61 protein-coding genes (2 of these 61 cut by a window edge) are annotated in these 56,810 nt (G+C 52.1%); 21 read left to right on the top strand and 40 right to left on the bottom strand.

Annotated elements, in window-relative coordinates; genetic code table 11:
• On the bottom strand, window positions 1-160 hold the 5' portion of the coding sequence (gene ctaD, locus P9J64_11025) for a cytochrome c oxidase subunit I (protein MDG5468850.1). 1,469 nt of this gene lie to the left of the window's left edge; the window shows 160 of its 1,629 coding nt (coding positions 1-160); the start codon lies at window positions 158-160; the stop codon falls past the left edge of the window.
• Complete coding sequence (locus P9J64_11020) at window positions 157-1,275, bottom strand: SCO family protein (protein MDG5468849.1); 1,119 nt, start codon at window positions 1,273-1,275, stop codon at window positions 157-159. The genes ctaD and P9J64_11020 overlap by 4 nt, the downstream gene beginning before the upstream one ends.
• 143 nt (window positions 1,276-1,418) lie before the next feature.
• On the opposite strand from P9J64_11020, the gene P9J64_11015 reads away from it, so the two are divergent.
• From P9J64_11015 to P9J64_11000, 4 genes are all read left to right on the top strand, one after another.
• The gene (locus P9J64_11015) at window positions 1,419-1,610 is read left to right on the top strand and encodes a SlyX family protein (protein ID MDG5468848.1); all 192 of its coding nucleotides are present in this window, start codon (window positions 1,419-1,421) and stop codon (window positions 1,608-1,610) included.
• A complete protein-coding gene (locus tag P9J64_11010; protein MDG5468847.1) occupies window positions 1,611-2,108 on the top strand; it encodes a rhodanese-like domain-containing protein in 498 nt (165 codons plus the stop codon).
• The gene (locus tag P9J64_11005; protein ID MDG5468846.1) at window positions 2,105-2,545 is read left to right on the top strand and encodes a MauE/DoxX family redox-associated membrane protein; all 441 of its coding nucleotides are present in this window, start codon (window positions 2,105-2,107) and stop codon (window positions 2,543-2,545) included. The genes P9J64_11010 and P9J64_11005 overlap by 4 nt, the downstream gene beginning before the upstream one ends.
• 84 nt (window positions 2,546-2,629) lie before the next feature.
• A complete protein-coding gene (locus tag P9J64_11000; GenBank protein MDG5468845.1) occupies window positions 2,630-3,676 on the top strand; it encodes a KamA family radical SAM protein in 1,047 nt (348 codons plus the stop codon).
• Between the two features lie 4 nt (window positions 3,677-3,680).
• Here the strand turns inward: P9J64_11000 and P9J64_10995 are convergent, their stop codons facing one another.
• The 6 genes from P9J64_10995 to efp form a co-directional block, all read right to left on the bottom strand.
• Entirely contained in the window at window positions 3,681-4,454 is a 774-nt protein-coding gene (locus P9J64_10995; protein MDG5468844.1) for a J domain-containing protein, read from the bottom strand.
• Between the two features lie 152 nt (window positions 4,455-4,606).
• Window positions 4,607-5,521 (bottom strand): EF-P lysine aminoacylase EpmA, encoded by a 915-nt coding sequence (epmA, locus tag P9J64_10990; GenBank protein ID MDG5468843.1) that lies wholly within the window; start codon window positions 5,519-5,521, stop codon window positions 4,607-4,609.
• On the bottom strand, window positions 5,518-8,643 hold the full coding sequence (locus P9J64_10985; protein MDG5468842.1) for an efflux RND transporter permease subunit: 3,126 nt from the start codon (window positions 8,641-8,643) through the stop codon (window positions 5,518-5,520). Before P9J64_10985 ends, epmA begins: the two co-directional genes overlap by 4 nt.
• The gene (locus P9J64_10980; GenBank protein MDG5468841.1) at window positions 8,640-9,887 is read right to left on the bottom strand and encodes an efflux RND transporter periplasmic adaptor subunit; all 1,248 of its coding nucleotides are present in this window, start codon (window positions 9,885-9,887) and stop codon (window positions 8,640-8,642) included. The genes P9J64_10985 and P9J64_10980 overlap by 4 nt, the downstream gene beginning before the upstream one ends.
• A 1-nt stretch (window position 9,888) precedes the next feature.
• Window positions 9,889-11,322 carry a TolC family protein gene (locus P9J64_10975; GenBank protein ID MDG5468840.1) on the bottom strand — a complete coding sequence of 478 codons (1,434 nt, stop codon included), beginning with the start codon at window positions 11,320-11,322 and terminating at the stop codon, window positions 9,889-9,891.
• 130 nt (window positions 11,323-11,452) lie between these two features.
• A complete protein-coding gene (gene efp / locus P9J64_10970) occupies window positions 11,453-12,016 on the bottom strand; it encodes an elongation factor P (protein MDG5468839.1) in 564 nt (187 codons plus the stop codon).
• A gap of 260 nt (window positions 12,017-12,276) precedes the next feature.
• Between efp and P9J64_10965 the strand changes: the two genes are divergently transcribed.
• Complete coding sequence (locus P9J64_10965; protein ID MDG5468838.1) at window positions 12,277-12,483, top strand: hypothetical protein; 207 nt, start codon at window positions 12,277-12,279, stop codon at window positions 12,481-12,483.
• Between the two features lie 298 nt (window positions 12,484-12,781).
• Here P9J64_10965 and P9J64_10960 read toward each other — a convergent pair whose 3' ends face one another.
• From P9J64_10960 to P9J64_10930, 7 genes are read right to left on the bottom strand one after another with little or no spacing between them, the layout of a single operon-like run.
• Window positions 12,782-13,978, bottom strand: coding sequence for a molybdopterin molybdotransferase MoeA (locus P9J64_10960; protein ID MDG5468837.1), 1,197 nt, complete (start codon window positions 13,976-13,978; stop codon window positions 12,782-12,784).
• Between the two features lie 26 nt (window positions 13,979-14,004).
• On the bottom strand, window positions 14,005-15,093 hold the full coding sequence (locus P9J64_10955) for an ABC transporter ATP-binding protein (protein MDG5468836.1): 1,089 nt from the start codon (window positions 15,091-15,093) through the stop codon (window positions 14,005-14,007).
• Window positions 15,090-15,875 (bottom strand): ABC transporter permease subunit, encoded by a 786-nt coding sequence (locus tag P9J64_10950; protein ID MDG5468835.1) that lies wholly within the window; start codon window positions 15,873-15,875, stop codon window positions 15,090-15,092. The genes P9J64_10955 and P9J64_10950 overlap by 4 nt, the downstream gene beginning before the upstream one ends.
• A complete protein-coding gene (gene modA / locus P9J64_10945; GenBank protein ID MDG5468834.1) occupies window positions 15,875-16,696 on the bottom strand; it encodes a molybdate ABC transporter substrate-binding protein in 822 nt (273 codons plus the stop codon). Before modA ends, P9J64_10950 begins: the two co-directional genes overlap by 1 nt.
• Entirely contained in the window at window positions 16,689-17,051 is a 363-nt protein-coding gene (locus tag P9J64_10940) for a winged helix-turn-helix domain-containing protein (protein MDG5468833.1), read from the bottom strand. Before P9J64_10940 ends, modA begins: the two co-directional genes overlap by 8 nt.
• Window positions 17,048-17,557: a molybdopterin-guanine dinucleotide biosynthesis protein B gene (gene mobB / locus P9J64_10935; protein MDG5468832.1), complete on the bottom strand. Its 510-nt coding sequence runs from the start codon at window positions 17,555-17,557 to the stop codon at window positions 17,048-17,050. Before mobB ends, P9J64_10940 begins: the two co-directional genes overlap by 4 nt.
• Entirely contained in the window at window positions 17,554-18,153 is a 600-nt protein-coding gene (locus tag P9J64_10930; protein ID MDG5468831.1) for a molybdenum cofactor guanylyltransferase, read from the bottom strand. The genes mobB and P9J64_10930 overlap by 4 nt, the downstream gene beginning before the upstream one ends.
• 244 nt (window positions 18,154-18,397) lie before the next feature.
• Between P9J64_10930 and P9J64_10925 the strand changes: the two genes are divergently transcribed.
• From P9J64_10925 to P9J64_10905, 5 genes are read left to right on the top strand one after another with little or no spacing between them, the layout of a single operon-like run.
• Entirely contained in the window at window positions 18,398-18,649 is a 252-nt protein-coding gene (locus P9J64_10925) for a chaperone NapD (GenBank protein ID MDG5468830.1), read from the top strand.
• Window positions 18,650-18,676: 27 nt separating this feature from the next.
• Entirely contained in the window at window positions 18,677-20,998 is a 2,322-nt protein-coding gene (locus P9J64_10920) for a molybdopterin-dependent oxidoreductase (protein ID MDG5468829.1), read from the top strand.
• Between the two features lie 21 nt (window positions 20,999-21,019).
• Window positions 21,020-21,661 carry a MauM/NapG family ferredoxin-type protein gene (locus tag P9J64_10915; protein ID MDG5468828.1) on the top strand — a complete coding sequence of 214 codons (642 nt, stop codon included), beginning with the start codon at window positions 21,020-21,022 and terminating at the stop codon, window positions 21,659-21,661.
• Complete coding sequence (locus tag P9J64_10910) at window positions 21,651-22,430, top strand: NapH/MauN family ferredoxin-type protein (GenBank protein MDG5468827.1); 780 nt, start codon at window positions 21,651-21,653, stop codon at window positions 22,428-22,430. Before P9J64_10915 ends, P9J64_10910 begins: the two co-directional genes overlap by 11 nt.
• Before the next feature lie 20 nt (window positions 22,431-22,450).
• Window positions 22,451-22,771 (top strand): hypothetical protein, encoded by a 321-nt coding sequence (locus P9J64_10905; protein ID MDG5468826.1) that lies wholly within the window; start codon window positions 22,451-22,453, stop codon window positions 22,769-22,771.
• Between the two features lie 282 nt (window positions 22,772-23,053).
• Here P9J64_10905 and P9J64_10900 read toward each other — a convergent pair whose 3' ends face one another.
• From P9J64_10900 to nifV, 4 genes are all read right to left on the bottom strand, one after another.
• Window positions 23,054-23,398 carry a hypothetical protein gene (locus P9J64_10900; GenBank protein ID MDG5468825.1) on the bottom strand — a complete coding sequence of 115 codons (345 nt, stop codon included), beginning with the start codon at window positions 23,396-23,398 and terminating at the stop codon, window positions 23,054-23,056.
• 16 nt (window positions 23,399-23,414) lie between these two features.
• The gene (locus tag P9J64_10895; GenBank protein MDG5468824.1) at window positions 23,415-24,707 is read right to left on the bottom strand and encodes a sulfite oxidase; all 1,293 of its coding nucleotides are present in this window, start codon (window positions 24,705-24,707) and stop codon (window positions 23,415-23,417) included.
• A 274-nt stretch (window positions 24,708-24,981) separates the two neighbouring features.
• Window positions 24,982-25,794 (bottom strand): hypothetical protein, encoded by an 813-nt coding sequence (locus tag P9J64_10890; GenBank protein ID MDG5468823.1) that lies wholly within the window; start codon window positions 25,792-25,794, stop codon window positions 24,982-24,984.
• Window positions 25,791-26,930: a homocitrate synthase gene (gene nifV / locus P9J64_10885; GenBank protein MDG5468822.1), complete on the bottom strand. Its 1,140-nt coding sequence runs from the start codon at window positions 26,928-26,930 to the stop codon at window positions 25,791-25,793. The genes P9J64_10890 and nifV overlap by 4 nt, the downstream gene beginning before the upstream one ends.
• Window positions 26,931-27,410: 480 nt before the next feature.
• On the opposite strand from nifV, the gene nifE reads away from it, so the two are divergent.
• The 7 genes from nifE to P9J64_10850 all read left to right on the top strand — a co-directional run bounded on the left by nifE (window position 27,411) and on the right by P9J64_10850 (window position 36,032).
• Complete coding sequence (gene nifE, locus P9J64_10880; GenBank protein ID MDG5468821.1) at window positions 27,411-28,763, top strand: nitrogenase iron-molybdenum cofactor biosynthesis protein NifE; 1,353 nt, start codon at window positions 27,411-27,413, stop codon at window positions 28,761-28,763.
• Window positions 28,751-30,055 carry a nitrogenase iron-molybdenum cofactor biosynthesis protein NifN gene (gene nifN, locus P9J64_10875; protein MDG5468820.1) on the top strand — a complete coding sequence of 435 codons (1,305 nt, stop codon included), beginning with the start codon at window positions 28,751-28,753 and terminating at the stop codon, window positions 30,053-30,055. The genes nifE and nifN overlap by 13 nt, the downstream gene beginning before the upstream one ends.
• 44 nt (window positions 30,056-30,099) lie before the next feature.
• On the top strand, window positions 30,100-31,158 hold the full coding sequence (locus tag P9J64_10870; GenBank protein MDG5468819.1) for a nitrogen fixation protein NifQ: 1,059 nt from the start codon (window positions 30,100-30,102) through the stop codon (window positions 31,156-31,158).
• 75 nt (window positions 31,159-31,233) lie between these two features.
• Window positions 31,234-32,202: a hypothetical protein gene (locus tag P9J64_10865; protein MDG5468818.1), complete on the top strand. Its 969-nt coding sequence runs from the start codon at window positions 31,234-31,236 to the stop codon at window positions 32,200-32,202.
• A gap of 1 nt (window position 32,203) precedes the next feature.
• A complete protein-coding gene (locus P9J64_10860) occupies window positions 32,204-33,040 on the top strand; it encodes an HAD-IIB family hydrolase (GenBank protein MDG5468817.1) in 837 nt (278 codons plus the stop codon).
• Between the two features lie 2 nt (window positions 33,041-33,042).
• The gene (locus P9J64_10855) at window positions 33,043-34,272 is read left to right on the top strand and encodes a glycosyl transferase (protein ID MDG5468816.1); all 1,230 of its coding nucleotides are present in this window, start codon (window positions 33,043-33,045) and stop codon (window positions 34,270-34,272) included.
• Window positions 34,273-34,283: 11 nt separating this feature from the next.
• Entirely contained in the window at window positions 34,284-36,032 is a 1,749-nt protein-coding gene (locus P9J64_10850) for a sugar phosphorylase (protein MDG5468815.1), read from the top strand.
• Window positions 36,033-36,191: 159 nt separating this feature from the next.
• On the opposite strand, the gene P9J64_10845 is transcribed toward P9J64_10850, so the two are convergent.
• The 3 genes from P9J64_10845 to P9J64_10835 form a co-directional block, all read right to left on the bottom strand.
• Window positions 36,192-37,649 (bottom strand): PAS domain-containing sensor histidine kinase, encoded by a 1,458-nt coding sequence (locus P9J64_10845; GenBank protein MDG5468814.1) that lies wholly within the window; start codon window positions 37,647-37,649, stop codon window positions 36,192-36,194.
• A gap of 574 nt (window positions 37,650-38,223) precedes the next feature.
• The gene (locus P9J64_10840; GenBank protein MDG5468813.1) at window positions 38,224-38,457 is read right to left on the bottom strand and encodes a hypothetical protein; all 234 of its coding nucleotides are present in this window, start codon (window positions 38,455-38,457) and stop codon (window positions 38,224-38,226) included.
• A gap of 90 nt (window positions 38,458-38,547) precedes the next feature.
• The gene (locus P9J64_10835) at window positions 38,548-38,826 is read right to left on the bottom strand and encodes a hypothetical protein (protein MDG5468812.1); all 279 of its coding nucleotides are present in this window, start codon (window positions 38,824-38,826) and stop codon (window positions 38,548-38,550) included.
• Between P9J64_10835 and P9J64_10830 the strand changes: the two genes are divergently transcribed.
• Window positions 38,758-39,795: a TrkA C-terminal domain-containing protein gene (locus P9J64_10830; GenBank protein ID MDG5468811.1), complete on the top strand. Its 1,038-nt coding sequence runs from the start codon at window positions 38,758-38,760 to the stop codon at window positions 39,793-39,795. The genes P9J64_10835 and P9J64_10830 overlap by 69 nt on opposite strands.
• Before the next feature lie 302 nt (window positions 39,796-40,097).
• On the opposite strand, the gene P9J64_10825 is transcribed toward P9J64_10830, so the two are convergent.
• Window positions 40,098-40,295: a hypothetical protein gene (locus P9J64_10825; GenBank protein ID MDG5468810.1), complete on the bottom strand. Its 198-nt coding sequence runs from the start codon at window positions 40,293-40,295 to the stop codon at window positions 40,098-40,100.
• Between the two features lie 540 nt (window positions 40,296-40,835).
• Between P9J64_10825 and P9J64_10820 the strand changes: the two genes are divergently transcribed.
• Entirely contained in the window at window positions 40,836-41,993 is a 1,158-nt protein-coding gene (locus P9J64_10820; GenBank protein MDG5468809.1) for an MFS transporter, read from the top strand.
• A gap of 192 nt (window positions 41,994-42,185) precedes the next feature.
• Here the strand turns inward: P9J64_10820 and P9J64_10815 are convergent, their stop codons facing one another.
• The 17 genes from P9J64_10815 to P9J64_10735 form a co-directional block, all read right to left on the bottom strand.
• A complete protein-coding gene (locus tag P9J64_10815; GenBank protein ID MDG5468808.1) occupies window positions 42,186-42,593 on the bottom strand; it encodes a hypothetical protein in 408 nt (135 codons plus the stop codon).
• Between the two features lie 22 nt (window positions 42,594-42,615).
• Window positions 42,616-43,098: a tRNA (N6-threonylcarbamoyladenosine(37)-N6)-methyltransferase TrmO gene (gene tsaA / locus P9J64_10810; protein ID MDG5468807.1), complete on the bottom strand. Its 483-nt coding sequence runs from the start codon at window positions 43,096-43,098 to the stop codon at window positions 42,616-42,618.
• Entirely contained in the window at window positions 43,095-43,832 is a 738-nt protein-coding gene (locus P9J64_10805) for a sulfite exporter TauE/SafE family protein (GenBank protein MDG5468806.1), read from the bottom strand. Before P9J64_10805 ends, tsaA begins: the two co-directional genes overlap by 4 nt.
• Before the next feature lie 40 nt (window positions 43,833-43,872).
• Window positions 43,873-44,739, bottom strand: a complete 867-nt coding sequence (locus P9J64_10800) for a radical SAM protein (GenBank protein MDG5468805.1) — start codon at window positions 44,737-44,739, stop codon at window positions 43,873-43,875.
• A gap of 208 nt (window positions 44,740-44,947) precedes the next feature.
• Window positions 44,948-45,322: a NifB/NifX family molybdenum-iron cluster-binding protein gene (locus P9J64_10795; protein MDG5468804.1), complete on the bottom strand. Its 375-nt coding sequence runs from the start codon at window positions 45,320-45,322 to the stop codon at window positions 44,948-44,950.
• Between the two features lie 90 nt (window positions 45,323-45,412).
• Window positions 45,413-45,682 carry a ferredoxin III, nif-specific gene (gene fdxB, locus P9J64_10790; protein ID MDG5468803.1) on the bottom strand — a complete coding sequence of 90 codons (270 nt, stop codon included), beginning with the start codon at window positions 45,680-45,682 and terminating at the stop codon, window positions 45,413-45,415.
• Between the two features lie 95 nt (window positions 45,683-45,777).
• Complete coding sequence (gene nifX, locus P9J64_10785) at window positions 45,778-46,152, bottom strand: nitrogen fixation protein NifX (protein MDG5468802.1); 375 nt, start codon at window positions 46,150-46,152, stop codon at window positions 45,778-45,780.
• A 189-nt stretch (window positions 46,153-46,341) separates the two neighbouring features.
• A complete protein-coding gene (gene nifK / locus P9J64_10780) occupies window positions 46,342-47,808 on the bottom strand; it encodes a nitrogenase molybdenum-iron protein subunit beta (protein MDG5468801.1) in 1,467 nt (488 codons plus the stop codon).
• 137 nt (window positions 47,809-47,945) lie between these two features.
• Complete coding sequence (gene nifD, locus P9J64_10775; GenBank protein MDG5468800.1) at window positions 47,946-49,388, bottom strand: nitrogenase molybdenum-iron protein alpha chain; 1,443 nt, start codon at window positions 49,386-49,388, stop codon at window positions 47,946-47,948.
• Between the two features lie 135 nt (window positions 49,389-49,523).
• On the bottom strand, window positions 49,524-50,402 hold the full coding sequence (gene nifH / locus P9J64_10770) for a nitrogenase iron protein (GenBank protein MDG5468799.1): 879 nt from the start codon (window positions 50,400-50,402) through the stop codon (window positions 49,524-49,526).
• A gap of 421 nt (window positions 50,403-50,823) precedes the next feature.
• Entirely contained in the window at window positions 50,824-51,252 is a 429-nt protein-coding gene (locus P9J64_10765) for an FKBP-type peptidyl-prolyl cis-trans isomerase (protein ID MDG5468798.1), read from the bottom strand.
• Window position 51,253: 1 nt separating this feature from the next.
• Window positions 51,254-51,691 (bottom strand): ADP-ribose-binding protein, encoded by a 438-nt coding sequence (locus tag P9J64_10760; protein ID MDG5468797.1) that lies wholly within the window; start codon window positions 51,689-51,691, stop codon window positions 51,254-51,256.
• A complete protein-coding gene (locus P9J64_10755; GenBank protein MDG5468796.1) occupies window positions 51,691-52,032 on the bottom strand; it encodes a hypothetical protein in 342 nt (113 codons plus the stop codon). Before P9J64_10755 ends, P9J64_10760 begins: the two co-directional genes overlap by 1 nt.
• Window positions 52,033-52,049: 17 nt before the next feature.
• Entirely contained in the window at window positions 52,050-52,292 is a 243-nt protein-coding gene (locus tag P9J64_10750; GenBank protein ID MDG5468795.1) for a hypothetical protein, read from the bottom strand.
• Window positions 52,293-52,418: 126 nt separating this feature from the next.
• Window positions 52,419-52,982 (bottom strand): response regulator, encoded by a 564-nt coding sequence (locus tag P9J64_10745; GenBank protein MDG5468794.1) that lies wholly within the window; start codon window positions 52,980-52,982, stop codon window positions 52,419-52,421.
• Window positions 52,983-53,143: 161 nt separating this feature from the next.
• Window positions 53,144-54,067 (bottom strand): ADP-ribosyl-[dinitrogen reductase] hydrolase, encoded by a 924-nt coding sequence (gene draG, locus P9J64_10740; GenBank protein MDG5468793.1) that lies wholly within the window; start codon window positions 54,065-54,067, stop codon window positions 53,144-53,146.
• Between the two features lie 128 nt (window positions 54,068-54,195).
• Entirely contained in the window at window positions 54,196-54,975 is a 780-nt protein-coding gene (locus P9J64_10735; protein ID MDG5468792.1) for an NAD(+)--dinitrogen-reductase ADP-D-ribosyltransferase, read from the bottom strand.
• A gap of 611 nt (window positions 54,976-55,586) precedes the next feature.
• On the opposite strand from P9J64_10735, the gene P9J64_10730 reads away from it, so the two are divergent.
• Entirely contained in the window at window positions 55,587-56,147 is a 561-nt protein-coding gene (locus tag P9J64_10730) for an elongation factor P (GenBank protein ID MDG5468791.1), read from the top strand.
• A gap of 618 nt (window positions 56,148-56,765) precedes the next feature.
• A protein-coding gene (locus P9J64_10725; protein ID MDG5468790.1) for an OFA family MFS transporter crosses the window boundary here: on the top strand, window positions 56,766-56,810 show its 5' portion. Its footprint extends 1,269 nt past the window's final position; 45 of the gene's 1,314 nt are visible here — the first part of the coding sequence; its start codon is at window positions 56,766-56,768; its stop codon lies off the right edge, out of view.

Genomic DNA, 56,810 nt, shown 5'->3' with positions numbered 1-56,810 from the left:
CGAGGATCGCACCAACACAAAAGAAGAAGATGATGCACCAGAAGTAAAGCAGGCCGATACGCTTATGGTCCGTGGAGAGGAGCCAGGCAAAGATCCCCGGGTACTGGCCTTCATCGAAAAAGCCGCGCTCGCTGGTTGCCGTAGTCGTTACATCACTCATAAATTCTTATCCTTCTTGCCCTTCTTGCCGCCGAACACCAGGAAGGCAGCGAAGATTGCCAGGGTTGTTAAAATAGCCGTAGCTGAAACACGCAGGATGTTGAAAACATATGTTTTCTGCTCCGGATCAAAGCTGAAGCAGTACTGTACCATTTTACGAATTGTGGTGCCAACGTGCCCTGTTTTTGCTTCGTAAAGGGCCAGGGTCAGATCTTTGGGGAGAACGTGGGTGCCGTGCAGGTAACGCACGATCTTGCCCTCTGGTGAGACGACGAAGAACACCACAGGGTGCAGAAACTCTGTGCCGACTTTTTGAAAACGATAGCCTGCAGCATCGGTTAGCTGAAGAATCGTCTCCTTGTCGCCGGTCAGGAAACGCCAGGCCTTGTCCGGGTACTGGTGTTTCATGGCCGCGTAGTAGGTATCTCGGCTGCGTTGTGCCAGTTCCGGTTTCTCCGTGTCGTCAAAGCTGACGGAGATAACCTGGTAATCTTCGCCGCCCTTGAGCTTGAGCCCGGGCAGGACACGTGCCAGATCCCCTTGCAGGAAATGGCAGACATTGGGGCATCGATAGTAGACCGGCGCGATTACGGTCGGTTTGTTCACCAGCTCAGCGAGGCTGACAGGGTTGCCCTGCTCGTCAGTAAAGACCAGATCGAGGGGGAGGATGGCGCCGAGCTTTTCATCAAGCCCGACTTTGCTCTCATCGGTTTCTGTCTGCACGGGATGAACATGGACGGCAGTCTCTGCAGCTGTTTCGCCCTGGCCGTCATGTTCCATTCCTGCATGCTGATCGTGATTCATCTCGCTGGGCCTGGTCGGAGCCTTCTTGCCGGACTTGTCATTGGCCATCTCGTCCGACTTGTCGTGGTTCATCCCGGCGTGTTGATCATGCGCCATTTCACTGGGCTTGGCATGATTCATTTCAGCATGTTTATCATGGTTCATGCCAGCATCTTGATCGTGGGTCATCGCGGCCGGCTCGCTGTGCTGTTGCTGTTCTTCGGCTGCTGTTGCCGGGCTGCCCAGTGACAATGAACAGAGAAAAACGCCGCACGCCAGTAGCATGAGAACCACAGGGGCGAACTGTTGCTTTACAAACTTGTCTTTAGTCATGAGGTCTCATCTTAAAAAGGGAAAGTTGACAATCTCGGTAATGATATCAATTTTATGAAAGTTTGCAATCATTTCAGTCCCATTGAGTCGATTGCGCAGCGGTGGTTCTTCTGATAGCATGTGCGCGTTTAAAGGAGGTCTTTATGGAAGAACTGAAAGAGCGCATTATTGAGCTGGAAATTCGTTACGCTCACCAGAACCTCATGGTGGAAGAGCTGAATACGGAATTGACCTCAGCCCATGCCCGGATTGATCGTCTTGAACGAAAGGTCGGGGCCATGCACGAAATGCTCGGCACTATGGGGCCTGAGCTCACAGAGTCTCCGGACGAATAAATGCTCAGAGATTTGAAACGCATAGCTCTTGAAGCCTGTGTTCTGATTGCTTTTGCCGCCCTGTTCGGTCTGACCCTGAATCATCAGCTGGTGATGGACGCCTTCAGTGGTCGCCTTGTCTCACCGCAGAGCACGATTGAAGAGGTCAACTCACCTGCCGCGTTACCGATGCCTGTCTTGATCGATGAAGTCCAGCAGGTCATGGCTTCAGGAGGCTTGATCGTTGATGCTCGAAGCCCCGAACTCTACGCATTAGAACATATCGAAGGTGCCGTCTCGCTGCCGATGGTCGAGATCGATGCTGAACTGCCTGAGTTCCTTGGAAGGGTTGCAAGAAATCGGGTTATCATCACCTACTGCAGTGGCTTCGGCTGCCCTGACTCTTTTGACCTGGGCATGACCTTGATAAATTCCGGCTACCTCGATGTTCGGGTTTTTGAAGGTGGCTTTCCGGAATGGCGTGACGCTGGCCTTCCCATTGCGGGGGAAAGCCAATGAAACGCGCGCAAATCATTCTCTACCACCTCTCTCGGCTTGCTTTGGCGTTGACCTTTGTTTATGCCGGCGCCGTGAAAATGCAGGACGTGGTCACTTTTGCCGGACATGTAGCGGCCTACCAGATTCTCCCTTACGCCATGAACTACCTGGTTGCAGCCACTCTGCCTTACGTGGAGTTTTTGGCCGGGCTCCTGTTGCTGCTTAATTCCCGGGTGCGACCGGCTCTTGTGGCTGTGGGCGGCATGAATCTGGTCTTCATGCTTGCTCTCCTGTCAGTTCTGCTGCGTGGTCTGGATATTGACTGCGGTTGTTTTGACCCGGGCGGTGGGCAGGATGTTTCGGCTGCTGCTGCGCTGTTGCGAGATGTCGGCTTGATGATTCTGGTTGTTCTGGTTTGGTGGCTGCGTAGCCGAAAACCAGTAATCAGTGATCAGTAATCAGACAATCAAGCTTGAAGATGACCCCGACACCCGACAACTGACACCCGACAACTGACAACTGACAACTGACAACTAGAACCTATGCCTTGGAAAAAACAACTAGCCGATAGCCTCACCACACCGGAACAGTTGGCAGAACGCTTCGGCATCGATCCCGAACCCCTGCGTGCCGTGGCCGCTCGTTATCCTCTGCGGATTACTCCCCACACCCTCGACCTGATTGAAGAACCGGGCGATCCGATCTGGAGGCAATGCGTTCCTGATCTTTCTGAACTGGCGGTTGACGAGCTCCCCGAAGATTCCCTGAATGAACGGTCTTTTTCTCCTGTGCCGGCGGTCGTGCATCGTTATCCGGACCGGGCTCTTTTGCTGGTTTTCGGTCAGTGTGCCGGCTATTGTCGTTTCTGTACCCGTAAAAATCGGGTGGGCACCTCTGCGCTGGCTTTTTCACAGCAGCAGGTTGCCGACGGCATCGCCTACATCGTCGCAACGCCAGGGATTCGTGATGTTATTCTGACCGGCGGCGATCCGCTTCTTCTGGATGACGACCGTCTCGAAGATATCCTGACCCGATTACATGCGATCCCTCACCTGGAGATCATCCGTGTCGGCAGCCGGGTGCCGGTCACCTTGCCGGCGCGCATCACCCCGGAGCTCTGTGGCCTACTGGCCCGTTTTCAGCCCCTCTATCTCAACACGCATTTCAATCATCCGCGCGAAATCGTCTCTGCCAGTATCGAGGCGTGCACACGCCTGGCTGATGCCGGGATTCCACTGGGAAATCAGACGGTTCTGCTCGGTGGTGTCAATGACGGTCCTGCCGTGATGATCGATCTCTGTCGCAAGCTATTGAAGATGCGGGTGCGTCCCTACTACCTGCATCACCTTGACCAGGCCCGGGGTACAGCACATTTCAGGGTGCCTGTAGAGCGTGGCCTTGAGATCATCGCAGCGATGCGCGGCCAGTTCTCCGGATTGGGGATCCCGCAATATGTTGTTGACCCGCCCGGTGGCCAGGGCAAGGTGCCGTTGTTGCCTGAAAATCTTCTGCAAGTCGGGGAAGTGCTTAAGGTGAGAACTGCTGACGGTGTTGTCGAACTACCCAATCGCCGCCGTCAGCTTATTTAAGAGATCACAGGCGGCTGTTGGCGCGATTCCTGGTGCGCTGCTTGAGCTGGTTATTGTGATTCTTGAGATTCGTCGAAATCTGGTCAGCGTCTTCTTCTGTGAGCAGCCCCTTCTCAATAAAATAGTGACCGAGTCTCGTTTGTAATGAACGCTGATATTTCAACAGTGCGTCAACCTGGTGTGGTTTGAGATAGCCGAGTTCGACTGCTTTTTTGCCGAAGCGGGCGGCTTGGCCACGGTGCTGGAGAATTTGGCTTACCTTGGCATCTGAGAGCCAACCCCACTTCTCGGCGAGGGCGCCGAGCGTTGGTCTTTGTCGCCGTTGCCAGACCAGGGCTTCGATCAGTTGCTGATAGGAAACTTTCCCCTGGTAGTAGCTGTACATGCCGAACTCGAGGGGAATCGATGGTATCTTCGAGGGTCTGGCGTGAGGTTTCTGCTGCTCGCGCTTCCGGGTCGTCGTGTTGCCCCAATGGGGTGCTGTGTGCGCAGGTCTTTTCGCAGAGGCGGTTTTGCGGCTGAGATGACGATTCTCAAGAAACTCGATAATCAGGTCGTAAGCTTGACGGATTTCCCGGAAGCGTTCGGTCTGCTGGTTGCGGATATTCTTTGAGGAACTCGCGTGAGCGTCGGGATGATGAGCTTTGGCCTGACTGCGGAAGGCGGTTTTTGCACCGCTTGGCTGCAGGTAGTTGAGAAAATCACGAGACAGGTTGACCTCTTTTCCGAAGAGGGTTCGGCAGGCATTAAAAACAGCTGTTTCAGAATGAAAATGCATAGTCAGTCAAGGTTTCTGTCAAGTGGATGTCCCTGCCTTTTTTATAGCCTGTCGGCAGGGGGGAAAACAAGAGACTTTTCCTCTGAACTAATAATTTTAACGTTCAAACTCATTGCTTGAAAATTTATCGCTCGATTTTATGATTGCGTTGATCACAAATCATCAGGACCAAAAGCAACGACATCGTCAATCTTTTCTGCCTCTGTGATCAGCATGATCAGGCGATCAAGGCCGAGGGCAATTCCGGCCGCTTCAGGTATGTTTTCCAGTTCGGCGAGGAATTTTTCAGGGAGAGGATAGGGTGTCTTACCCGCGGTGCGCCGCAACTCTTCGTCCTTTTCAAAACGGCGGCGTTGTTCCTCCGCATCGGTCAACTCCGAAAAAGCATTCGCCAGTTCGAGGCCGTCGATGTAAAGCTCAAAACGTTCAGCGACCTGCGGCTCTCCGGGTTTACTGCGGGCCAGGGCCGCGAGGCTGCTTGGATACTCGGTCAGAAATGTCGGTTTCTCTTTGCCCAGATGCGGTTCAACCTCACTGGTCAGGATCTCCTCGAAACAATCTGAGGCCAGGGCCTGGTTCAGATCCATTGACGCATATCGGGTAAAGGCCTCTGTAACTGTCAGCTTCTGCCACGGCATGGTCAGGTCGATCGTTCGTCCCCCCCGGTCAAGCTTGCCTCCCGGGAGCAGAACAAAAAGCAGTTCCATACATTCGTTCATCAGCGCGTTGTAGTCGATTCCAACCCGATACCATTCGAGCAGGGTGAACTCCGGCAGGTGAAACTGACCGCGTTCACCATTTCGCCAGACCCGGCAGATCTGGAACAGCTGCTCGTACCCCGCAGCCAGCATGCGTTTCATCGCCAGTTCAGGAGAGGTGTGTAAGGCGCAGGCGCCGCTGGCGACCGCATCGATGTGAGGCTCGGGGGCGTTCGCCGGGATTCGGTGTGGGGTCTCCACCTCGAGGTAGCCGCGATCGATGAAAAAGCTGCGGATGCTTTGAATGATCTGCGCCCTTTCGGTGAGTCTTTGCCGCTTTCGGGACAAAGCCCAGTTTGGGTCGCTCATGATCCTTCCTCGTCAGGCACTACCCCGAAAATTCTGTTGTACCATTGCAGGACATCATCTACCAGCAAGTAAAGACTGGGCACCAGCAACAGGGTGATGACCGTAGCAAAGAGGATGCCGAAGCCCAGGGAGAGAGCCATCGGGATCAGGAACCTGGCCTGGCGGGAGGTTTCGAAAATCATTGGTGCCAAACCACCGAAGGTGGTCAGGGTGGTCAGGATGATCGGTCGGAAACGGCGGGCGCCGGCGTCGCAGACTGCGGTAAAGGCAGAAGCTCCTTCGAGACGCTGACGGTTGGCGTAGTCGATTAGCACCAGGGAATCGTTGACCACCACGCCGGAGAGGGCGACGATGCCCATCATGCTCATCAGGCTGAGGCTGTAACCCATTATCAGATGGCCGAGAACGGCACCGACCACACCGAAGGGAATCGCCAGCATGACGACCATCGGCTGGCTGTAGCTGCGGAAAGGGATTGCCAAAAGAAAGTAGATAGCGATCATCGCCATGATAAAGCCGTTGGCCAAGCCACCGGTGCTCTCTTTCATGCGGGCCTGGCGACCCTGATAGCCGTAGGTCAAGCCGGGGAAGTCCTGGGCCAGTTCAGGCAGTATCTGGCTGTTCAATGTGGCCAGAATCTGACCAGTCTCACTGATCGGTTCGACGCCCGCGGAGACACTGACCGTGCGCCGGGCCTCGCGGCGGTTAATGGTCGTATAGGCACGGCCACGGCTCACCTCGGCGACCTCAAAAAGGGGAACGAAGGTGCCCGCAGGCGTTTTCATCATCAGATTCTCAATATTGAATTCACTGCTTCTTTCGCTCTCTGGGAGACGTACGCGTACCGTGACTTCGTTGCGGCCGCGCTGCTGGCGCAGGGCCGTGGTGCCCGAGAAAGCATTGCGTACCTGGCGGGCGATGTCACGCGAGGTCAGCCCCAGACTTTCTCCCCTCGGTGAGATGCGGAAGTCGAGTTGCTCTTTTCCCGGAGTGAAGCCGTCATCGATATCCTTGACGTTAGGGAACTCGGCCAAACGCTCCGCCAGGGTAGCACTGGCCCGGTCAAGCACATCGGTGTCACGATGCGAAAGTTCAACGGTGAGAGCTGCTCCTCCTCCGGGACCGCCACGATCAGATTCATAGCGTAACGACTCCAGACCGATAATCGGACCGACCTCTTCGCGCCAGAGGTTAGTCACGGTTCCTGTGTTAAGTGGGCGCACTTTAGGGGGGGTCAGATAGGCTGTTACGCCGACTTCTGACTCATTGACCTCTGCATAGACACCCTGCAGGAGTTTGTCGCCACCATTTTCAGCCGCCACTCTTTCAATGCCGTTAACCAGTCGCTTCTGAACCATCTCAGCGGCAGAGAGGGTACTCCCTGCCGGAAGAACAGCGGTGACCACAGCGCGATCCGATTCGACCCGAGGCATTAGAATCATGCCGATACGACCACTCATGACATAGCTGAGAATGATCATCAATACGGCCATAGCGATGGCAACTGTCAGGCCGCGCCAGCGGATGCTTAACTTCAGCAGCGGGCGATAACGACTATCGATGAAGTGCGAGACCTTTGCGCTGAAGTTCTGCTGCCACTCGTGCAGGCGCGCGGTCAGCTTGCTGGCCGGGGTGCTTCGGGTATGGGCGAGGTGAGCCGGCAGAATAAAGAGAGCCTCGACCAATGAGATGGCAAAGACGGTGATGACCACCACGGGAATCGCCTTCCAGATTTTGCCCATGACTCCAGGTACAAAATAGAGTGGCATGAAGGCCACGATGTTGGTGAGAATGGCGAAGGTGATAGGTATCGCAACTGTACGGGCACCGAGAATCGCAGCCTTGATCATGCCATGGCCGCGTTGACGGTATTCGTAGATGTTCTCGCCGGCCACGATTGCGTCGTCGACCACGATCCCCAGAGCGACGATAAAGGCGAACATGGAGACGATATTGATCGAAACACCCAATGCGGGTAAAAACAGCAGGCCGCCGAGGAAGGAGATAGGGATCCCCATGGTCACCCAGAAGGCGAGTTTGAACTCGAGAAACAGGCCGAGCAGCAGCAGGACCAGGCAGAGGCCGATGCCGGCATTTTTCAACAACAGGTTAAGTCGTTGTTCGTAAATCTCCGAGCGGTCCCGGTTGATGTCCCAGTCGATACCCTCTGTAATGTCGGCTTCAATTTCGGTCATGGCGTTACGAACCGCCCGCGAAACACCGACCGGGGTCTGATCTCCAACCCGGTAGACATCGAGTCCTATGCTGCGCTGACCGTTATAAGTGGCGAACCGGTTGCTGTCTTCAAAGGCCTCACGGACTGTCGCGATATCTTCAAGCCGAACGACCGTACCGTCAGAGGCACTGATGATCGGGATGCGGGCGAACTCGTTGGCCCAGTCCCGGCGATCTGTTACGCGGAGCAGAATGTCGCCGCCGTCGGTTTCGACCGCTCCGCCTGGAATATCCGTCGAGGCGGCGTCGATGGTGCGTGCTATGTCGTCGAGGGTGAGCTTGTAGGCGCGGAGTTTTTCTTGCGGGACATCAACATGGATCTCCAGGTCGCGTGCACCTGAGAGGTCGATCTGGGTAATTTTAGGGTCCTGGAGCAGTCGGTCGCGAACCTGCTCTGCCGTTTCACGCAGAGCGGCTTCGGTGGTGTTGCCGTACAGTTGGATGTTGAGCACTTCGCGGCGGCGGGCCACCAGCGAAACCTGCGGTTCCTCGGCATCATCAGGGAAGCTGCGGATGCGGTCGACCTCCTGCTTGATATCCTGGTAGACTTTCTGTTGATTTATGTCGGCCAGCAGCTCGATGCTCACTGATCCGCTGCCTTCGCCGGCTCGTGAGGTCAGCTCCTTGATGCCTTCCAGGCCGCGTACGGCTTCCTCGACTACGAGCACGATGCCCTGCTCAACCTCTTCGGGGCTGGCCCCCGGGTAGGCGACGCTGACCGTAACCCGATCGAGTTCGAACTCGGGAAAGACCTCTTTCTTGATCTGTCCAGAGACAAAGAACCCACCCATTATCAAGGCAATCATCAGCAGGTTGGGCGTGACCCGGTTATAGACCATCCAGGCCAGTGGGCCGCGCTGCCAGCGTTCTTTTCTTGTCGGCTTCATGGTTTGCTTTTCTCTTCAGCCGCGGGGCTTGACGTCTCAGCCTCTTTCAGCCGTAAGGACATACCCTGCACCGGTGAGGGCAGGTTGGTTGTGATCAGCTTTTCGCCATGGTTCACACCGCCAGTGACCAGAACCTGGTCCTGGCCGCGAAAAGCGATCTCTACAGTGCGTATGTCGAGGCGGCCTTCTTCATCCATGATCCAGAGCTGCTCACCGTTATGGATAAGGTCACGTTCGATCGCTGCGGCCTTCGCCAGGAGCTTCCCTTCGATTTCGACCCGGACGTAGCTGCCAAGCAGAAGCTTGGGCTGCTCCGACGAGGTTGGCTGCAGGGAGAGAGGGTCAGGTATTTCCGCCAGCAGGGTCGCCATGCGACCATTCTCTTCAACCATGGCCGTCAGGCCGACTAACCGGCCGCTACGGGAGCGGTTTGGACCCCAGGCGACTGAGTCGTAGATACGTACCGGAGAGCCGGATTCACTGTCCACTTGACTGATGCTGATCCACTGCAGCTGGCTGGCCGGAATCGGCGCTTCAACCCAGTAACTGTCACTGCCAACCAGCGTTGCCAGTGTTGTGGACGGTGAAACGCGTGTGCCGAGATTGACTTCACGAGACATGACCACGGCGTTAAACGGTGATCTGACAGAGGTTCTTTTCAAGTCCAGCTGTGCCTGCTCGAGCCTTGCCCTGGTTCCTTCGAGAAGCGCCCGATTGTTCTCAAGTTGTGGTTCTCTGAGCATCAGCGTCTTTTCCGCTTCGCTGACGCTTTCGCCAAGCAGTTCGAATTCTTTCTGTGCGACCCGCTGTCGGCCCAACTCCACCTGCATATCCGATTCAACCCGGGCCACCTCGCTGGCGAGCTGCCTGACCACAAGTTGGTAATCACTGGGGTCGATGACGAGCAACTCTTCGCCTTTGTTAAAGCGCCCACCGGGGATCAGGTTGTCACCTACCTTGATGATTTCACCACTGACCCGGGGCTTGAGGGCGACTTCACGCTGTGGTTTGACTGTTCCCATGATGCTGACGGTTGTTGTGTGAGGACCCAGCTCAATGGGGCGAACATCGACCAGAACGGCATTGCGCGTTTTTGCTCGGGGTTTGGCTTTTGGTCCTGATTGCATCATCCAGACCGCGACGGACGCACTGATGATGATGACGATGACCGGCAACAAAAGACGCAATAGATTGGCCTTGGTCTCTTCTCCGGAAGTCGATGGCTGGTGTTGGTCTGGACTCATGCTATTCACCTCTTAAGGGCGTTTGTTCAGGTTGTCGCGTCATCTCCCATCCGCCGGCTAATGCCCGACAGAGGTTAACGCGGTTTTCAAAAAGTTCACGCTTGGCTGTAAGCCTGGTGCGTTGCAGTCGCTGCTCCGAGATCAGGGAGGTAAGGACGCGCTGATAATCCTCTGCCCCGTTGAGGTAACGATCGCGTATGCGTTCAGTGGCCTGGCCTGCCAGTTCCAACTGACGATCAACGCTGATCAGATACTCCAGCTGTTTTTCTTCGCGGGTCAGGGCGTCTTCGACCTCGAGCAGTGCGTCGAGGACGGTCTGGCCATACTGGTGCAGAGCCTCGGAGGCGACACTTTCGGTGCGCTCGACCTCTGCGCGTCTTCGTCCGCCATCGATAATGGGTGTCAACAGATTGGCCGCCAGCGAGGCCAACCAGTCATCGAAAAGATCTTCAATCTCTTCGCTCGTCGTGCTGGCACGGCCGGTCAGACTGAGGCGGGGGAAACGATCTGCGACGGCTGCGGCGACCCGCTTGTCGGCCGCTTGCAGTTTCAGCCACGCAGCGCGCACGTCCGGGCGGTTCTCGATCAGGTCACTCTGTAGCCCTGTCGCCGGTAATGGAGGCAGCGCATCGAGATTATCTGTTGTCGACTGGGTGAAGTGGGTCGGGGAGATGCCCAGCAGGATCGCCAGCTGATTCTGCCTAACCTGTGCCCGGCCAGCGGTCAGTGCGAGTTCGCCTTTCTGGGTTTCCACGACCTGGCGTTGTTGCAGGACGTCGGCGATGCCGACCTGGCCGGTGCGGAACTGCAGACTGATAATCTCGAGGGTCTTTTCATTGGTCCTGATTTGCTGTCCAAGAATCTCAATCTGGCCACGCTGTTCAAGGAGTTGGAACCAGGTGGCAGCGACTTGAGCAGAAAGAGTCAAGGCCGCGGTTTGCAACTCCTCGGTGCTGGCTTGTGCATCCAGTTCTGCGGCGGTGGTGATGGAGTCTATTCGACCCCAGAGATCGACTTCATAGCTAGCGGCCAGGCCAAGATTGTAACTTTGCGAGGAATCGGTGCGGGAATTGATTCGTGATCTTTGTGTGCCGAGGCCGATGTCGGCATCGACCTGCGGTACCAACGCAGCGCCTGCCTTGCGTGCCACAGCATAGGCCCTGTCGACCCGATCCCACGCGGTCTGCAAGGTGAAGTTACCTGCAAGGGCACGGCTGATCAGGCTGTTGAGTGTTTGATCTTCGAAGGTCAGCCACCATTGTTCAGGAAGTTGCTCCTGTCCCGACCCAGAGAAGCCCCCCTGCGGTTGAAGGGGAGGCGCTTGACGGGAAACCTGTGGTGAGCACCCGGTCAGGAGCAGCACGATTATTGCCAGGCAGGTTACGAGAGATCGTTTACCCGGGCTGCTGAAGGAGTGTTTTCCTTGGCTCGACATGATGGTTACTTTCTGAAGAAATGTTTTGTCTTGTTGGCATTCACCATATTCTAGACGAATCAGCACCGGAAAAGTTTAAAAAAAAACGCCCGCAAGCGGACGTTTCTTTAATTTCTGATCGGTTGAAAAGCTATTCTTTAACGCGAGTCACATATTCGCCGGTGCGTGTGTCGATCTGAATCAGGACACCTTCATCTACAAAAGAAGGGACCTGAAGGGTGTAGCCAGATTCCACGGTGGCCGGTTTGTTGTTGCCGGCAGCGGTGTCGCCTTTGACCCAGGGGTCGGACTGGGTGACGCGCAGGTTAACGAAGATGGGCAGGGTGACGCCGATGCCGCGCTCGCCATGCAGGAGGACCTTCACTTCCATGTTGTCGACCAGGAAGTACTTGTCGTCGCCGAGAACTTCTTCACTGATCGAAGTCTGCTCGTAAGTCTTCTGATCCATGAACACATAGCCGGTCTCATCCCGGTAGAGGTACTGCATGTCGCGCTCATCCAGACTGGCCGGTTCGAAGCTCTCGCCAGAGCGGTAGGTGCGGTCGAAGAGTGAGCCGGTAATCATGTTGCGCAATTTGCACTTGTAAAGAGCCTGGCCTTTGCCGGGCTTGGTAAAATCAAACTGGACGATGACGTGAGGCTCATTGTCAATCATCAGCTTGATGCCTTTTTTCAGGTCTGCACAGCTATACATTGGGAAACTCCTTCAGGACATAGGTACTCTTTGCTACGGAGTGCTGATTTTATACACAAAAGACTGGCGAGTGTCATGGTTTTTTTGTTGAAATGCGGGGTGCTCTGGATATTGCTTGAATCGTTAGGCTTTCTTCTCTGAGGGGCTGGCCTGCAATCTCCATATAAGGGCTCTTCATTGACCTCACTCCATACTGGTGTAGACTTGTAATGTATTAATTTTTAAAGATTTGTCTGAACCCGTTGTTTTTGGGAGCGATCGTGATGCCGTATCGAGTGAATGTGGAACTGAAAGACGGTGCTGTCTGTCAGATGGCCAAGAAAGCCTTTAATGTTTTTCTATCGTTGGACAAGGTTGCGAGGTTCAAGCGATCCAATGGCTGGATTGATGTAGAGAAGGATGTTATGAGGGACTCGAACAGGGAGAGCGATTACCCGCTGTTTGCGGATCGTAGAAATACTGGTTAAGGTTTTTAGTTTGTTGTCAGGAACAGATTAACTGTTCACGGCCACCTGATGACGGGTGGCTGTTTCTTTTTTGGCAACTGATGTCAGCCCGGCCCTGGGGGCGTAGGATTGCGCGAGTCGATGGGCCGCTCCCTACTATCGACAGTCGTTGCTAAGTAGATGAAGTTACCTTTTTAAGTTTTCTTCGAAAGTGATTTGCGGGCCTTTTTTGTGTAACGAATTGTGAAGCAAAATACAACGTAATTAACTGTGGTTTAATTCCTTGTCGCCAAAGATCGTTTCAGAATGCCCTAAAGAGCTATGACCCCTCGATGAGCAGCACCTCGACCTGATCTCCTGAATACAATGAGTTGACATGAGTCGGTACGGCAAGGATTGCATTCTTGGATGCAAGACATCGGTTCTGCCCAGATCCCTGTCGTTGGGATACGGTCACTCGATACTCGCTTTTGTCCCATTGCAATGAACACCAAAGAAAGGCCTGTCGTTTCCCGTCGCCCATCACTTCGTGCGTCAAGGTCGCCATGCGTTTTTCCGGTAGGACGTCAACCTCTCCAGCAAGCCGTTTGAGTGCAGGTTTTACGAAAAGCTCAAAAGTTGCGGCCGTTGCCGCCGGGTTGCCTGGGAGGCCAAAGAAGGGCTTCGCTTCAAGCTTACCGAACAGCAGCGGTTTGCCAGGTTTGATCGCGACTTTCCAGAAGATTTTTTCAAAATTGCGCTTTTGCAGGGTCGCTTGGACATAATCTTTCTCACCAACGGAGACCCCACCTGTTGTGATGATAAGGTCAGCATCAATTGCCTGGTCGATAAGTTGACCAAGAGTTTTCTGGTCATCCGCTCCAATGCCCAAGCAGATCGGAGTACAGCCGCATTCGAACAGGCGTGTTCTGAGAAAATGCAGATTGGAGTTGACGATTTGCCCCGGGCCTGGAGTTTGTCCGAGTTCTACCAATTCGTCGCCGGTTGAAATAACAGCAACCCGTAGTCGGGGATAAACGCAGGCATGTTCGACGCCAGCGCTTGCAAGCAGTGCTATTTCTCCCGCCTTCAAGATCGTTCCCGAATTAACTAAAATCTCTTCGGCTCGGTATTCTTCACCTGCGTAGCGAACATGCTGGCCTTGCTTTGGGCTTTCATTGAGAAACACCTTATTGTTCTTCTCGATGGTATCTTCAATCGGAACAACAGTGTCTGTTTTCTCGGGTAGAGCGGCTCCTGTGGTTATGCGTACAGCTTCACCTGGATGCACTTGGCCTGAAAAGGGTTGCCCCGCATACGAGGCACCAACAATTGAGAGTCCTCCTTCAAGATTTTCAGGAAACGCGTTAATTGCAAAGCCGTCCATGGCTGAGTTGTCACAACGCGGCATCTGCCAAAGAGCTTTCGCCGGTTTGGCAAGAATGAGGCCGGACGCTTCATGAAGAGAAGTCTCACGTGGCTTTAGAGGTGAAACAGATTCAACAACACGTTGTAATGCCTGATCATAACTGATCATCACCGTTCTCCCTATGTGCAGCTGATTTAATTCAATGGAATTGTCCAAAGACTTCTTTTGCGCAGACAAATCTGCAAATCATCTCCGATTGTATAGCCAAGGTCTCGCATAGCGCAGTTGGGCAGTTCCACGTCAACCGTGACTTGGCTTCCCTTCAACGTGACACAAAGTGTATGAGTGCCGCCAAAAGCCAGGATATCGGCAACGGTGGCCTGGAAAAGGTTTTCTTGCAACTCGAGCCCCAGAGGTTTGCCGGGCCGGATGATAACAACTTCTTCCGAGCGGATGCCGGTCGCATATCTTCGCCCTATCTCCACGTTCATGTGAGCGGGAACAGCCACCCTGATTTCATTGCCCATCTCTACGGACCCGTCCGGGAGTATTCTTTCAGCTTTCATCTCGAAGATATTCTGGTTACGCAGAAAGCGTGCAACCTCGAGTGTTTCCGGCCGATAGTAGATGTCATCTCTTGAACCAATTTGGCAAATCTTCCCCTGAATCATGACGGCTATTTTTTTGCCCAGCATAAAGGCTTCTTCCTGGTCATGAGTGACGTGAAGGATGGTCACATTGAGCTGTTGGCTGATTTCCCGCAACTTGACCTGAAGCTGGCGCTTGATGGTTGCGTCCAGAGCTGAAAAGGGTTCGTCGAGAAAAAGCACTTGAGGCTGTGGCAAAAGCGCCCTGGCGAGAGCAACGCGTTGTTTTTCACCTCCGGACAGACTTGTGACATCATTCCGGTCAATAAATTTGTGTAGATTGAGAAGGGTTTGCAGGTTGCTGAGGTGATCTTCGGTGGCATCCTTGTCGAGGTTACGTCTTTTAGCCCCAAAGAGGATATTTTCACGGACATTGAGATGCGGAAACAAGGCCAGGTCTTGCGGCAGGTAAGAGATGTGTCGTTGTTCGGGGCGTGAGCTGGTCACATCCTGTCCATTGAGCCAGACAATTCCGCGGCTTGACGAGATCAACCCCATGCAGGTTTCCAGGAAGAGTGTTTTCCCGGAACCTGAAGGACCGAGCAGGGTCAAGTAGGATTCTTGGCCGAGGTCAAGATCAATCGGTCCCAGGATAAAGTCGCCCCGTTGCGCTATCAGTCCTTCGGTACGAATCATATTTTGTGCTCCAGGACCTTGCGAACACCAAAGAGTACTAGCAACGAGATTCCGATCAGGATGACCATCAGGGTCACTGCTTTGGGGAGATCAGCCATCGACATTGCCAGATAAATGCTGCTCGGCAGAGTTGCGGTTTGCCCCTTGGCTGTTCCGGCCACCATAACGGTTGCGCCGAATTCTCCGATGGCTCTTGCCCAGGTAAGAATAATTGCTGCCAGAATACCCCGTTTGGCCAAAGGCAGGGTTACATACAGAAAACTTCCGAAAGCTGTGCAACCGAGCAGACGTGCAACCTGCTCCTGGCGTGGGTTGATCTGTTCAAAGGTGGCTTTGAGCATGCGGACGCTGATTGCAATAATCACTGTAAACTGGGCGAGTACGATTCCGGCGACGGTGAAGGGGAGGGTTATCCCGAGACTGGAGAGAATCCGGCCAACGCTCGTGTTCCAGGACATCAAAATCAAGGTCCCCAGGGCGATAGGAGTCAATACCATCGGCAGGTCAATAAACGTATCGACGAAACGTTTTCCCGGAAAGTGAATGCGGGCCAGGGCGTAAGCCGATGGAATTGCAATTACCATGGCGATGATGCTGCTGACTGTTGCCGCGAAAACACTCAGCGCAATGGCCGACTGGAGATCACTTTGGGATAGCTGATTCGTAAAGTGGCTCCAGCTGAAAAATGACGTCTGGCTAGTGAGCAGCAGCAGGAAATAGGCTGTCAATAAACAGAGAGGCAAAAGCATGCTGAGTTTAAAGACTTTGTCACGATGAAGCATCACCAAACCTCATTCAGTGGGAAAGTGCCTCCAAGAACTGCCTTTGGGGCGAATTGCCGGGCCTCTGCTTCCGTTGTCAGGTACCCCCATTTTTGAAGTATCGCCTGTCCCTCCCGGGAAGCAAGGAATGACAGAAAAGCATCTGCTCCTTCCGGGTTACTTGCGCTGATAAGCTTGGCCCCCGGGACGTAAGCGAGACGTGGGATTTCCTCCGGGAGAGGAAGAATGACCTCCATGGTGTCAGGTTGCCACGTGGCAAATTCACGCCAGCCGATAACAACGTCAACCATGTTGAGGGGGATCATGGCCGCAGTTTTGGCGCAGCTTTCCACCATCCCTTTCAGGCGAGGGCGCAGCGGCTCAAGAAGATGATTGGCATGCAACAGCTCTATTGCGTACAAGCCAACACAGACACCGTCCGGGTCTGCGAGACCGATGCGAAGGTCCTCCCTCTTCAAGTCATCCAAAGATTTTATCCCCAAGGGGTTGCCTTTGGCGACGACGAGTGCCGGAACGAGGTAGGCAATAGTCACCGAGTCCTTGGCAACCAATTTAAAATCGAGGGCCTTCTGCATGTAGTCAGGAGAGCCCGGGATATAGATGTCGCCCTGGCCCGTTAGGTGAGCTTGGTTCAGCATGCTGCCAGAACTGCCCAGGTGAAGAATGACGCGGAGGCCTGTTTTGGACTGAAATGTTTGCGCGGCTTCTTCCAGGGGGGGTTGGGCTGCGGTTCCGGCAAAGACCACAACCGGCTTGTCGGCTAAAGTCTGTTGTGGTATGGCGCAAGCCAGTATTATGCAGAGTGCCAGGAGTCTAAACATTGTCGATGGTCTCTGTGTTTGGAAAACATGACATAAAACATCGATCAGCTTCAGAGTTGACCTTTGTTCGCATTGTTTCGAATTTGCCTAACAGTTCGAGCGTAGTGGGTGTCAAATGAGTTGCTCCGCCATCCTTGCCGCCAGTTCTCTTCGCAAGCAAGGGAAAGGGAGCGGTCTCCTCCATGGCCTGCAACTGAGCCCAGACTTTTCGGTATGACATGCCAAGGGCGCGAGATGCGGCATTGATTGACCCGTGGTTATGGATAGCGGACAGGATGCGATAACGACCAGCTCCGAGAAAAGGCTTGCCATCAATTTCCAGCCAGATTTTGCTGCGGACTTGAAATAGGTTCATGACAAATAGCGCTTTACGATCAGGTTGCAGAGGCCCGAAGCATCATTAATGCCATAAAGAGGAACATCCACATCCAGAGAGCTGTCCGAGGCGATAGCGATCAGGGTTTCGTCTCGGTTTTCAGTGCGACAGAGCAGTTCGTTGCTCCTTTCATGACGATGCACTTCAATCTTCGGCATCGCACTTTTTTTGAAGCCCTCGGTTAGAACCAGATCGACATCCTGGAAGTAGCTTTCAATAGTCTCTTCGAGTGACAGCTCAGTTTGCGGGGAAGTCTTCTTGACCATGGCAAGCTTTTCGGAAGAGCTGATCACCATCGTGTCAGCACCGGCTTGAGTCAGTCGCCAGGAGTCTTTCCCTTCGTGATCGATGTCGAAACGGTGAGCATCGTGCTTTATGACACCAATTTTGTAGCCTCGATATTTCATCTCGGCGATCAGTTTCTCGAGCAAAGTGGTTTTGCCCGTACCACTCTTGGCAACGATCGAGACAACCGGTATCTTCATTTTGCTTCCTCCTTGATTTTGTTCCTATCCGCAGGCGTATTGATATTTATCAAGCTCTTTTCCCAGCCTTCAGGCATGTCACACCAATTTAAAAAATTGACATTGAGTTCAGCGTAGAGGTTGAAGATACTCTTTCTCCCTTGTTGTAATGCTTTCTCGAAGACCGGTAGGCAATTCTTGTGGTAGAGCGCGAAGACGGGTTCAAAGCCTGACGGAGACTCCGGGACGACAGCATCAGAAGAATGTCTCAGTTCAAGCAACATCTCAAGGATTCGAAAGTCAGGGCAGGGCATGTCGCATGCGGATACAAAGACCCAGTCTGTGTCAGCAGTATGGAGAGATGTGAATATCCCACCGAGTGCACTGCCGGGGTATATGTCAGGAATGCAAGGGATGACCCCGGAAGCGAGATCCGGTCTATCACCGGAAATCATAACCTTTTGAAAATAGTTACACAGCAGTTCAAGTGATCGGGAATAAAGTGCTTGTCCGTTTGCAACCAGAAAAGCCTTGTCTCGACCCATCCGGCGGCTTTTGCCGCCAGCAAGCAGGACTCCGGTAACATCTGAATATTTAGCGCTGTGCGAATCATGCATAACGATTGTGATTATAAATGGTTGCGATAAACTTGCAAGGCTGATTATTAAGACTTAATAAACAGCAGGCTGATCTTCAAAAATTGACCTGAGTCAATAGTTCTGTTGGTCAAATAGATTAGTGTAGATTTATTCACCCTCTAGCTTTGCTGTTGATATCGGTTCTCGGGACACAAGGCTGACATAACGCCTTCCCGTTTATTCATAATTATTATTTGCACTCACCGATTGAAGGAGAAAGCTTATGCCTGTCAGTGGACTTGTTATTCAGGTCGATCCCGCCCGGCGAAATGCCATCATTTCCACCTTAAATAACCTCGATAATGTTGAGTTGACCGACACTCCGGATGGAAAGCCTTTGGTTGCCGTACTCGATGTTGAATCGATGCGAGAAGAAGAGGCGTTGTTCAAAGAAATAAACGACATCTCGGGTGTTCATAATGTGTCTCTCAGTTACCACAACTTTGAAGATATCAGTGACGACCAGAATACTTAATGCTCACACAAGCCAAGGAGAGGAGTTATGGATATCAGGAGACGTGAATTTATCAAGGGTGCTGCTGCCGCAGCCGCCCTGGCCGCTGTGGGGCTACCGGTGAACGCAATGCTGGCTCGCCAGGCTGAAGCAGCGAACATGGGGATTACATGGGATAAAGCTCCGTGCCGTTTCTGTGGGACAGGTTGCGGTGTCCTGGTCGGAGTCAAGAACGGAAAAGTTGTTGCGACCAAGGGTGATGCTGAAGCGCCTGTCAACAAGGGTCTGAATTGTATCAAGGGGTACTTCCTGGCCAAGATAATGTACGGCGAAGACCGTCTCACCAAGCCGCTGCTGCGCAAGGGTGACAAGTTCGAGGAAATTTCATGGGACGAGGCCCTCGACAAGATTGCTGCAGAGATGCAGAAGGTGATCAAGGAGAGCGGCCCCCAAGCGATCGGCATGTTTGGTTCTGGACAATGGACCATACATGAGGGTTACGTCGCTTCCAAATTCATGAAGGCCGGAGTCGGCAGCAACAGCATCGATCCGAACGCTCGTTTCTGCATGGCGAGCGCCGTGGCCGCTTTCATGAAAACATTCGGCTCCGACGAGCCGATGGGAAATTACGACGACCTTGACCTGGGTGACACCTATTTCCTCTGGGGCGCAAACATGAGCGAGTGTCACCCGATCCTCTTTTCGCGCATGACCGCCAACCGTGTGAAGAACCCCAACGTCAAGATCATCGATTTTGCGACCCGTTACAGCCGCACCTCGAAAGAGTCTGACCATTATGTTGAGTTCATACCGCAAACTGACTTGGCGTTGGCGAACGGTATAGCCCATGTCATTGTCCGTGACAAACTCTACAACGAGGACTTCATTAAGGCCAACACCATCTTCAAGACAGGCAAGACCAACATTGGCTACGGGGTCGAGGACAATTTCTCTTTTACAGACAAGGAAGAGGTCATTGACTTTGACACATACAAAGAGATGATCAAAGAGTATACGCCGAAAAAAGTCGAAGAGCTCTCCGGTGTGCCGGCCAAGACGGTTGAGGAGATGGCCAAGCTCTATGCAGACCCGAAGCGCAAAGTCTGCTCCTACTGGACCATGGGATTTAACCAGCATGTTCGCGGTACCTGGGTGAACCAGCTTGTCTACAACATCCACCTGCTGACCGGTAAAATTGCACAACCCGGACAAGGTCCGTTCAGCCTGACTGGCCAGCCTTCAGCATGCGGAACAGCTCGCGAAGTAGGGACTTTCGCACATCGCTTGCCAGCTGACATGGTGGTCATGAATCCTGAGCATCGTAAGATTGCAGGAAAAATCTGGAAAGTCGACCCGGACAGCATCCCCGCCAAGCCAGGATACCACGCGACTGAAATGCTACGTGCACTCGATCGTGGTGACATAAAATTCCTCTGGGTGCAGGTCAACAATCCCTTCCAGGCTGCTCCAAATGTTGATCGTTTCCGCAAGGGCGCTCGAAAGGATGGTCGTTTTGTTGTTGTGTCAGACGCTTATCCGACCCGCTCAACAGAAGTAGCTGACTTGATTCTTCCAACAGCCATGTGGGTGGAAAAAGAAGGCATGTTTGGCAATGCCGAGCGTCGCACTCAGCACTGGAACAAGATGGCAGATGCACCGGGTGAATCAAAAGAAGACCTCTGGCAAATCATTGAGGTCGCCAAGCGAATGGGAATGGGCAAGCTGTTTGATTTCCCGAAAGACAAACCACTGCATCAGGCGATCTTCGAGGAGTATCGTCAGTTCACCCTTGGTACCGGCAAAGACCTTGCCCCCTACGAGGTCTACAAGAAGGAAAGGGGCGTTATTTGGCCTTATATTAATGGCAAATCTGTTCCTTGGCGCTACAACGAAAATTACGATCCGTTGGTTGCCAAAGGCAGCGGAATTCAATTCTATAAGGCTAAGAAGTATGACAAAAAGGCGGCTATCTACTTCCGCCCTTACGAGCCAGCCGCTGAACCACCTGACGCCAGTTACCCGTTCTGGCTATGCACCGGTCGTGTTCTCGAGCACTGGCATACCGGCACCATGACGGCCCGCGTCCCGGAGCTACATCGCGCCGTTCCTGAAGCTGTTTGCGAACTGAATCCCGAAGATGCCAAGAAGATGAAGGTCAAGAATCGTGACAAAATCCGTCTGACAACAAGGCGTGGATCCCTCGAATTGCTGGCCAGCGTTGGTGAGCGCGGCATTCCGGGCAAGGGGAGTGTGTTCGTACCTTTCTTCGACGAGAACAAGATGATCAACAACCTGACTCTTGATGCATTCTGTCCGATCTCCAAGGAACCGGACTATAAAAAGTGTGCAGTGAAAGTTGAGAAAGTATAAGGCAAGGGTCACTGGACAAAGATGAGTGCAAACAATGTTAAACAGCCGCAAAAGAACCTGCCGACTGGTGTCAAGGGGGCACTGGTCGGTGCCGGTGCGTCCTGCCTGGTGCTGAAGGCAGGTTCCGGTTACGGCTGGATGCTGCGTCCTCCTGGTGCTGTCGCGGAGGACGATTTCCTTAAAAAATGCCTTCGCTGTGGACGTTGTGCTCATGTTTGTCCTTATGATGCCGTAAAAATGGGTAAGTTGAGTGACGGGCTGGCGATCGGGACCCCCTTTATCGTGCCACGCGAAATGCCATGCTATCTCTGTTCAGACCTGCCTTGTGTTAAGGCCTGCCCGAGCGGTGCACTGGACCCAGAGCTCAAGGATCCACTAAAGACGAGAATGGGGACTGCAGTTATTAGTGAGCGTGAGGAGTGCCTCTCGATCAAGGGTTTGCGTTGTGAAGTCTGCTACCGTGCCTGTCCGGTAATCGACAAAGCAATCACGGTCGAGAATTATCTCAACGTGGAGACTGGCCGTCACGCCATATTTGAGCCGGTCGTACACAAGAAGGACTGTACCGGATGCGGCATCTGTGAGAAAGCCTGTGTCCTTGAGCGCCCGGCAATTGTGGTGCAACCGCTTCAGCCACCAACGGAGAGCTGGTATGAAAGTTAACCGTTGGACCACTGGACGTCGTTGCGTACAGATACTCATGTTGCTTTTGCTGGCAACGCCCGCTTTCGGCTGGACGTTTTTCGAGGGCAACCTGGGAGCAGCAGCAATTGTTGGCCTGCAATTGTCCGACCCTCTTGCGGCCTTGCAGATTTTGCTTCTGACAGGCACCTTGACAGCGACGATGCTCTCTGGAACAGCAATCGTCGTGGTTTTCTACGGGTTGTTTGGTGGCCGTGTGTTCTGCGGTTGGGTCTGCCCTGTGCATTTAATAACCGACCTGGTCGATCTTTTACCCTGGCCAAAAAGACTTTCAAGCTGGTCACTTGAGTGGAAAACAACGGCACTGATTGTGACCGTAATCATGACAGTAATTCTTGGCATCCCGGTTTTTGAAACTGTTTCACCGATCGGTACCACTGCAAGGGCTTTGACCTTCGGGGTCAGTTCCAGTCTTATCATAATCGTCTTGATCGTGATTGCAGAACTAGTTCTGGTTCGTCGTGTCTGGTGTCGAAGTTTGTGCCCCTTAGGTGGCTTCTATTACCAGCTTGGCCGCTTCAGCCCCCTTGTGGTCGCCTACGATACAGCGAAATGCTCCCACTGTGGAGAATGTCGACGGGTCTGCTTTGTCCCGGAAGTTCTGGCTCCAAGTCTGAAAAGTCAGAGAAATATGGTGCACTCAGGGGAATGTACGCGTTGCGGTGCCTGTGTTGGTATCTGCCCGGAAAAGGCCCTTGGTTTTGCTTTGCGCAATCCTTTTGAACGTTAACTTCTTTGATGGAGGTCTCAATGAAAAGACGCAACCGGTTTTTATTTGTATGGTTGGCCCTTGGTCTAGTGCTATTGGCTCTTTCAGCTTTTCAGACAGCAATGGCCGCAGAAAAACCTGTCGATACAGGCCTTGTTCCCGATCAGACCTCAACCGGTGACCCTCCTCTTATTCCGCATGAAGTTGAGGCGAGCGACAACGGTGAGGATTGCCTCGCTTGTCACAAGGATGGGGATGATGACGCACCCAAGATACCAGAGTGGCATGCCACCCTAACGGATTGTCGTCAGTGTCATATCCCATATGTCAAAAATAGCGACGTATTCAAGACAACGTATTGATCTTTGGTTTGCCCTGTGGGTCTTGATTGCCTGCAGGCCTTTTATCTCTGGATGAACACCTTCAGGGAGTGACACGACTTTCGATGTGGGCCCAACCAAGTTGATGCTTGCAGGTCACAGCGGTATGCCTTGGTGTTGGAAAGTAGGAGAAATTGAAGGAGATTGGCAATAAATCCGTTGTGCGAAATTTGCATAACGTCAATCAAAAGAAACCAGAACTTTGAGGTTCTGGCCCGGCCACGTATTATTGAGGCCGGTCATGAAAATAAATTGGATCTTTGTTTATTCAGGGAACTCTACCTGCAGAGGTGCCCTGCGGTATACAGCAGTCGGCCCATAGTTGGCCGCGAGGTAGTCGAGAATCGCGTTCTCAAGCTCCGGTTCAAGTTTCCATAAACCCTGCTTCTCCTGCATCCAGCGAATCATCTCAAGCCAACCCTCGCGGTTAGCCTTGTTCTGGGTGACCAGCATCGGAGAATGACATACGGTACAGGTCTTCTTGACCTCTTCGAAGCCCGGAGCAATGACGAACCCGGTCTCCTTGTCGATCTCCTTGTCCGCAGCAAGCCCGGGAACTGCCCACAGCACCAGAAGCATGGGGAATAACCATTTCAGTCTCTTTTTCATGGCTCCTCCAGACGGGTCAAACAACTTTCACTGCGACCCGATGGCACGCATTGTTCAGATAGCCGCGTGGATTCCAGCCCGGTACAACCATCGGCTGCATCTTGCCATTCTCATCAGTGGCACGGGTCCAGACTTCGAAATAGCCGGCCTGCGGGAACTTGACTTTGGTCGTCCAGTTTTGCCAGGCCAGTCTGTTGCGTGGGGACTTCAATGAACAGGATTGCCATGTGCTGCCAAAATCAATCGAGACATCCACTGATTTGACGGCGTAGTCTCCGGCCCAGGCATGGCCACGCACTTCGAGGGAGTCTCCCAGCGAGGCAACCGTTCCGGTCTTGGGGAAAGTGACCAACGATTTAACCGGCATCGACTCAATGATAACCATGTCTTCCTTAGGCACATTTGTCCCCGGAGCAACGGGATAGCCCGGTACACGGTATGACATACCGGTCATCTTGGGCCCGTCATGAACCTTGTCGCGGATGACAATACGATTCAGCCACTTGCCACAGGTCGAAGCAGGCCAGCCGCCAGTGACCAGGCGCAAAGGATAGCCGTGCAGCAACGGAATGTCTTTGCCGTTCATGGCCCAGGCAATCAGCGATTCGTCTTCCATGGCCTTGGAAATCGGAACCCCACGAGAGATAACGACCTTCTTGGGGTCTCCGCTAACATGGGTATCGGCACCATAGTAACCGATATAAACAGCGTCATCCTTGAGGCCAACATCCTCGAGGACATCACGCAGGCGAACACCGGTCCATTCCGCACAGGAAATTGCCCCAACCCGCCACTGGTTGCCTTTTGCCGGTGGATTGTATTCGGAGCGACCGTTGCCACCGCATTCGAGTTGAATCTGAAGTGTATGCTCTTTGAATTTCTTTTTCAGCTCTGCGATTGAGAAGCTGACAGAACGTTTTGCCGATTCGCCTTCAATCGTAAGCTTCCATGCCGCTGCGTCAACTTTGACCGGTGGGATGCCATTGTTGCGAACGAACATTTTGTTGTAAGGGGTGATGTCTTCATCCAGGAAGTGTGGGGGGGGTTCTGCGTTGAGCGGCTTTGTGTTGAGAACGACCATCTCAGGGATTTTCCCTTCGATTTTCATCGCCTCCTCGGCATGGGCCATGCCGACCAGTTGCATTCCCTCTGGCAACAGGTCACCGAACGGTATCTGCGACCCGACCGCCGCAGCCATTGCTGCGACGCTGCTTTTGCGAAGGAAAGATCGTCTGGAGACACCCGAATCAGCCGGTGCCTCTTGAGAAATCGTGCCTTGCTGAGTGTCACGCTCCATGTTTTTGTCCATAGTTCTCCTCCCTGCCGAAACATGCGATGTTTTGGTGTTCTAAACAAGATAACCGGTTTTCGGGATATTTCAGCAGAGAGGGCGATTTTTTAGGGCTTTTTTGTGTTTTTTGAGGAAGAATCGAGGGGATTTATCTACAGCGAAGCTACAGGATTTTTCAAAGCGCTAAATTGAAGGTTGAAACGTGATTATTATTGGCGGCAGTCGATGGGACCCTCCCTACTAAATAGGTTCTTAAGAGATCTGAGAATTCGTTGTGGAAAGATTCAATCAATCACCCCACACTACCCAAGCTTGCTAAAGACACCATGCTTTTTAAATCAATCGGTCCGATGTCTCCGTAAGCCATCAGGGCTGTCCGGCCGGTGAGTTGAAACCCGGCAGAATCACATAACTCTGGCAGCGGTGACGAGCTAAGCAAATCAACAACAACAGGAACCTTGGGATCTGTCGCTGCAATCATCCTGTTCAGCAAGGCCTGATGTGCGTGCAGTGAGGCTTCATGTGCATACCATGGCCCGATAATCTGCATGTCTGACCCTGCCTGCAACAGCGCAATGGCACCCTCAACAGCAAAAACTTGTCCGCCTTCACAGAGGACGGACAGTAAGGGGGTGCGGTTTTCACTCCAGGCCAATCGGTCTGCGTAAAACAACTCCTCGAGGAGGTTTTTACCTTCTAGCGGAGAGCCAATCGCATCTCTTGGTGACAACACCCAGCGCTCGATACAATCGACCTCAACAAAGCCCTCTTTTTCATAAATGCAGCGTCCTTGATCTGAGGCCGTTAACCAGATCGACGTCATCCGTCGTTTAACCAGATCCGCAAACACCGCCTTGAACAGGTGGCTTCCATAGCCCTTGCCGCGCAGGTTATGAGGGACGATAAAGTTGCCGATCCATGCACTCTTCTCATAAGCAACAGAGGTCAGCAATGCGCAGAACTTATGATCATCAAGCACACGCACATATTGAGCCCATGGACCTTTAAAGAGTTGCAATTCGGTGCGTGGCACCCGCCAGTTTTCACGACAGGCGAGAGCAGAGAAGGTCTCCCAGTCAGATTGGTACGGCAGCCTGATGATCATGCCACCTTCCTGTCAGCATCATAGAGCCGCAGCAAATCGTGATCAGACAACGGACGCTTTCTTCTTTGTGCAATATTTCTTACTCTTGCCAGGAAAGAGTCTGCCTCCAGCAGGTCAAGGTCTATACCGAGACCACTGAGCCGATCCTGCAGACCATGTCTCCCCGAATGTTTCCCAATCACCATATGTCGACTCAAGCCAACCTCGGCAGGATCGTAGCCCTCGTAATTGCCAGGGGACTTAAGCACACCATCGGCATGCAGCCCTGATTCATGGGAAAACACTTTTTCTCCGACAATAGCCTTCCATTCCGGTACCGGCCGGCAACTGGCCTGTCCAACGAGTTTCGATAGTTCAACAAACCGGCCCGTATCAATCGGCACATCAACGTGACAGGCGTGCTTGAGTGCCATCACGACCTCTTCGAGAGCAGCATTGCCTGCACGTTCACCGAGCCCGTTGACGGTGGTGTTAACAAACCGTGCGCCAGCTCTTATTCCAGCGATTGCATTGGCCGTTGCCATGCCCAGGTCATTATGGGTATGAACCTCCAGGTCCAGTTCGACACGTTCGGCCAGGTAGAGCACTTTGTCGTAGGTCGTGAAAGGATCAAGGATGCCGAGTGTATCGCAGAACCGAAAGCGGTCAGCACCCTGATCCCTGGCTATTTCCATCAGCTCCACCAAAAAATCCAGGTCGGCACGACTGGCATCTTCGCCACCAATCGAGACATACAGATCATGATCTTTGGCAAAACCGAGCGCAACCTTGAGTTGTTCCTTGACCCAGTTTCGATTTTTGCACAGCTTTCTCTCGATATGAATATCAGAAACCGAAAGGGAGATATCAACCGCGCGAACACCGCTGTCGATCGAGGCTTGAATATCTGAGACCACGGCCCGGTTCCAGGTGAGCAGGCGAGCATTGAGGCCCAAATCAACAAGTGCCTTGACCGATGCTTGCTCCTCCCGGCCCATCGCCGGGATACCGCACTCCAGTTCTCCGACGCCGGTCTCGTCGAGCAACTTTGCGATGCGTTTTTTCTCTTCGAGACTGAAGACGACACCGGCGGTCTGTTCGCCATCTCGCAGTGTGGTGTCGTCGATGATGACCTCAATATTTCCAGGTTCGAACATTGCGTACCTCGTTTAAAGAGAAAAAGCCCTGAACCTTTTCAAAAGGTCCAGAGCTTCATTGCCAGGATCCGGCGACTTTGCCGGGAAGTGTTTCACCGTTGACCAATAGCAAAAGACGTGCCTTTGGGACTGTCCCTGCAGTTAAGGGGTACGGCCCCTTGGTTTTACGGCCTTTTGACATCCATTGTCGGGGACCGGTTCATGTTGGTTAAGTCGCCGGCCTGGAGGAAAGTGCACAATAAACAGGCATCCTGCTCGGTTTATGTTCGTCTTGAGTAGGTACAACAAGATAGAAACAGCTGCAAAGTGGCCATTTTACGCCCTGTTGCCATCATGGCAAGCCTTTTGCTCTACTCAATCCCAACGTTAAGACATCACCCCTCCTTTGCCGCCAGCGCTGTCGGAAAAGCCGGTTCCCTTCTCGAAGATGTGACGGGACTGATTTCTAACTGAAACGAAATTTCAGGGAGTCAGCCCATTATGGTAAACAAGCCAAAAATCAAAGAACTGCTGGACGAAAGTTCTTGCACGCATAACCAGAGCCGTAAAGTTGCCTGCAACGCACCGACTCCTGGAGCGACCACAGGTGGTTGCGCCTTTGAGGGCGCCCAGATCTCTCTCTTCCCTTATGCTGATGCCGCCCACCTGGTACACGGCCCGATGACTTGTCTCGGCTCCTCATGGGAGACCCGCGCCACAGGGACCAGCTATCCTAGACGCGATTTAACGCAGATGGGTTTCACCACTGATATCAATATCAATGACGTGGTCTTCAGCGGCGAAGAAAAAGTTGCGGCTTCCATCGATTACATTATGGAACATTACAAACCTGAAGCCATCTTCGTTTATGCCACCTGCGTAACAGCTATGATTGGTGATGATATTGACCTGATCTGTAAACAGGCTGCAGAAAAACACAAGGTTCCAATGGTGCCGGTACATGCCCCCGGTTTTGTCGGCAGCAAGAACCTCGGTAGCCGTCTTGGTGGTGAAGCTGCCCTCAGCCATCTGATCGGCACCAGAGAGCCTGAGGAAACAACGCCCTTCGACATTAACCTGATCGGTGAATACAACGTTACCGGCGACATGTGGCAATATTCGCCATTGCTGGAAGAACTCGGTATTCGCATCCTGTCGACTCTGAGCGGCGACGGCCGCATCGCACAGATTTGTACAGCTCATCGAGCCAAGCTCAACGTTATCGTCTGTGCCAAGTCTCTCGTTTCACTGACCCGGAAGATGGAAGAACGTTATGGCATCCCGTCTATCTCTCTCTCCTTTTATGGCCGACGAGATACCAGCGACGGTTTACGGGCCATTGCAAAGGCCCTGGGGAATGACGACTTGATCGCTAAAACCGAACAGCTGATTGCCAGAGAAGAGGCAGCCATCGCCGTAAAGTTAAAACCATATCAAGCCTTCTTCCAGGGCAAAAAGGCAGTGCTCAACACCGGTGGCAACAAAACCTGGTCAATTGCTTCAGCGTTGCAGGATCTCGGTATTGAAGTGGTGGCAACCGCTGTCAAGAAAGCCACCGAGGATGATCGCGCAAAGGCTCGGCAGACTCTCGGTGAAAAAGGTGTCCTCATGATGAACCCGGGTGTTGAACAGGCTAAAATCATTGATGAGACCGGTGCCGATCTGCTTCTGGCAGGCGGTCGCAGCCTCTATACTGCGATCAAGAAGGGCATTGCTTTTGCCGACGTCAATCAGGAAAAAAAGAAATGTTACGGTGGCTATGAGGGTCTGCTCAATCTCGCTGAGGACTTGAAAAATGCTCTGCAAAACCCGGTGTTCAAAAACGTTTTGCGGAGGGCGCCATGGGAGAAATAGCTCGTAAAAAATACAAACCGCTCCAGGTCAACCCCTTTAAACTCAGCCAGCCGATGGGAGCGACGCTGGCGTTTCTTGGCGTAGACAGATGCATGCCGCTCATGCACGGAGGCCAGGGATGCACCAGCTTCACCAAGGTCTTCTTCACACGGCATTTCTGCGAACCGATCGCCATCCAGACCAGCGCAGTCACCGATGCCATCGCTGTCCTTGATGGCGGCGACTACAGCATCGTTGAGTCGGTCAAAAACATCACCAAGAAGATTTCGCCGAGCTTAATTGGCCTGCATACCACAGGCATGCCAGAAACCAAGGGTGATGATGTTTGCGGCGTTGCCGCAAAAATTGACTTTCCTCTGGTCACTGTCAACACTCCGGATTACGAAGGCGGTCTGGAAAGTGGTTGGGCATTAACCTGTAAGGCGCTGATCGAACAGCTGGTCAACCCGGCTCAGGAAACAGATGATAACAAGCTGGTGTTGCTGCCTCATGTCAGCCTGCAACCGATCGAAGTCGAGAAGATCAAAGAATTCATCGAAGGGTTCGGTTTCAACGTATGGGCCCTTCCCGACCTGTCAAGATCCCTGGATGGTCATCTGGGTGAGAAGCAGGCAGCCCTTTCCAGCGGCGGGATTAGCGTAGAAGAAATCCGCGCGTTGAGTGACGCCGGTCTGGTGATCAGCGTCGGTGATTCGATGCAAACATGTGGAAATGTTTTGCGGAAGAAGAACCCCGAGATGCGTCATCATCATTTCTCGCACCTGCATGGACTTGAAGCGGCGGACTCGTTAGCCGAGCTCCTGTTGGCAGAAACCGGTTTCAGTGGCCCGCCGATACCGGTGGCACGCTGGCGCCAGCGATTGCAGGATGCCATGCTCGACAGTCATTTTTCACTGGGGCAAAGCCGGTTTCTGGTCGCTGCGGAACCTGATCAGATTGCCGGGATCTGCCAGTCGCTCTATGACGCGGGCGGTAGGGTGACCCTAGCAATATCAACCGTTGATTCTCCACAGCTAAAGAAAATAAAGGCAGAAAAGATTCTGGTCGGAGACCTGGAAGACGCTGAACAACAGGTAGAAGACTATGACGTGATTGTCGGCAACTTCCACTGCGAGGCAATTGCTCACCGTCATCACAAAGGTCTTGTACTGAGAGGCTTTCCTAACTGGGAACAGGTGGGCAATCCTTTAAAAAATGACATCTTGTATGAGGGCGGAGCTTACTTTTTATTTGAGTGCGCGAATGCGGCGACAGCGGCGCGGGATGAGGGACGCAGGCACCCTGAAGAATAATCTTTAGATTTTCGCGTTCCACGTACCGAGTTTCGATTCTTTCTATGACAGCAGTCAACTCACTAAGTGAAGGTGGAGTGCTCGAGATAACCATGACAGGCTACACAGACACCATTCGCCAATGGGCAACGGATACCCGTCGCGCCGGCACCCTGAAGAAAGCTGATGGCACCGGAGAAGTGGGCCTGGAGGCAAAAGAACGGGGTAGCCGACTGGCAGTGCGTTTCACCCTTAAGCTCAAACTCGATCGCGTTTCCGACATCCGCTATCAGGTCTTCGGCTGCGGTTTCTCCATGGCCGCATGTGCAGTCGCGGCTGATATGTCGGTGGGCTATACCCTTGACGACCTGAGCATGATTAGTGCGGAGCGAATCGATGACGCCCTCGAAGGGTTGCCTTCCGAGCGTAGCTACTGTGCGAATCTGGCCGCAGAGGCGTTGCAGGCCGCCGTTAAAAGCGCTCGTAATGGAGTTGAAACGGTTCAGGCCAGCATTCAAAGCGAGACAGAGCATGGCCCCAGAGTCTCGGCCGAAGATCCTGTCTACAAGAGACTTATGGGCAGTACGAAGCCCGACCATGTTGCAAATGCAGACCGTCACCTCTTTGCTTGCCTGCTCGCGGTTGCCGCACAGGAAACCCAAACCCTGGAAGATGCCCTTGGCCTGGGCTCTTCTGATATTCTCTCCCTTTTGGGAAAATACTTCCCAGCTGTCGATCGGGAGTCTCTGTTACAATGGACCGGTTCGGAGTTTCAATCCCGGCCAGATATCAACAAAGATATCTTGTCAATCCTTCTGGCTCATGTCCCGACAAAACCGGGCACTCAGGATCTGATCACATCTGTATGGCTCTGCCATAGCCTTGCTGCCCGCACTTGCCGCCCGGGCCATCTCTGGGTCGCCATGGGTTTTTTTGAGCGACCCGAATTGACTGCCGCCATCAACCGCCACCTGCCTTCTCTGGCCGCAGCGAATAACCGGAACATGCGCTGGAAGCGTTACCTTTTCAAACAGGTCTGTGATCGCAACGGTGGGACCATGTGCAAAGCACCGAACTGCGGTGTTTGTAGTGACTATTCAATCTGCTTCACTGCGGAGGATTAGTAACGAGAATGACTGGTCAACAACCATATCCATGTCTTATGCTCTTCATGTGTGTTTAGTGAGAAAGGAACTTTCATGCTGACAACAACCATACACAACCTGACAGACGATGAGATTCATGGAATTGCCGACAAGGTGAGGCCCTCCTTTCTGGCCAGCACCAAGCAGATGATGATCGACAACGACCTGGAGCAGGCGTTGATCGATATCTATGTTCCATTGGCCGCAAGCCTTGTGCAACAGACAGAAGATCATCATTCATCACGTGTCATCGGCATCAACGGCGCTCAGGGGTCTGGAAAGACAACCCTTTGCAAGCTGCTGAAGGTCGTGATTGAAGAGGGTTTTGCAAAGCGTGTCGCGGCGTTTTCAATCGACGACATTTATCTGACCCATGCAGAGCGAAAGACGCTGGCGAAAGAGATTCACCCGTTACTGGAAACCCGCGGCGTTCCCGGCACCCATGATGTGACGCTCGGTCTGGATCTTCTCGCTGGTCTCAGAGAACTTAAATCCGGGCAAACAATTAGCATCCCGCTCTTCGATAAAGCGATCGACGATCGTTCTGCCGAGGAAAATTTCCGCCAGGTGACCGGCCCGATTGATCTTGTGCTCTTTGAGGGCTGGTGTGTCGGCGTCAAAGCACAGCGCGAAGAGGCCCTAGCTATAGCGGTCAATAGTCTCGAACGCCTTGAAGATCCTGATCAGATCTGGAGGAGCTATGTCAACAAGCAACTTCAGAAGGGCTATAAAGAGCTCTTTAATCAAATCGATTTTCTGGTCATGCTGAAGATCCCCGGCATGAAAAGCGTCATGGAGTGGCGCAGCAAGCAGGAGAACAAACTTGGGAGAACGTCTGCTCAGAGCGGGCGCAAGATCATGAATACTGCCGAGTTGCAGAGATTTATTATGCATTACGAACGCCTGACCCGGGCAACCCTTACAGAGATGCCGGACCGGGCGGACCTGGTCTTTGAGCTGGACGAAAAACACCTGATCAGTGGAGTAAAGATCAATAAACGAACTCACAAGGGAATAGCGTAACATGATCGACCTTCTTGTCTTTACAGATCTGGACGGCACACTCCTTGATCATCACGATTATTCCTGCGAAGACGCTTTGCCGGCGATTGAGCGTCTTGCCTCGGCAGGGATTCCTCTTATCTTCAACTCGAGCAAAACCGCGGCTGAGATCAAACAATTACGTAAAGCACTCAACAACAGGCATCCTTACATCATTGAAAACGGCAGCGCAGTCCGCCTTGCAAAGGGTTATTTCAAGAGCTTTGGTACACCTTGCGCCGCCACGGCGGAAGATGATGAGGTGCATGCTTTTGGTCCAAACTACCAGGAGCTGATCACACAGTTGCATGAACTCCGTTCAAGAACGGGGTATCGTTTCAAAGGCTTTTACGACCTGAGCCATCAAGACGTCGCCAACCTGACCGGGTTGAGCCTCTCTGATGCCGCACGGGCAAAAAAGAGAGCCGCCTCTGAGCCACTACTTTGGCAGGACACGGAAGAGTCTTTGTCGGATTTTCGCTGCCGCCTGCTTGACCTCAATCTGTACATCACCAAAGGCGGACGATTTCACCATGTTATGGGGCCAACCGACAAGGCACAAGCCATGCAATGGCTGACCGATCAATATCGCGCAACCTGGCCAGAACGCCAATGGACAACCGTCGCACTCGGTGATGGGCCCAATGATCAGGCCATGCTCGAAGCTGCGGACATAGCCGTGCCGATACCACCGGCTGTCGGTGTCGCTCTCAAGCTGAAACGAACGGAAGGTGTCATCTCTCCCGGAGCCCTCGGCCCGAGAGGCTGGCAAATCGCAATAGACAGCATCCTGGATGATATGACTGACAAAGGAGTTTAACCATGGGCAATTTCTACCAGAACGGCGTCATCACCACCCTGCACAACCTGACCCGTCGACCGCTTGAGCAACTGGAAGAGGAGTTGCTTCGTTTCTCCACACGGCGCCCGATGTCACTGGTTCTGCCCTCGCTTTTTTCCGAGTTGGAAGGTCCCGCGCTCGGTCCGATTCTTGATGAACTGACCCAGGTCCCCTACCTGAACGAGATCGTCATTGGTCTGGATCGTGCCGATGAAGCGCAATTCAACTATGCCAAAGAGTATTTCGGCCGTTTACCGCAGCATCACCGGATTCTCTGGAACGACGGTCCCCGCCTGCGCTCTATCGACAAGATGCTTGCAGATAAAGGGCTCGCCCCGACCGAAATGGGTAAAGGCCGCAATGTCTGGTACTGCTATGGTTACATCCTTGCGTCGGGCCGCGCCAAAGCAATCGCCCTGCACGATTGCGATATCACAACCTATTCACGCGAACTGCTCGCCCGCTTGATTTACCCTGTGGCCAACCCGAATTATCACTACCAGTTTTGCAAAGGCTACTACTCACGGATTGCAGACGGCAAACTGAATGGTCGCGCCTGCCGGTTGCTTGTCACCCCGCTTTTGAAATCTTTGCAGAAGATGTTCGGCTACAACGAGTACCTGGAGTACATGGACAGCTACCGCTACGCCCTGGCAGGTGAGTTTTCCATGCGGGTTGATGTCTTAAACGAGCTGCGCATCCCCAGTGACTGGGGGCTTGAGATCGGAGTGATCTCCGAGATGTTCCGCAATTACGCTACCAACCGGATCTGCCAGGTCGATATCGCTGATGTTTATGATCACAAACACCAGGAACTGTCCGTTAACGACGCTTCAGGCGGACTTTCACGCATGAGCACGGATATTATAAAAGCGGTCGTTCGTAAACTCGCCACCCAGGGAGAGGTCTTTTCACAGGAGCGTTTCCGCACCCTCAAGGCCACCTATTACCGCACGGCTCTTGATTTTATTGAAGCCTATTACAACGACGCCATAATTAACGGCTTGACTCTCGACCGTCACAAGGAAGAGAAAGCCGTCGAGCTGTTTGCCGAAAACATCATGCGTGCCGGTGAAGCTTTCCTCTCCAACCCCATGGAGACGCCATTTATGCCGAGCTGGAACCGCGTCGTTAGTGCAATACCGGATATCTTTGACCATATATACGAAGCTGTGGAAGCTGACAACAGAGAGCTTCGTTCCCAAAGCTGAGAAACAAAACCATGCAAAAGAGACCGATCACAGAATTCATAGAGAAGACAAACCCCAGGCTGGAAGCCCTGTACGGAGAGAACCAGGCACCATTGATTCTCGATGTCATCACCTCGCTGCTGCAAAGTCATATCTCTGCCAGCCGCACCCTGCGCAATGAACGCTGGGACCAGAACGATGTGATCCTGATTGCTTACGGTGACAGCATCCTTGCCAGTGATCGTCCGCCACTACAAACTTTAAATAAATTTCTCAAAAAATACCTGGAAGGACTTGTCAGCACAGTCCATATCCTCCCCTTTTTCCCATACAGTTCAGATGACGGCTTCTCAGTCATCGACTACAAAGAGGTCAACCCCGAACTGGGTGATTGGAAAGACATCTCAGCGATCAGGCAAGATTTTGACCTGATGATTGACCTGGTCATCAACCACGTCTCACGCGAGAGTCTATGGTTTATCGATTTTATCAACGATCGCCCTCCGGCCTCTTATTTCTTCATCGAGATGGACCCCCAGGTCGATCTCAGCGAAGTTGTCAGGCCCCGCAAGAGCAAGGTTTTGACTCCGGTTCATACCCATCGGGGGACAAAACATGTCTGGTCCACCTTCAGCGAAGACCAGATTGACCTCAACTTTGCCAACCCCAATGTGCTGCTCGAAATTATCCAGGTTCTGCTGCTCTACCTGCGCCAGGGTGGACGCTTTATCCGCCTCGATGCCATCGCCTATCTCTGGAAAAAGCTCGGTACCAGCTGTATCAACCTTGAGCAAACCCACGAGGTGGTCAAACTGCTGCGTGACATTATGGAGACAGCCTCGCCCGATTGTGTTTTGTTGACAGAGACCAACCTGCCAAATGACCAGAATCTGAGCTATTACGGTGAAGGCGATGAAGCGCACATGATTTACCAGTTCAGCCTCGCCCCGCTTCTTTTACATGCCCTGCACCGAGGCACCAGCCACTACCTGAACAAGTGGGCAGAGAGCTGCTGTAGTGTACCAGCAGGCTGCACCTTCCTTAACTTCACGGCATCACACGATGGTATCGGTGTTCGCCCGGCAGAAGGACTGATCCCGCAAGGAGAGCTCGATGCACTGATCGAGGCAATGCACAGCTTTGGTGGTTACGTGAGCATGAAGAACAACCCGGATGGTACTGACAGCCCTTACGAGATCAATATCTCTTATTTCGATGCCCTGAGAGGAACCAGTAATGGCATTGATCAATGGCAGGTCCCTCGCTTCTTGACCTCCCAGGCCATTATGCTTGCCATTAAAGGGATCCCGGCCCTCTATATCCAGAGTCTGATTGCCGCCCCCAATGATATTGCCGGGGTAGAGAAAACCGGCCGGACCCGCTCCATCAACCGGCGCAAGTGGGATTACGGCGAACTTAATGGCTTATTGAACAACCCGTTCACTCCCAACAGCCTGGTCTTGCATGAATTACAGCGACTGCTTAAAATCCGCAAACAGCAGGCGACTTTCCATCCAGATGCCAAGCAGGACATTCTTTCATTGGGGGATGAGTTTTTTGGAGTGCGCCGTCAGGAAAGGGGCGGGGCTCAGGAAATACTTGCCATCAGCAATTTGACCGAGTGGCCACAGCATCTCTGTTTGCAAACGCTAACAGGATTATCATTGAATGATTATCGCTTTGAGCTTATTGGTGGGAGAGAGGTGATAGTGTTGGAGGATACGACTATTTTGCAGCCTTATCAGACTGTCTGGTTATCAAATAGTGCAATCGAGGCTTGATCTGACAGATATTGTCTGATTTTGTTCCATACCTTTAAATATCCCCAGGTAATGTAAAAATGAGTTGCAACAGGCATTACAGTAAGTCTAGATGCCAAATAATCAATCTGCTTAAGGGTCGTGAGATATGGGAATCGGGACGGTGAAAGTTACTCTTGTTTAGGGCCGCGAGACATCCTCGACCTCCACCCAGAAGGTGCAACCTCCGCCATTCGTTTCCTCGACCCAAGCCCTCCCTCCACAATTGCGAGCGATCTTATATACAATTGCTAATCCTATGCCTGACCCTTTGGCCTTCCCTTTATTTGTTCCTCGATAGAAGATTTCAAAGATATGTTTGCGTTCCTGTTCAGAGATACCAGGGCCATGGTCACGGACAAAAAATCTTTTTTGTTTTCCTGTTTGCTCTCCGCCAACCTCAACAAGACCGCCATTCTTCCCAGCGTAACGGATGGCATTGCTGATAAGGTTGTCGAAAATTTGGGTTAAGTAGGTCTTTGGCACTCGGACCGAGGGCATTGGGTTTATTTGCAAAACGACCCCAGAGCTGGTGATGTTTGTTCCTAGATTCTTGATTACCCCCGCCACAACCTCATCGGTTGAAACAGGCTCAATAGGACGTTTCAGAGTCCCTGCCCGAGCCAGAGAAAGAAGACTTTCCATCAACGACAGCATCTCTGCCGCTGCTTTTTCAATTTCTGATAAATAAGACAACCCTTGCTCGTCAAGTTGACCCTTGTAATTCTCTCGAAGAATTTCTGCATAACCTATGATGGGGGTAATCGGGGAGCGCAAATCGTGAGCGACTGTTTGAACAAAAGCATCCAACTCCTCATTTGACTCCTTGAGGAGGGTCTCCGCAATTTTACGCTCGGTGATGTCTTGAAAAAAACCATGAACACGACGGTTCTCTAAATCCGGTTTTCCGATTGCGTGAACTTTGCGAAGATTAGCTTTTGCGGTTTTAATCTCCAACTCAACATCAAACGGCTCGCCTTGTTCGACAGCTTGCTTTACTGCCGATGCAATTGATGACCTTGACTCTTGGGTATAGAAAGCTACTCCTTTACTGACCGTGGGGTCGTAATCGTAGCCTACTTCATGAATGTCGTAGACTCCTTTCGACCAAGTTTGTTTTCCGGTATCAATATTAAATTCCCAGCTACCAACCTTTCCGAGACACTCAGTTTTTGCGAGTACTTCTCGGCTATCTGCCAATATTTTCTCGGCTTGTATGCGCTCGGTGATGTCGTGCACGATCGAGAGAGACAACTCCCGATCGCCCATTTTCACCGGGTTTGCATAAATCTCTACATCCCGTATTGTACCGTTAGCAAGTCTGTGTTTGAAAATATAGAAGGATCTTCCTTCCTTAACGGACTTTTGTATTTCGCTTCGTATCTCATCTTCGGCCGTTGTGTTTAAGTCAGGGATTCTTTTCGTCAACATGGTCTCGCGGTCGTATCCATAAAAATCCAACGCAGACTGGTTCGCATCAATTATCGAGAAGTCCGATAGATCTACGATGTAGATTACAGCGCTATGATTCTCGACCATCCTTCTGAAATCTGCGTCATCAACTTGGAACTCATTCTTGCTACTGTTGTGTTCTGTCATACGTTCTCCTCAAAATTCGAGGACCTCAAGTGACTTTTTAAATTGAAAGTCTCCAAATCGACCACTTCTTTAATCCACGTTATGGACAACATTCCAAACTTAAATCCCGACAGGTTTTGCTAACCTTTTTATGTTCTTATCATAATTTGTCCTGCATTGTTCGATGTTCTTTAGGTTAACAGAAACGAAGAATAATTCTCACTGCCCCTGGCTTTTAAGAATGGCTTCCCCTCTGCGTCATTAAATTCTTCACAGACAATAGTTTCAACTATGGTATCTTCAGGTTACAATGGCCCCTTGGGGGATTTTTCTGCCAGAGATTGAGGTGAGAATAACCCGGGAGGCGGTGGCTTAATAACAGATATATGGTTTTCTGAGTATATAACTATGGTCTAAAGCGATAAATCTGTTTCTCAAGAACGACTCATGTTTGCAAGGATGCTCAATGAAGTTTCTCACGAGCCAGTTGTTGTCTCTTCTTCTCCCTGTACGCTCTCGTCCCAATATCAGGGCCCTGGTAAGCTATTCGCTCTTGCTGATAGTGACCGTGGTGCTTTTTGCCGCCGGCTTCCACCTAATCATGTATCACGTCGAGGGGCAGGAACACTCTTGGGTTACGGGAATTTATTGGGCTCTCACGGTCATGACCACCCTCGGGTTCGGCGACATCACCTTCCACAGCGATTTGGGTCGCCTGTTCAGTATCGTGGTTCTCCTGACCGGCGTTGTGCTGCTCCTGGTCGTGCTGCCGTTCGTATTCATCCGGTTCTTCTACGCACCGTGGATGGAGTCCCGAATGCGGTTTCATGCGCCCAGGGCAGTATCTCCCGGAACTCAAGGCCATGTCATCTTATGCTGCCTCGACAGCCTGGCCACGTCGTTGCTGCCGAGGTTGCGACTACATGGCATCACCCACTTTGTGATCGAACCGGACCCGGTCAAAGCCGTGCAACTGCACATTGACGGCGTGCCGGTGGTGACCGGGGGAGTAGAGAACCGGGCCACCTACGAGGCCTTGGAGGTGACGAAAGCCCGGATGGTTGTTGCCAACTGCGCCGACACGACCAACACCAACGTAACCCTGACGATCCGGGACCTCTCTCCGCAAGTGCCCATTGCTGCGGTGGCGGAGCACGAGCAGTCCATCGACTTGCTGGAGCTGAGTGGCAGTAATCACGTTCTGCCCCTCAAACTCCGGCTAGGGGAGCATCTCGCCAACCGTGTCAGTGCCGGGCATCTCCACTGCCACGTGGTCGGGCGGCTGGGAGATCTCCTGATCGCGGAGTTCCCGGTGCACAACACCCCGCTGGCCGGTCGTCCTCTTCGGGATATACAGATTAGGGAGACCTTCGGCCTGAATGTAGTGGCGGTGTGGGAGCGGGGACGCCTGATCCCGGTTACGCCAGATACAGTCCTTGCTGACGGTAGTTTTCCGGTGGTGATGGGGACCAGCGAACAGATCACTAAGCTCGATACTTATCTGGTGATTTACAACACCAATTTCAACCCGGTGCTCGTAATCGGTGGTGGTGAAGTGGGCTGCGTCACCACCCGAACTCTCCGGAGTCGTGGTGTGACTGTTCACATGATCGAACGCGAGGAGGCTCTAAGGAGCTCTCTGGAGGGTGTCGCCGACCAGTTGTTCATTGGCGACGCGGCTGATCTGGAACTGCTCATGGGTGCGGGGTTGGCCGACGCCCCCAGCGTGCTGCTCACCACGAATGATGATGCCATGAACATCTATCTGGCGGTGTACTGCCGTCGGCTGAACCCGGAGCTTCGGGTGATTAGCCGCATCACTCACGAGCGTAACATTGAAGCGATCCACCGGGCTGGCGCCGACTTCGTGCTGAGTTACGCATCCCTTGGGGCCGAGACGATTATGTCACTGTTACAGCATCGAGAGTCAGTGATTCTGGGTGAGGGGTTCGACCTCTTTTATGTGCCCGTGCCTGCAAGCCTGGCTGGAGAGGTTCTGGTGTCTAGCCATATCCGTGCTCGGACTGGTCTCAATGTGTTAGCGCTGCGTCGACCCGATGGCGAAGTCATCCCGGCGACGGCCTCAATGGTCCTTGAACCGGATTGTGAGCTGGTGATGTTGGGGAGCGAACCCCAGCGCCGGGATTTCACCGAAGAGTTCCGATGAGAGTCGATCTCGCACTATTCAAGCAATTAAAGATTATTATTGATCCTTTCGCATTGTTTTGAGTGCGCGAAATTGTCCGAAATGTATTATTCGTACCAAACCAGATCAATAAAAATGGCCGCGCGGAATTGATCCAGGCGGCCATCGTTCTGTGTATTAATGAGCTTACCGAAGGTCTCTATCAATAAGTAGCCGTTTTTCCTCTCAGAAGCCGTGTTAATAAAAAGCCCTTACCAACAGTTAAAGGTGGCAAGGGTTAAACTTCTTAATCGGCCCACAGCATAGGGACTTTTAGAATCCACTTATGAATATCTACGTTCTGGGCCGCTGTAGCTGCCTGCCCCTAACATATCTCTTGTGGGGACTTCATCAGGGGAAACCCATCCATCTGAACGTTCAAATTTAACTACTTTGCTTTGTGCTAGAAAAATATAAAAAGCCTTTTTTGCCATACAGCAAATTGCCCCATCTTTTAGCTCAACTCTAATCAGTCTTTCCATTGACCCCACTCCAATTAAATAAGACATTTTAATCCTGCGAGAGACTAGTTCACTAAGGGGTCATTATCAAGAGATTTAATAATTCACAACGAATGGTATTCGTTTGCGCCAACTGCGACCCCAAATGAACTAAAATCAAAAAAAAACGGCCAACAAGGATTGAACCCTAGTGGCTAAAGTTTTGTGTATTAAAGAGCTTACTGAATGCCGCTATCAATAAGAAGCCAGTTTTCGTCTCACAAATCGTGATTTATAAAAACAGCCAACAAGGATTGAACCCTAGTGGCTAAAGTTTTGTGTATTAAAGAGCTTACTGAATGCCGCTATCAATAAGAAGCCAGTTTTCGTCTCACAAATCGTGATTTATAAAAACAGCTCGATGCCTTTCTGGTTTCGACCAAACCTGACATTCAGTGTCAGATCAAGTCTGAGCGAGTATTCTTTGTTGGCCTAATGGAGCCTCTCTGGTGATAAAGTAAAACTATGTCGTCCTCAGGCCTTCCCAATAAACCCATATCCAGCCTTGCCACCCCGTTGGTCATGTTCAGCGTACTCGCCACCGGGATCGGCCAGTCGATGACCTTTACCCTTTTGGCACCTCTCGGTCGCGAAGTCGGTTTTGCAGAGATCCAGGTCGGCCTGATCATCTCCTGCTCGTCCCTTGCTTTCACCTTGACCAGCCCGTTATGGGGGCGCAAGAGCGACCTTTGGGGTCGCAAACCGGTACTGCTGTTGGGGATGGTCGGCTACACTTTGGGCGCCGCTCTTTTCGCCGCTGTCTTCACCTTTGGCCTTAAAGGGTTGCTTTCCGGGATGACGCTCTACCTTCTGGTCATCTCAGCACGGGTCTTGATGGCTTCGCTGATGTCGGCAGCTCCCAGCGCCGCCTCGGCCTACATCGCCGACACCACCAGCGCAGGGCAACGCGTCGCAGGGATGGGACGCCTGGGTGCGGCCAGGACTCTTGGCGCAATCCTCGGTCCGGCCACCTGCGGCATTCTCGCCACTATCGGTTTGCTGACGCCCCTCTACATAGGCGTCGCCATCGCCTTGGTCAGCACGGTCCTGCTGGTTATCATATTACGGGAGCCACCCCTCTCAGTACCTCGTTCAGAGACCAGGCAGAAGCTGAAACTGTTAGACAAGCGCTACTTCCCATACATCCTGGTCGGGTTCCTGACATTCCTTGCCTTTTCAATGACAAGCCAGACTATCGGCTTCTACATACAGGATCGTTTCGTCCTTGATGGCAAGGACACCGCCCAAGCTCTCGGGTCTGGGATGATGGTTGCCGCTTGTATGTCATTCTTTGCCCAGGCTTTTCTGGCGGGTCGATTGAAATTGACCCCGATTCGGCTGATGACCTTCGGCCTGCCAATATTGATGACAAGCTACGGCTTGCTCTTGTTTGCCGACAGCATCGCCACACTGGTCGTCTTTCTGGGGGTGTTGGGGTTAGGACTGGGCATGGTCTCGCCGGGATTTACCGCCGGGGCTTCTTTAGCGGTCGGCCCCAATGAACAAGGAGCAGTCAGCGGGTTGGTTTCCTCCTGCCCGGCGGCAGGATTTGTGCTGGGGCCGATTTTCGGTACCAGCCTGTACCAGATCGATCACACCCTGCCGTATATCTGTTCCCTTGTGCTGATGTTGCCGCTAACTCTTTATGTCTGGTGGTTTGGTCGGAGGGAGAGACGCTGAGGGATATGACTGATGGGCACATTAGCCTGGGTATGCTTATAAATCATGACAAACAAAGAAAATACCGGGGCTCAATATAAACATGATCAAATTTTACATTGTTTTTCAGACCAGATTTGAGCAGTTACATACCAAAAGCGTCGGTTCCTCTCCTGATTTTGATGAGAATTCTGGACCCAGGTCGGCAGATCTTTACGATGCAACAACACAGGGACAATTCTTCGGGTCACGCTCACCGAAAGACTCAAGGGTCAAGCCGATCCAGTTATGCACTTCCTGCACATCAAAGCCGGCCAGGCGCTCATCACCAACCTGCATCAAAGGGCGTACAATCAGCAGGGGGTCATAGGTCATCATCGACAGGGCCTCAGTTGCTCCAATCTCGGCAGGCCTGATCTGTCGGGTCTTAACTTGAGGGTTGGACGGATTAAACCACTCCTCGACCGGCCTTGTGCCAAAAAAGCCAGCCAAAAGTTCTTCCGTCCAGGCTTCAGTCAATAAATTACGAACATCGAGCTCATGACCAGAAGCGATCAGGATTTCTTGCTGAAGAGTATTGCCTTTACATCCAGGCTTCTCCCAAAAAATCACTTTAGCCATAATCTTTCCTTCCCAGTCCGATTCAGGACTGTTTAAAACGCTCATCGGAACGGGCCGTTAGCAAACCTGGTGCGGACGTCTTCAGCCAGCCGGTTCGGACGTCGCCCTGGGGCTGGTCGAAGGCTGGCACGTAGGGTTTGATGTCGAGCAACGGGGTTCCATCGAGCATGTCGACGTCCATGACCTCAAGCGTGGTGTCGTCTACCTTTTGCAGCCGCAGCACAGACAGGCCGATCGGATTCGGACGACAGGGTGCGCGGGTCGCAAACAGACCATGCTCTCGATCATCAAGAAAAGGCGTGACCGTGAGGCGAACATCTCTCTGGTTGTGAAAATGGTAGAGCACGATCAGGTGGGAAAATCCATGGAGGTCGTCAAGCCCGGCGGCCAGATCGGCACGCAATTCGATCCAGCCACAGACACCGCGAGCTGCGCATGGCTGTACCGGCATTTCGTCAATGGTTTTGAAGGGCGTGAGTAACCAGCCAATCGGTAGATAATTCAAAACAGGAACATCTTTCCCCCGGCTAAAACCATCATGAAAGACATCGCCTTGAGGATCGTTGCTACTGGCAGGTGACGGCTACCGCAAAGTGCGCCGATGGTGCCACCGACCAGAGCCACACCAGCTAGCATGGGGGCATAATCAGGCACATGCTGCAAGCTGCTCAGATGACCGAACAGACCAGAGATTGAATTCACCAGAATAAAAAGCGCCGCGATCCCGGAGACCTCACGCACCCTGGCCCAGCGAAACAAGATCATAAGAGGACTCAAAAAGATTCCTCCTCCAACGCCAATGATTCCAGACGCAAAACCAAGCACACCACCCACAACCATGGCCAGTAGAAAAGTGGGTGGCTTGGCCTCGTACTCATCATGTTTGCGACGCACAAAGAGCCGCCACGCCGCGTAGAACAACATCATGCCGAGAACTGGCCGATAAAGTTCAGGTGGTAAGCTGAAGGCGCCGCCGAGGAAGCTGGCAGGAATCGATGTGATCATAAAAGGCCAGAACACACGCCAGGAGAACTGTCCAGCAGTGCAGTAAAGGTAAGTCCCCACCCCGGCAACAACAATATTCAACATTAACGCCGTCGGCTTGAGTGCCTCGGGATGCAAGCTGAAGAGAGCCATCACGGCCAGGTATCCTGAGGCCCCACCGTGCCCTACGCTGGCGTACATCACGGCGACGACGAAGATACAGGCGGCAAGAAAGGGAATCATTTCTGGAGTCATTGTAAATCTCCTTTGTCGATTTATCGCTTTACGCTGATCTTTAGGCGCTCAGAGCCTGAAGATCAATGTCCTGACCAACGACACCAGCTGCATCAGCGCGACACTGCTTGCAGTGGCGTGCCTGCGAAAGAATCAACTCTGCCTGATTTCGGACCATCTCCATGGTCGCCTCAGAAGGAGGAGCAACCTCCTTAAATAACCCGATCGGGATTACCGGGATAATGTTCATCATTTCTGCTCCCAACTCGCGCATCTTGACCGCAAGATCGAGCGTTTCATGATCGTTGATGCCGGGAATGTAGACATGATTGACCTTCACCATCATGCCTGCAGCCGCTGCATAACGAACCCCATCCAACTGCCGCTTGAGAAGTACGGCAGCGCCATCTTCGCCAGAGAGCCGAGTCCCATGAAAATTGACCCACTCGTACACTTTAGCGCCCGTTTCCGGAGTCAGGGCATTGACAGTTACAGTAATGCTGTGGACGCCGACCCGTTGTAACTTGTCGAGGTATTCCGTCAGCAGAAGGCCATTGGTCGAAAGACAAAGGGTCATCTCTGGAAAAGCTGCCTTGACAAGGTCAAAGGTCTCAAAAGTCTTTGGATTGGCCAGGGGATCGCCGGGTCCGGCGATTCCAACAACTTTGAGCTGAGCTCCACCTTTCATTTCCATGTGCCGTTTCACTAGGCGCACCCGATCGACTGCTTGTTCCGGGGTCAAAACTTGACTGGTTACTCCGGGGCGGCTCTCGTTGGCGCAATCAAACTTGCGTTCGCAGAAACCGCATTTGATATTGCAGCCGGGAGCAACCGGCAAATGAATCCGACCCGCTTTGGAGTGATCGCCACCGAAACAAGGATGGTCGGACTGGCGTTTCATTTTCATCATGGGGCATCCTGTAGCCATGGGTCTGTTCCTTTCATATGAAAACCCCGCAAGCGATAGCTATACGGGGCGTCTTTGCCTACTTCATGATGCGATACGACTCTGTAACGCGCTGTAGTTTCAATCCTTAAAAAGTCGGCAGGGTCACCTTTCGGTAAACCCTGCCCATGCCCTGGGCAATTGCATCTCTGGAAAAATCACTCTTCCCGGGGACCGTCCCATATCCCCACTACTTATGTTCACATCTCTCTGTATTGCCTGCACATTTGCCGTCACAGACGACATCGTGCGCTACTTTCAATGCCGGTTCAATAGGTCCTGACATGCTGACCACCTTGAAACCAAGCTTCTCCAGTTCCTGTTTCGGAAGCTCACCAATCATTGCCGTCACAACCGCCTTACAATCCTTCAAGGCCTCGGCGATGCCGTCAAACTGGCGATGTCGAAACGGATGATCCGGGTCGAAAGAGCAGTACTTTTCAACCGCGACTTCCGAAACCTGAACCGGGTCGCCTTTACGATACTTGTAGATGCGAAATTTTTCGGCATGACCGAAGTGCTGGTCGATCTCGGTGCCGGTTTTGGATGTGACTGCGATGAGCATAATTTACTCCGTAAATTATGCGGAGGCTGGTTGCTGGACGCTGGGGACTGGCAAAACCAGACCCTAGACCCCATTCCCTGGCCCCCGCCTTTAGATTTCCATCGTCTTGAACGTAAAACACTTCTTCGGGCAAGCAACACCGCAACCGGCGCAACCGATGCAATTGCTCTGGTTGGCAACGGTCATAATCATACGCGTTGAATCTGTCTCCTCGTCGACAAGGTCTTCAGGCATAAACACCTTGCGTGCACAAGATTTGAAGCAACGCCCGCAACCGATGCACTTCTCGGAATCGATGTTCATGACAAAGGTCGGCGTCCAGTCCTCCCCGCCAAATGTTTTCCCTGTTAATAAAGCCATTGTTGTTCTCCTTGATATATTCGGTCGCTGGCTGCTAGATTTTTGGGGTTAGCCGTCTTATCATCAAGCCCACGCCCCAAGTTCCTAGCCCCTGTTTAGTTTGGTCTTTCGCCTTTCATCATCGCTTTTCTTAACCACGGTGGCGGATTACCCTTGAGTACTTCCTGCAGCTTTTCGACAACCACTGTGATCGGTTCATGCTCTTTACTCTTGATCGGATGAATCTTCTTCTGCACCAGTCGCGCTGCAGCAGGACCGCCAATCTCACCGACATAAACCAGGGCACAATCTGCGAGCACTGACGTGCGGGCCTCAATCTTGTCGTCGATAAAGCCTTCCTCAGCCTTTAACTGCGCGACGCCGCTGAAGGCGGCTTCTTCCGGACCTATCTCCCAGATGTAAAACTCTTCAGCCTTACCGAAATGCTCATCGACATGGACTTTGTCTGTGCTGGCAAATGCGACTTTCATTCTTAAACCTCTCTGCTGTGTACTGCTGACAATTTCAAAACGTCTGGTTCGTATCATAATATTTAGGTAACCACGAAGAACACGAAACTCACGAAGTTAAGACCATCGATTTTGCTTTTAACCCCAAGCGTTAGCCTTTCTTTGAGGTTTTCTTCGTGCTCTCTGTGTCCTTCGTGGTTAAAGCTTCTCCTACCTCATCATCTCAAACCACTGGTCTTCACAGGTCTCATCTTTAATATCGAGGAACTTGTTAGCGAGCATCGTCAGCATACTGATCGCTCCGTTGTAACCAACCACCGGTGTACGGTGCAGGTTGACCCGGTCAATGATCGGGAAGCCGATACGAAACAGGGGAATCTTGGCGTCGCGTGCGGCCCACTTGGCATGGGTATCACCAATGATTCCTGCGACCGGGTCGGTCACCAACAGGCTGCGCATGTGCCAGAGGTCTTTGTTGATGTAGATCGAGCAACCTTCGCCAAAGACCGAGGTGTCAAGCAGGGCCTGCATCTCTTTCTGGAACTTTTTGGTTGAGCGAGAGCAGAGGATATGCCAGGGACGGGCACCCATTTCGAGCAGAAAGGAAACGATCCCGAGCAGGTAATCAGGGTCACCGGCGATGGCAAACTTAAGGCCATGCAGGTATTGCTGGGCGTCGGTCATGGCATCAACCGCGCGAGCGCGTTCGGCCTTGAGCTCTTCAGGAATAGGCTTGTCGAAAAGCTCGGAAAGCTTCAGTAACATTTCGTCGGTCTTTTTGACCCCGAACGGCAACGGCAGAATCGCCTTCTCACCGTCATATTCTGATTCAATCCATTTCATCGTCGTGACAGAAGAGTATTTCTGCATGGAGATGGTCGCCTTGCCGTTGATCGACTCCGCTGCATCTTCCATCTTGGTACCACCGGGGTAGAGCTTGTACTCACCGTCGCAACCCGAGTCAAAAACGTCAGAAACGTCGGCCAGCATGGTGTAAGGAATGCCCATCAGCTCGAGGATGCGCTTGTATTCGCGCAGGTTCCCCACGTTACCATCGAAGCCGGGAATAATGTTCAGTTTGCCTGTGCACTTACCCTCAACCTTCTGCCCTTCGGTAACGGTCTGCAGAATGCTTCTAAGCATGGCATCGTAGCCATGAATGTGGGAGCCGTTAAAGCTCGGTGTGTTCGCGTAAGGGGTTGGCAGATCTTCCGGGATATACCCCTGCAGTTTGGCGTTCTTGGAAAAAGCTGTCAGGTCATCGCCGATAACCTCCGGCATACACGTCGTAAAGATAGGGATCATCTTCGGCTTGTACAGGGCGTAGGCATTCTGCAGGCCTTCAAAGAGATTGTTCTGGCCGCCGAACACGGCACCGTCCTCGGTCATGGCGTCACAGGTCGCTGCCGCCGGTTCACGGTAATGGCGGCTGAAGGTACTGCGGAAATAAGAGGCACAACCCTGTGAACCGTGAATAAATGGCAGAGCGCCTTCGAATCCGGTAGCGACCATCTGCGCGCCGAGTGGTTGGCAGGCGTGGGCCGGGTTGACGACCAGGGCAGTCCGCTCAAAGTTCTTTTCTTTATATTCCTCTGTATTGATCCATTCCTTGACCCGTTCGATCTCTTCGACCGGGGTCTCGGTAACAAATTTTACTGCTGCTTCTGCTGCGCTCATTATCTGACTCCTTTTATTCACCACGAAGGACACGAAGCCCTCGAAGAAAGGCTTTAAAGCAAATGGTTTAAGATTTTAAGCCATGCAAAGTATTGTTTTCCTTCGTGTTTTTCGTGATCTTCGTGGTTAACGCTGATTTAAAATGGCGACTTGACCAAATCCCAAGTCGGGCTATTGATCGCCATGTCAATATCGCGGGCGAAGATCTTGAAGCCTTCGTATCCGTGATACGGCCCCGAGTAATCCCAACTGTGCATCTGGCGAAAAGGGATACCGGCTTTCTGGAAGACATACTTTTCCTTGATGCCACTACCGACCAGGTCGGGCTTGAGTTCTTCGACGAACCTCTCCAGTTCGAACTCGGAGACGTCATCGTAGATCAGGGTGCCTTTGGCCATCTCCGGTGCAGTGCGGTCGTAGTCATCCTGATGGGCAAATTCGTAACCGGCGCCGGTGATCTGGATACCGAGATCTTCGTAGGCACCGATGGTATGACGAGGGCGCAAGCCACCGACAAACAACATGGCGGTTTTGCCTTCCAGGCGTGGTTTGTACTCGTCGGTGACTTCTTTCATGACCGGCTTGTACTTCTTGATCACCTTCTCAACATTCTTCCTGATCTTGTCGTCAAACAACTCACCGATAGCACGTAAACTCTCTTCGATCTTGGTCGGGCCGAAGAAGTTGTACTCGAGCCACGGGATGTCCCATTTCTCTTCCATCACCTTGCACATATAGTTCATCGAGCGGTAGCAGTGGATCAGGTTGAGTTTTACCGAGTGAGTGGCGCCGATTTTTTCGACTTCACCGTCGCCGGTCCAGACAGATTTAACATTGAGGCCAATTTCTTCGAGGATTGGCTTGGCAGCCCAAACGTCTCCGCCAATGTTGTAATCACCAATCAGAGCGACATCATAAGGGCCTGCTTCTTCTTTGAACTTGAACTTGCCGATGATGTGATCGCGGATCGAGTCGTTGGAGATATGATGACCCAACGACTGTGAGACGCCGCGGAATCCTTCGCAGTTACAAGGCACGACCAGTTTGTCGAGTTCGTTCTCCATCTTCTTGGCGACGGCGTTGATATCGTCACCGATCAGGCCGACCGGACACTCGGAGAGGATGGACATTCCCTTGTTGAGCGGAAACAGCTCATCCGCCTCTTTCAAAAGTTTTTCCAGTTTCAAATCACCGCCGTAGACAATGTCTCGCTCCTGAAAATCACTGGTGAAGTCCATCGGAAAGGAGGTAACGCCGGGAATGCCCTGCATCAGGTTCCGTCGGGTTCCCCAGCTGTAGACACCGCAACCAACCGGACCGTGGGAAACATGGATCATGTCGCGGATTGGACCCCAGACGACCCCTTTCGCTCCAGCGTAAGCACAGCCGCGCTGACTCATGACGCCGGGAACAACTTTCTTGTTGGATTTGACCGCGCAGGTTGACGAGGTCGGTTCATTGGCGCCAAGGTGTGGTGCCCTTTTCTTAGCCGCCTTCTCCGGCATCGCAGCCAGAGTTTCGGCGATCAAGTTTTCCGTTTTTTCTGTAGTAATGCCCTTGATGGGCTTTCTTTCAGCCATGGGAAACTCCTGTAAAATATGTTGGCCACAGAGGCACTGAGACACAGAGAGAATCAGTTCTTATGGTTAAAAGCCTTGCCCCCAAACATTCTTTGAGTGGGTTTGGCTTTCTCCGTGTCTCCGTGGCAAATTCCTTTAAGCACTTTCCGCCACGCCCACGATGCTTTCGTCTTCCGCTTCCATGATGCCGAATTCCATCAACAGATCTTCCAGGTCTTCCATCTCGAGTGGAGTCGGCACGACGAACATTTCGTTGTCGGCGATCTTCTGAGCCAGCTGACGATACTCTCCAGCCTGCTTGTGATCAGGGGAATACTCGATGACAGTCATGCGGCGCAGTTCGGCGCGCTGAACCTGATTGTCACGTGGCACGAAGTGGATCATCTGGGTGCCGAGACGTGCTGCCAGAGCTTCAATCAGATCCGCCTCGCGGTCCGTGTTACGGCTGTTGCAGATCAGGCCGGCCAGGCGCACGCTGCCCGAGGCGGCGTACTTAACGATCCCTTTACAGATATTGTTGGCGGCGTACATTGCCATCATCTCACCAGAGACGACGATGTAGATCTCCTGGGCTTTGTTCTCTCGGATCGGCATAGCAAAGCCGCCGCAGACAACATCACCGAGAACATCATAGAAAACGTAGTCGAGGTCAGGGGTGTAGGCGCCTTCTTCTTCCAAAAAGTTGATGGCGGTAATAACACCACGCCCGGCACAACCGACGCCTGGCTCAGGACCGCCCGACTCGACACACATAACATCGCCGTAGCCGCGTTTACAGACATCTTCCAGTTCCAGATCCTCAACGGTGCCGAGTTCACGGACCTTGTCCATAACGGTGTCCTGGGCTTTGGCATGCAGGATCAGGCGGGTAGAGTCAGCCTTGGGGTCGCAGCCGATGATAAGCACCCGCTTGCCGAGGGAAGCGAGGCCTGCCACGGTGTTCTGAGTCGTGGTTGATTTGCCGATGCCGCCTTTGCCGTAGATTGCGATTTGACGTAATTTCTTTTCAGCCATTGTCTTGTTCCTTTCGTGAGGCCTCCCATAGAAGCCTTGGTTTGCTGTGCATCTGTTCTTCCCCGCGGCGGCATCGCCTTTGATGTGTCCGAAGAAAAACCTGATGTACAAATACAAAACGCCCTACCCAAGCAATTTGGATAGGGCGTCAATGCCCGGCGGCGCAATCATTGTGCCGCGATATTTACAGAATTCTCAAAATGGAAAAGGCCCACGAATGCAGTTACTCACTCAATGGGCCTCTTTGCCTGAAGGAGGTACAGCTGTGTACCTTTTTTGTGATGTCAAAGCTATATAGCATCAGATGTGCCAAAAAAACAAAACCCCTGTTTTAGGGTAGTTACGTGGGTATATACTTAAGGCTATGGTCTCAAGTGCTTACGAAATGCACATCTGTTGAACAGGAATGAACAGAATCTATTCACACGATCTCCATCAATTCCAATGCAAAGGTCAGATCACACCCGGCCAAATCGTGATTACCATCGAGCAACACTTCCTGCTCATCAACATGACGAATCCTCATCATCCGTTGCTCGTTGCCAGCCAGTTCAATGTTCAATTTGCGACCGATACGTAACTCACGATCTGCAGGAAACAAATTCCGTGAAATTTTCAGAAGGTTCTCATCGAGTCTTAAGCCGTACGCCTGTTCTGCGGCAAGATGGATATTCTTCACCTCACCAACTTTCATGCCGATGATTTCTGTCTCCATGTCGGGAAAAATTTCTCCTGCGCCAATAACAAAGGAAAGCGGTTCATCACCATCACGTTGATCAAAGATATGGCCATTGTCGAGTGTGCCGATGAAGTGAACCGTGACGCGGTCACCTTTTTGTGCCCTTAGCATACTATTGCTCCTGAATTGTAATCACATGAAAGCGTTCATCGAAATGCCGTTCAAGAATGGTCTTTACCTCCAGCCATTCCAGGCCGCCACCACCGCAACCAGGGCGCGGCACGACAACCTTCTGCCAGCCTTTGTAATCGGCAAGTTCAACCAGCTCCCGGCAGGACTGCTCGATCAAACCCATTTCCGGAACCTGGTATGGATCAGTTTCAACCGGAAAGCTGACGATTTGATGGCCGAGATCGAAGACATGGTTGCCGTGCTGACTAATCAAGGAACCGAGCGTTTTCATGAGCTCCGGGAAATGCTCCCTCGCCTGGCGTGCACAGCCACGCAACATAACGGCCCTGCCGACCTTATTCACCGCACCGTTTGTGGTGATCGCCACGACAGCGCCTTCTGCGTGCTCCTGCCACATATCACCAATGATCTCTTTCATTATGGTTTTGTTTCTTCGTGAACCGCGTCATCCGTGCTGAGACCCGTTGGTTGTCCAAGCATGTCACCCATGACATTCACCAGAAAATCAAAGACCTCTTCACGGCTGGTTATGAATTTCGGCATTTCATCACCGGCCAATTCTTCCAGGCGATGAAGGACGTTGGCGTCCTGGCACTGCAGTTTATCCATCACAGCGCTGAGCATGGGAATTACGTCGTAGAGATCGTCGCGATCATAAGTGTTGGAATCGGGCTTGCCGGTAAATTTGGGTTCACCACGCAACTCCTTGTTGCGGCGGTATTTAAAGTAAAGATCCGAAGGTTTTATTTCGAGTTCCATAATGATTCCCTCTTTCGTTAACTGCAACCACCGCCGCAGGAGTGTTTTTTGCTGCAACCGCTGGCACACACGTCTTCGGCCTTGCTGCCACCGGTTTTTGTCAGCAGGACCTCGAGACTCTGGCAATCGATCATCCAGACGCCATCTTCTTCGACTCCATGCAACAGGTTACGCTTGATGTGCATGAGAACATTCAAGGGGGTGGTATTCATTTTCTCTGCAACAATTGAAAGGGGCAGTTTTTCTTTCAGATCTTCCATAACCGTCTTTTTCCTTAAATTAAGTTGTCTTGCATCCGCTACCTAAAAATAAAGCCCGCACGGAATCATTCCGAACGAGCGTCATTGCTCCAGAGTTGCGGTCACCTCATTGTGGCCGGAATGTCATTAATCTTCTGTCAGTAAAACCGCTTCAGCAACCTCTCTCAACGATTTACGCTTATCCATTGCCAGCTTCTGTAGACGCCGAAAAGCCTGTGGCTCATCCATTCCTCGCTTCATCAGCACACCCTTGGCACGATCAATCACTTTTCTGGACTCGAGCGTTTCCTTCAGCATGGAAACCTCATCACGGAGGCTGGAAAGCTCTACAAACTGATGTATCGCAAGATCAACAGCGGCAAAGAGCTGCTCGGCCCGAACCGGTTTAACAACATAATTCATCACTCCGGCCAGTCGCGCCCGTTCAATTGTTTCGGCTTCCGTGTTAGCGGTCACCAAAACAATCGGTAATGGTTTCGCTTTGCCAATTTTTTCAGCAGCAGTGATACCATCCATAACAGGCATGCCAACATCCATGACAACCAAAAGGACTTCCTGGTGAATCGCTATCTCGACAGCCTGAACGCCATTTTCTGCCTCAAGGATTTCGTCAAACCCATAGCCAGAAACGATTTCGGCGACTTGACGCCGTAATAAGGGTTCGTCATCAACAACTAATGCACGCTTCATAATATGGTACTCCTATTCTCTTGTGAGAGTTAACAGCTGACACTATTGCATCATGAGTGCCTAAAAAGCTAAAACCCTGAAATCGACAGCCTTGCATTGATCTGTAGGGTATCGACAGCCTGAACTTTTACTAAGTGAGACCGTATCGATCCAATGTCAGTTTAATCGTCTATCTCTTCTGCGTTCTGATCTCCCCAAGGCGAGATTTTGACCAGCTTGACTGCCTGGTCCTCAACCTCTTCCCTGACCTCCGACTTTAATTTCTTTAGCCAGCGTTTCGGTATCTCATCCAGCCCATAAAAGGCACCTGCAATCATCCCGGCAATTGCACCCGTGGTGTCGGCATCCCCTCCCTGATTGACCACACCGATCAGACACTCTTCAAAACTGCCGGTTGTAAACAGGTAGTGAAAGACTGTCTGCAAAGTATCAACCACATAAGAGCTGGCGTTGCCACGATAGTTGTTAAATCGAAAGCTACCATATTCTGCAACCAGGTCACGGGTTATCTCATGTAGCTCAAACCGGTTGCAACCGAAGATCGCCTTCTGCAGCATAGTGCCGATAGCAATGCAGGCTGCATCGGACAAAGCATGGTTATGGGTCAGGTGAGCCTGTGCTATGGCGCAACGTGCCATTAAAGCGTCATCTCCCAAGGTGAAGAGAGCGACCGGGGCCATGCGCATGGCGGCGCCATTACCGGCATCCCACTCGTTGTATGGTGTCTCCAACTGACCTTTAAGCATGTAATCACGAATCCCGCGACGACAGGTTGAACCTATATCAACAGGTTTACTCTTCATCCAGGCCAGGAAATTGTCCGCAATCCGGGACAATTCCCATGTGCCGGTTGTTAGTAGTGCTCGCCCAAGTGCCAGCGACATTTCGGTGTCATCTGTAACATGCCCAGGCTTGAGATAAAGCCAACCACCTCCGATGATCTTGCGATGTACCTTGTAAGTGGCTTTGATCTCACCAGGCATCATGAATTCGGTGGTGGCTCCCAACGCATCGCCGATAGCAAGACCCAGGTAAGCAGCACGAGTTCTTTCAAAAACAGAATCAAGAGACGCGGGACGAGGGATGCGGGACGAGGAAATCTTTAAGGCCTCCTCAATGTCATGCTTATTTGTGTGTCGAAGAGTATCCTTCAAGATGTTTGTCCTGTAAATTCCTTGATTTTAACTTTCGCTGCCCTCATCCTGGCGTCGCGTTACCCCCCGATAAGAACCTTGACTTCAAATTCACCACCTATCACCAGAACCTCGCCCTCACCTTTAAAGAGCGATTTCGGTAGCAGGCCTCCCATGAAAAAGATCTTGGTCATCGGCACGTCCACTTCAAGAACCCGGCTACCAAACTCCCAGGCCCTTTCAAAGTCATCAGTAAAGGAATTCAGGTTATTAAGGCGCAAAAGGTAACGATTTTTGCCATACTTTTCGATTACCTGATGCTCATCAAAATCATAAATACCCCGATAGAGTTTCAGGTGCGTCCGGGCGGAAAACCGTCGCGAAAGCTCGTACTGAACAAACTCATAGAGCAGGTCGAACTGCGGCATAATTGCGCTGGTTCGCTCAGAACCCTTCATCCTGTCAACCGTATAACGGAAATAGGCTTCCGAGTGAATATCGTTGATTGCCTTGTAGTGAAAAGTAGGGGGCAGGCCAAGCCGGGATTCCACCCAACCCTTGAGGACCGCGCCCTCGACCGAGTTGCTGTCAAATAACCAGCCGCGCAAAAAACGCAGGTAACTGTTTTTTAGACTTTTTCGGCTGTTCTTCGTCTCCTCGCGCTGCCACTGATGCAACTGGTAACGAACATCCATGAAGTCATGGAATATCAGTCCACGTATTTCGGGGTCTTCTTCTGTCTCAAGCTTTTCAAAAAGCGGTCGTCCATTATGACTAACTCCCTGGATTTCGATGGCCTGAGGATGGCTGTTGTAATGTTTCGAGGCAATCGCCCACGGTGGCAAATTGCACCTATTCATTGATGTCGGATAGACCATAACAATCCTCAAAAACCACTATAATTCGACAAGTCAGCGCTTAATTATCAGAAGCACGTGCCTAATTTTTTTGCTTGGTAGACCCCAAACGTAGCTCGACATACGAATGAGCGACTCGACTTTGAGTTTAAATTATGGAGATATTCCGCGGCGTTGCGGAAAAGGCTGTAAATATTGTCGTGCAGGAATACTTTACTAGCAATCTATCATTGCATTGAGGGTGCCAACTGCTAGCCATGGTTAGTCAGAGCTCCCCATAAATTGTCTTACATTGTAACTGGGGGAACACGTTGGAAGAGAGCCCGTCCTCTCCCAAGCCTGACACCTAAGAATGTTTACGAGAAACATCCCTGGGCTCTCGCAAAAGACCTTGCCCTATTTAAGCCGATAATCATTAACTCTTTAATCTGATTGATTCCTTTATTACGTGAATGGCTGTCTGGTAAAGTTCATGTGACTCTTTTTGCAGTTAAACGCTTCCGACTCTAGATTCCTCTTTCTGCACATCGCACGTATATCCAACTTCACTGCCTGATCATCTTATGCTACATTGCCGCACCTGTTAAAAACGATTCCCTGAAGGAGAAGTATATATGACATCCAACGATCTGAAACGCGGGCTGGTCTTTCTGCTTGATAGCGCTCCGTGCCTGGTTCTTGACCTCAGCAGCCAGAGTCCTTCAGCACGCGGCGGCAGCACCCTGATTAAAACCAAGTACCGTAACCTGCTCACTGGGCAAGTGCTGGAAAAGACATTCAAAGCCGGTGAGCGTGTTGACGATGCTGATTTTGAAAAGCGCAAAGGGCAATTCCTTTATGCCGATGGCGACAATGGCGTATTCATGGACCTTGAGAGTTATGAACAGTATGAACTGGGCGATGATATGTACGGCCCGGTGAAAGGCTTCTTGCTTGACGGCACCGAAGTTATTATGGGCGTTTTCGAAGGGCAGGTTGTCTCTATCGAGCCGCCGATGATCGTGGAGTTGCTGGTTACGGAGACGGCACCTGCGATCAAGAATGCCACTGCCCAGGCGCAAACCAAGGAAGCTGTTTTAGAGACAGGCCTGAGGCTTCAGGTTCCCTCTTATCTCGAGACGGATGAAAGGGTCAAGGTCGATACGCGTGAGGGACGATTCGTCTCCAGGGCGTAGTCCTGTGGCGCGTGGCGTGTAGCGCGTAGCGGGAAAAAATATTATTTGTAATGGGGCCGACTCAATTTAGTTGGCCCTATTTTTTTTGTTCTTCTGCTTTGCTATGTCACTCGCTGTGCAGAGAAGACTACAAAATTCGCATTTTTGCAAAAAGCTTCAGAAAAGCTCTTGCAGTTATGCAAAACCGCGTTTTAAGTCTCATTACTTCCCATCGTAAACCCCACTGTATACGCCCTTTCTCCTCTTTTCATTGTCCCGGACCAGTCTCCATGCCTTCAGGCCGCGTCCTGGCGTTGTTTGCGTTTGTGCAAAAACACGATTTTATCCAGAGCTCAGAACCTTCCGAGAGTTAGTGGTTAAGTGTCTGTAATTATTGAACAAAAAAACTTTTTTAGGCGTGCCGATTGTTTGGTATACGGATTGCCATTGTTCTTAGTCATAAGTTGCTCAAACGTGTGGCGGAAAAGAGCGAAACCTATGCATTTACAAAAACCCGGAGGCGCTAGAAGAAAACCAGTCATCGGAGCCTTCAAGGCCCGGTGGCCATTGTCATACCGGGTTCAGCAATTGAGACAATACGGTTTGGATAACTCAATACCGATTACAAGGGAGGAAAACATGAGCAAGCAGAATGTATCATCAAAACGCGGTTGGACAGTGGTT

The sequence above is a fragment of the Deltaproteobacteria bacterium IMCC39524 genome (assembly GCA_029667085.1).
Taxonomy (GTDB): domain Bacteria; phylum Desulfobacterota; class Desulfuromonadia; order Desulfuromonadales; family BM103; genus M0040.
The sequence above is the reverse complement of the archived record's forward strand: the minus strand, read 5'-3'. Positions and strand labels throughout refer to the sequence as shown.

Coding starts and splice junctions, on each gene's coding strand:
- P9J64_11020 (MDG5468849.1), bottom strand. CDS start 1,275: ATGACTAAAGACAAGTTTGTAAAGCAACAGTTCGCCCCTGTGGTTCTC.
- P9J64_11015 (MDG5468848.1), top strand. CDS start 1,419: ATGGAAGAACTGAAAGAGCGCATTATTGAGCTGGAAATTCGTTACGCT.
- P9J64_11010 (MDG5468847.1), top strand. CDS start 1,611: ATGCTCAGAGATTTGAAACGCATAGCTCTTGAAGCCTGTGTTCTGATT.
- P9J64_11005 (MDG5468846.1), top strand. CDS start 2,105: ATGAAACGCGCGCAAATCATTCTCTACCACCTCTCTCGGCTTGCTTTG.
- P9J64_11000 (MDG5468845.1), top strand. CDS start 2,630: ATGCCTTGGAAAAAACAACTAGCCGATAGCCTCACCACACCGGAACAG.
- P9J64_10995 (MDG5468844.1), bottom strand. CDS start 4,454: ATGCATTTTCATTCTGAAACAGCTGTTTTTAATGCCTGCCGAACCCTC.
- epmA (MDG5468843.1), bottom strand. CDS start 5,521: ATGAGCGACCCAAACTGGGCTTTGTCCCGAAAGCGGCAAAGACTCACC.
- P9J64_10985 (MDG5468842.1), bottom strand. CDS start 8,643: ATGAAGCCGACAAGAAAAGAACGCTGGCAGCGCGGCCCACTGGCCTGG.
- P9J64_10980 (MDG5468841.1), bottom strand. CDS start 9,887: ATGAGTCCAGACCAACACCAGCCATCGACTTCCGGAGAAGAGACCAAG.
- P9J64_10975 (MDG5468840.1), bottom strand. CDS start 11,322: ATGTCGAGCCAAGGAAAACACTCCTTCAGCAGCCCGGGTAAACGATCT.
- efp (MDG5468839.1), bottom strand. CDS start 12,016: ATGTATAGCTGTGCAGACCTGAAAAAAGGCATCAAGCTGATGATTGAC.
- P9J64_10960 (MDG5468837.1), bottom strand. CDS start 13,978: ATGATCAGTTATGATCAGGCATTACAACGTGTTGTTGAATCTGTTTCA.
- P9J64_10955 (MDG5468836.1), bottom strand. CDS start 15,093: ATGATTCGTACCGAAGGACTGATAGCGCAACGGGGCGACTTTATCCTG.
- P9J64_10950 (MDG5468835.1), bottom strand. CDS start 15,875: ATGCTTCATCGTGACAAAGTCTTTAAACTCAGCATGCTTTTGCCTCTC.
- modA (MDG5468834.1), bottom strand. CDS start 16,696: ATGTTTAGACTCCTGGCACTCTGCATAATACTGGCTTGCGCCATACCA.
- P9J64_10940 (MDG5468833.1), bottom strand. CDS start 17,051: ATGAACCTATTTCAAGTCCGCAGCAAAATCTGGCTGGAAATTGATGGC.
- mobB (MDG5468832.1), bottom strand. CDS start 17,557: ATGAAGATACCGGTTGTCTCGATCGTTGCCAAGAGTGGTACGGGCAAA.
- P9J64_10930 (MDG5468831.1), bottom strand. CDS start 18,153: ATGCATGATTCGCACAGCGCTAAATATTCAGATGTTACCGGAGTCCTG.
- P9J64_10925 (MDG5468830.1), top strand. CDS start 18,398: ATGCCTGTCAGTGGACTTGTTATTCAGGTCGATCCCGCCCGGCGAAAT.
- P9J64_10920 (MDG5468829.1), top strand. CDS start 18,677: ATGGATATCAGGAGACGTGAATTTATCAAGGGTGCTGCTGCCGCAGCC.
- P9J64_10915 (MDG5468828.1), top strand. CDS start 21,020: ATGAGTGCAAACAATGTTAAACAGCCGCAAAAGAACCTGCCGACTGGT.
- P9J64_10910 (MDG5468827.1), top strand. CDS start 21,651: ATGAAAGTTAACCGTTGGACCACTGGACGTCGTTGCGTACAGATACTC.
- P9J64_10905 (MDG5468826.1), top strand. CDS start 22,451: ATGAAAAGACGCAACCGGTTTTTATTTGTATGGTTGGCCCTTGGTCTA.
- P9J64_10900 (MDG5468825.1), bottom strand. CDS start 23,398: ATGAAAAAGAGACTGAAATGGTTATTCCCCATGCTTCTGGTGCTGTGG.
- P9J64_10895 (MDG5468824.1), bottom strand. CDS start 24,707: ATGGACAAAAACATGGAGCGTGACACTCAGCAAGGCACGATTTCTCAA.
- P9J64_10890 (MDG5468823.1), bottom strand. CDS start 25,794: ATGATCATCAGGCTGCCGTACCAATCTGACTGGGAGACCTTCTCTGCT.
- nifV (MDG5468822.1), bottom strand. CDS start 26,930: ATGTTCGAACCTGGAAATATTGAGGTCATCATCGACGACACCACACTG.
- nifE (MDG5468821.1), top strand. CDS start 27,411: ATGGTAAACAAGCCAAAAATCAAAGAACTGCTGGACGAAAGTTCTTGC.
- nifN (MDG5468820.1), top strand. CDS start 28,751: ATGGGAGAAATAGCTCGTAAAAAATACAAACCGCTCCAGGTCAACCCC.
- P9J64_10870 (MDG5468819.1), top strand. CDS start 30,100: ATGACAGCAGTCAACTCACTAAGTGAAGGTGGAGTGCTCGAGATAACC.
- P9J64_10865 (MDG5468818.1), top strand. CDS start 31,234: ATGCTGACAACAACCATACACAACCTGACAGACGATGAGATTCATGGA.
- P9J64_10860 (MDG5468817.1), top strand. CDS start 32,204: ATGATCGACCTTCTTGTCTTTACAGATCTGGACGGCACACTCCTTGAT.
- P9J64_10855 (MDG5468816.1), top strand. CDS start 33,043: ATGGGCAATTTCTACCAGAACGGCGTCATCACCACCCTGCACAACCTG.
- P9J64_10850 (MDG5468815.1), top strand. CDS start 34,284: ATGCAAAAGAGACCGATCACAGAATTCATAGAGAAGACAAACCCCAGG.
- P9J64_10845 (MDG5468814.1), bottom strand. CDS start 37,649: ATGACAGAACACAACAGTAGCAAGAATGAGTTCCAAGTTGATGACGCA.
- P9J64_10840 (MDG5468813.1), bottom strand. CDS start 38,457: ATGAAACCGCATTCGGGACTCCATCCACGGTGCGTAGAAGAACCGGAT.
- P9J64_10825 (MDG5468810.1), bottom strand. CDS start 40,295: ATGGAAAGACTGATTAGAGTTGAGCTAAAAGATGGGGCAATTTGCTGT.
- P9J64_10820 (MDG5468809.1), top strand. CDS start 40,836: ATGTTCAGCGTACTCGCCACCGGGATCGGCCAGTCGATGACCTTTACC.
- P9J64_10815 (MDG5468808.1), bottom strand. CDS start 42,593: ATGGCTAAAGTGATTTTTTGGGAGAAGCCTGGATGTAAAGGCAATACT.
- P9J64_10805 (MDG5468806.1), bottom strand. CDS start 43,832: ATGACTCCAGAAATGATTCCCTTTCTTGCCGCCTGTATCTTCGTCGTC.
- P9J64_10800 (MDG5468805.1), bottom strand. CDS start 44,739: ATGGCTACAGGATGCCCCATGATGAAAATGAAACGCCAGTCCGACCAT.
- P9J64_10795 (MDG5468804.1), bottom strand. CDS start 45,322: ATGCTCATCGCAGTCACATCCAAAACCGGCACCGAGATCGACCAGCAC.
- fdxB (MDG5468803.1), bottom strand. CDS start 45,682: ATGGCTTTATTAACAGGGAAAACATTTGGCGGGGAGGACTGGACGCCG.
- nifX (MDG5468802.1), bottom strand. CDS start 46,152: ATGAAAGTCGCATTTGCCAGCACAGACAAAGTCCATGTCGATGAGCAT.
- nifK (MDG5468801.1), bottom strand. CDS start 47,808: ATGAGCGCAGCAGAAGCAGCAGTAAAATTTGTTACCGAGACCCCGGTC.
- nifD (MDG5468800.1), bottom strand. CDS start 49,388: ATGGCTGAAAGAAAGCCCATCAAGGGCATTACTACAGAAAAAACGGAA.
- nifH (MDG5468799.1), bottom strand. CDS start 50,402: ATGGCTGAAAAGAAATTACGTCAAATCGCAATCTACGGCAAAGGCGGC.
- P9J64_10765 (MDG5468798.1), bottom strand. CDS start 51,252: ATGCTAAGGGCACAAAAAGGTGACCGCGTCACGGTTCACTTCATCGGC.
- P9J64_10760 (MDG5468797.1), bottom strand. CDS start 51,691: ATGAAAGAGATCATTGGTGATATGTGGCAGGAGCACGCAGAAGGCGCT.
- P9J64_10755 (MDG5468796.1), bottom strand. CDS start 52,032: ATGGAACTCGAAATAAAACCTTCGGATCTTTACTTTAAATACCGCCGC.
- P9J64_10750 (MDG5468795.1), bottom strand. CDS start 52,292: ATGGAAGATCTGAAAGAAAAACTGCCCCTTTCAATTGTTGCAGAGAAA.
- P9J64_10745 (MDG5468794.1), bottom strand. CDS start 52,982: ATGAAGCGTGCATTAGTTGTTGATGACGAACCCTTATTACGGCGTCAA.
- P9J64_10735 (MDG5468792.1), bottom strand. CDS start 54,975: ATGAATAGGTGCAATTTGCCACCGTGGGCGATTGCCTCGAAACATTAC.
- P9J64_10730 (MDG5468791.1), top strand. CDS start 55,587: ATGACATCCAACGATCTGAAACGCGGGCTGGTCTTTCTGCTTGATAGC.